The following is a 44,725-nucleotide window of genomic DNA, read 5'->3' as shown; positions in this document are numbered from 1 at the left end:
TCTTAGGAGCTACAGAAGCTGTGGCATTATTCTTGCCTGCTTGAGCTGATGTAGAACCTGATACTGCTGGGCCTGCTGCTGGAACGCTGGCTTCGTCGATTGTCTTTGTGCCACTGCTTGCCTGACTGCTTCCATTAGATGAAGAGCTGCTTCCACCATTTCCGCCAGATGGCTGGCTTGGCTGTGATGGGTTGCTTGGCTTAGATGGCTGTGGATTCTCAGGCTTAGGTTCCTCAGGCTCTGCTGTCTTAGATACCTGAACAAACTCAAACTTATCCAGATTTGGTGTGTAGTTAACACAAGTGTTTACACCATTTACACCATTCTTGTGATGACGATAATCATTGTTGTAAATCTTGATTACGTTCTTGCCAGCCTTTAGGTCAAGAGCTACACACTGACTTCTAAATGAATCCACACTATATGTATTTCTAAAGTATACTGTCTTTTCATCCTTACCATTTACATCTAATGTGATGAATCTATCAATCATCTGAGCATTGTAAGCGTGGCTTCCGAATAGCTCTTTGTTTGACTGATATACAACAAGCTCATACTTGCCAGCACTTGGAGCATTGTACTCAATCTCAAGTGCGTTCTTGCCATCCTTTGATGCAAGGATTTCATTTACGAATTTTCCTCCTGAAGCTGCTGGATTTTCTGCTACTGTTACATCACCAATAAGCTTGCAATCCTCAGCTTCAATAGCTGTAATATTTTTGTTATCAACCTTTTCGATTGTAAGGTTATCTACAGCAAGTGCTGCACTAGTTGAATCAAGGTCGATGATGTTAATACCTCTCTCAAGGAATACATCTGTAGTAACTGTATTCCATTCGCTACCAGTTGCTCCAGCCTTAAGAGTATCAACCTTTCTATCTAATGTCTTGTTAGAGTTGTTTACATATACGCCGATTTCTGCAGCGTCGCTTCCATTGTATTTAACTGAAAGCTTGTAGGTTCCGTTTTCCTTTGCAAATGTGATAAAGCGGATTCCACCACCATCCTTCACTGATGTATCAAGTCCTACTGCATAGCCTGCACCTGTATAGCCATTTACATCATTTGCTGTACGTACTGTTGTTGCTGTCTGGCTGCCAAGGATGTTGTAATCGCTAAGCTCTGCTTCGTAAGTCTTTACATTCTTGTCATTGTAAAGTGCGTTTTCATCACCAATAAATGTAAGATATACGCAGTCGATTGATGCTTTGCCTTCGCTATCTGTACCGCTTACAGAAATATCATGTGCGCCCTTTGTAAGATATACATATTCTGTGTGCAAGCCTGACATGTAGAAGGTAAGAGTATTCTGAAGATACATATCTGTCTTGTACTCACCATCTACAAATAGCTTCTGAATAGCATTCTTTGGGTCATTTGCTGCTGTGTTGTAGGTGTTGTTGCCTGTACCAGCACCATAAACCATGTCAAATCTATAATAGCCATCCTCTGGAACATCTACCTTAAATGTAGCCTTTGCGCTTTCGCTATCAAGTCCCTGTGCCTGACCAATGCCTGAGCATGCAAAGCTTTGATTCTTTCCAGCTTCTCTTGCGCCGCCTGTAAGCTCTGCTTCCTCGCCTTCGTAGGTCTTCTTCCAAGGTCCGTTTTCTACAACACCAACTTCGGCATCAGCATCAGCTGGTGTGATTGTAAGATTGTAAGCTGCTGCCGCAACTAATTCGTCCATCTTAATCTGGCAGCTTCCGTCCTCACCTACTTCAAACACTTCCTTCTTCATATATGTAGGAGCTACTGCTGCACCGTTAATACCTGTCCAATCAGTACATTCAAATTTAACTTCAATCTTGTCACCGAAAATGCTCTTATCGATATTGTTAAGATTCAATACAGCATTCTCTGCGCCACCGAAGATTACGTTTGAAGATTTCTTGTTGCTGTCTACTGATGCAACCCCATAGAACTGTGTCTGTGGAAGGCCAGATACATCGATGTTTACTGTCTCACCTGAAAGCTCACCATACCATTTGTACAACCACCATGCACCATTTGGCTCGTTGTTGTCTGCTGCTAAATCGCTAAGGTTGTTAGAGATGTGCCAGTATGCAAGACAAGCTGTAACCTTTTCATCCTCGAAAAGACCAATCCATCTTGCAAGAGCACCTGGTACTCCAAGATGTGTGAAATCTGCATACTCGTTGATAACAATTTCTCTTGGCTCTGTGATAAGCCCTGGTTCAAGCCAGTATTTCTTTTCAAGGTCTCTATAGTGAACTACATTATTATGGAAGTTATTGTACAAATCGTTGTTAAGTACATGCCATGAAATCTGATAAGGTATGCAATCATTCTCAGCGCAGAACTGCATGTAGGTTTCTAGCTGTCTAGCCTGATAACAGCAGAAGTTTGGACCTGCCACCTTGGCATCCTTGTCGATTTCCTTTACAGCCTTATAAGCCTTGAGCCAAGCTGCGTCAAATTTTGACATATCATTGCTCCAGATTTCATTGAACCAGTTTCCTTCTGGCTCGTTGAAAAGTACGTATACTGCCACATCGCTAAGGCCAACTTCCTTTGTCTGCTTAACCATAGTCTGAAGCTTTTCGCAATATTCATCCATTCCTTCATATTCGTATGGCCAGTTTGCATAGATATCTGGGCATGCGATCTGGATGGAATCACCACCTGCCTCTAAGAAGGTGTCTGCCATGATAAGCACATCACCGTTTGGATGCTGTAAGCCCTCTGCTGGCTTCTGCTCGCACATGTATGGCTTGATAGCAGTCTGGAGATTTACGCTAGGAACGTTATCCTCGCCTACTCCATAAAGATATCCTGTTGCACCGTGCTTTACAGGGCCTGTCTTTGCACTCATATCGATATCAAGTGTGCCACGTGATACAGGCTTTTTCATTTCTGGGAATGAGCTGTACAATTCCTTAACTTGGTCTTCTGTTAATGCCACATCATAAAACTCTACATCATCCATGTAGCCCTTAAAATCATTATCTGATGTGTAATATGATTTACCAAGAGATGCGTATTTTAAAGTCTTAAGATATTCTGAATCAAGTAGCTTTGGTAGCACATCCACCACCTTTTTAGTGTTATCAGCGCCATCTGTGAAACCTAAGCTCTTACCGTTTAAATAAACCTTGTATTCATCCTCTTTAAATGTAACTGTAAGATACTGCCAAGCATCTCTTGTAAGCTGCTTATCAAATTTAACCTTTGTCTTTACATCTGTGCTTTCGTTTGGCTTGCCTACATATAATGTCATATCGTAAGCGCCGCCACCTGCTGCAAATGCAAAATCAGGATCATTCCACCAGTTTGCACCTGAATTGGTTGCGCCGATTGGAGCGTTGCTTGCGTCAAATAGCTTAGAATAGTTCTGCGCATCAGATGTTGGATTTACCCAAAGGGACATGGTGAATTCCCCATTTTCACTTTCAGCAATCTTTGCAAATAAATCCTCTGGCAAATCCATCGAGCCTTTTCCAGGAAGATATAAAACACTGCTGTCCTTTTGCTCATCCTTTACAATCTTTGCATCATCACGAAGCTTGTCCTTTACTGAATCCTCATCTTCAAAATTGTATGAGTATACTGGACTTGGGGTTTCGTCTTTCTCCTCTTTTAGCTTCTTCTTTTTCTTTTTGTCTTTGTCCTCTTTATCTTCATCTTCCTCAGAATCTTCATCTTCAGATTCCTCATCTAAATCTTCATCAGATTCTTCGGTGTCTTCTTTAGCTTCCTTTGACTCGTCTACTTTAGACTCATCCTTCTTTTCTTCTTTTTTAGATGCCTCCTCAGTCTTTTCCTCAGATTTTTCCTCGGTTTTTTCTTCTGACTTTTCTTCTGGTGCCTCTTTAACTTCTTCTCCAGTAGCCCCCTTCGCTACTTCTTCACCCTCAATTGTCTGCTCTTTGGCTTCCTTCACATCATCCACAGCCGCTGCTTGTACTGGCACCCCTGTTGCCACTACCTGCGTCGCAAGCGCAAGAGCAAGAGTCCTTTTAACCCACTTGTTTTTCATCACAACCTCCTCAATTATTATTCTCCTAAATAATCTTTTATAATTTTCCTCCAGATGTGGCTATACCTTCTATGAATTGCTTCTGGAAAATCACATAGATTACTATCATTGGCAGGCAGGCGATGAGAGCTGCTGCCATTAGCTCAGGGTAGTTGGATGAGAACTGTCCCTGCATCTTTGATAGTGCGCTTGCCAGTGTGGTCTTGTTTGTATCAGGGCATACAATCATTGGCCACATCAAATCCTTATATGCAAATACCGCTGTGAAAATTCCCAGGGCAACCATTGATGATTTTGTAAGAGGCGCCATGATAAATAAGAATGTCTGGCCGATGTTGCAGCCGTCTAATCTGGCAGCCTCCTCCAGCTCCTTAGGTAATCCCAAGTAAGCCTGTCTAAGCAAGAATGTTCCAAAAGCTGATACCATACCAGGGAACAGAAGGCCCAGTAGCGAATTGGTCCAGCCCAGCTTACTTACCATTACATACTGTGGAATAATGAAAATCTGTGATGGTATCATCATCTGAAACAATACCAACGCAAACATCAAATCTCTGCCTTTGAACTGAAGTCTTGCAAATGCATAGCCTGCGATTGTAGATGTAAGAACAGCGCAAAGCACGCGCAAGGCTATCATTGCAATTGTGTTAAAGTACAATCTTCCAAAATTGACGTTGTGGACTACCTTAACAAAGTTGTCTACCCTCCAATGTGATGGGAAGATTACGAATGGGTCCATCTGAGTTGATTCACCCACAGTCTTAAATGCTGTAAGCACCATCCATGCAAATGGAACCAGCATAATAAACGACATTATTACAAGAACTATATATATGATTACTTTGTTTTTATTTCTCATTTCATTCACCCCTTTTAGTTATAATGAACCCACTTCTTTTGGCCTATCATCTGTAGTACTGTAAAGAACATTATTACTACAAGAAGTACCACAACTACTGTGGCGCCATAGCCCTTATTGCTCTGTGTGAATGAATATTTGTAGAACAAGCAAACCAGTGACTGAGTCTTCATCAGGGCTGGATTGTTGTTGTCAATAACCATGTAGATAACATCGAATACCTGCATTGCTGCAATTACTCTTGTAACCAGCACGAAAAAGATGGTTGGTGATATAAGAGGAATTGTAAGGCTGAAAAACTGCTGTACACCTGTTGCCCCGTCAATTGCTGCCGCCTCGTAGTAATCCCTTGGTACCTCCTGAAGTCCTGCTAAAAACAGAACCATGTTGTAACCGATGATTGACCAGATACCGATGATTGCAATTGAATAGATTGCGATTTTAGGATTTGAAATCCAGTTTGTCTTGCCTGGTAATATATGATTCAAAAGGCCAAACTCAGAATTATATAGCCATCTCCAAACCATTGCGATAGCTGCTGGTGCTGCTACCATAGGAAGGAAAAAGATAGTTCTGAATGTAATCTTACACTTTATTTTTCCATTTAAAAATACTGCTAATACAAGTGATATGATTATAGAAATTGGAACCTCTACTACTGCGTATTTAAGAGTGTTCCACAATGCCTGCCAAACCTCTGTGTCTGCAAAAACCTTTGCATAGTTGGCTCCGCCTACAAAGATATTTCCTTTTCCAAAATCTCCTGTTTTGAAAAAGCTCTGATATATTGTTTGAAAAATCGGAATGATGTTAAGAACGATTAGACCTACCATAGTTGGCAGTATAAAAAGCCATCCCCAGATGAATTCACTTTTCTGGCGATTTGTTATTTTCTTTTTGTTTCCCATAACATTATGTCTCCTGCTGTAGAAAAATAATCATCCTGTTACGGTCACAAGCATGATATTCTTAGGCTCAAGTGATTTTTCGCCCAAGAAATATCACAGCTTGTTACCTACAGGATGAACCTATATTTGATATGAAGAAGAAGAAAAAAGTTACTCCTCGCTGAGAGTCTGATTCATGCTGTCGCAGATTTCTTTGCAAACAGTTTCAACATCCTTGTCACCTGTCCAGGCTTCCTTAAGCTTCTCTGTCTGCATATCCTCCCAAACTGTTGTGTACTTAGAATATGGTCTGAATACTAAATCTGCATCAAGCATCTTCATGTGACCGTTAAGATCAAATACGTCTGTGCAGTTTACCCAAAGGTCTGAGCAGCCTTCATAAGCTGACATTGTAACGCCAAGCTCTGCCTGCTTTTCCTGCATCTCCTTGCTACCAAGCCATTCGATAAGTGACCATGCAGCATCTGGATTCTTTGTGCTTGCTGAAGCAGCCCAACCTAAACCATTGTAGATAGATACTCTCTTGCCTGTCTTTGCATCCTTAGGAAGAACTGCAACATCACAGTTTGCTGCTGTGTATTCGTTATCCTTGAATGCTGCTACCATCCATGAGCCCTGAGTTACCATAGCAACCTTGCCTGACTCGAAGAGTACATCTGCACCTGATTCAGAGATTGTGTTAAGATCTGGACAAGAGCCATCCTGAACCATATCTACAAACATCTTGATTGCCTTAACTGTGTTTGGATTGTCATAGCCTGATGACTTCTTATCATCGCTGATGATTTCTCCGCCCATAGAATATACTGCATTGTAGAATGAATCCTGGTTGTTAGATGGAGCAATTGCATATCCCCAATGATCATCATTTGTAAGCTTTGCTGCTGCATCTACAAAATCATCCCATGTCCATGTGTCGTCTGGATAAGCAACACCCATCTCATCAAAGATTGTCTTGTTGTACCAAAGTGCGATTGTATCAATATCCTTTGGAACTGCGTACTGCTTACCGTTTGACTGGTACAGATTTACGATACCTTCATAGTAGTTGCCCATGTCAATCTTATCGCTACCTGCAATCTTATCTGTTAAATCCATGAGCATATCGTTTTCCATGTATTTCTGTGCCTGATTTGAATGCATCCAGAATACATCAGGTAATTCTCCACCAGAAGCACCTGCCTCTAGAAGTGTCCAATAATCATCCCAGCCAACTACCTGGATAGTAGCTTTTACCCCAGACTGAGCTGACCACTCATCAATGATTTCCTGTAATCCCTTTCTCTGGTTTTCGTCCCAGATTGAAACAGTAAGCTCTCCTTCAACGCTTCCCTTCATTGCCTCTGTTTCTGTAGCAGTAGAATCCGCTGTCTCCTCTGTCGATGTGCTATCTGCAGCACCGCCGCAAGCTACCATCGAAAGTGCCATTACTGAACTCAGTAATAAGCTTGTTAATTTCTTTGCCTTCATGCTAAAACCTCCCTCTATTTTTATTAGCCTCTCTGAAGATAATTTCATCTTAACGTCCTTTAGGATGTGTTTGTATGGATTTCTTTTTCCTAAAGATGTCAATTTGTGACTTATGCTTCTAACACATATATTCTTGAAGAATGATCTCCATCGCTTTCAAACCAGAATTTGTTCTTCTCACTCATGGAAATTCCAGCTTCCATTAAATAGTCACCATACATCTGAGCTTTGCCATTGATTGTATACTGGTAATCAGGATTAAGGCCTGCAAGCTTCACCTTTTCGATACCCATATTAGGCACATTTTCCTTCTTATATGTGGTAAGGATTGCCTTTTTCTTATCATCAGATACAACCATCCATGATGCGATGTTATGGTCAAATGGAGACTGCAATCTGTATACTGTTCCATACTGGAAAAGCTCACGGTTCTCCTTCATAAACTCAATCTGCTTCTTTACTTCTTCAAAATCTTCATCACTGATTTCGTTCAAATCTAATTCGTAACCAAAGGTTCCAAAGTAAGCGATGTTGGCTCTGTCATTAATCTTCATACTTCTGCCTGTCTGTAGGTTAGGTGATGCAGATACGTGAGAACCCATAGATGCAATTGGATAGCCAAAGCTTGTGCCATACTGAATCTTTACACGCTCGTATCCATCTGTATCATCTGATGTCCATGCCTGAGGTGCATAGTAAAGCATACCTGCATCAAATCTAGCGCCACCACTTGCACATGATTCAAACAGAATATTAGGGAATGCTTCCTTTAATCTTTCGTAAAGGCTGTATACTCCTAAGATGTATTTGTGATAGATTGTTCCCTGCTCCTTAGCATCATGATTTTGGCTAAAGCATTCTGTAATAGAGCGGTTCATATCCCATTTGATATAATCGATACTTGCTGTAGATATGACCTTATATAGCTGATCGTAAAGATTGTCCACTACCTCTGGCTTTGAATAATCCAGCACCATCTGGTGACGGCCTAAGGTTCTCTTTCTATTTGGAGCAGCCAGTACCCAATCCGGATGTGCCCTGTACATATCAGAATCCTCATTTGTCATTTCTGGCTCAATCCAAAGACCAAACTTTAGACCCATATCATTAATCTTCTTAGACAATCCTGTGATTCCCTCTGGCAGCTTATCCGTATTTACTACCCAGTCTCCAAGTCCTGCGTGGTCATCATTTCTGGCACCGAACCAGCCATCATCAAGGACGAAAAGTTCTACTCCAGCCTCCTTGCCCTTTCTTGCAATGTTAAGAATTTTCTCCTCAGTAAAATCCATCTCAGTTGCTTCCCAATTGTTAAGAAGGATTGGTCTTGGCTTGTTCTTATAACAGCTTCTAACCAGATTATTGTTCATCAGCTTGTGAAGATTCTGGCTTAAATCATTTAATCCATCCTTTGTGTATGTGATAATTACTTCTGGTGTATCAAAGCACTCCTGTGGAGCCAATGGCCAGCTAAACCACTTAGGATTGATTCCCATACTAAATCTGATTTTTCCAAAGGTATCAGCCTGAGCCCTTGCCACAAAATTGCCGCTGTACACAAGGCTAAATCCCATTGCCTCTCCCTTAAACTCATCTGTGTTTTTCTTCTTAAGTGTTATGAAAGGATTATAGTTAGCACTAGAATGACCTCTCATGCTTTCTATCTCTGTTATTCCATGGGAAATGTCTCTTGTGATTGGACTTCGCTCCCTGCCCCATGCTCCCTCAAAATGCATCCACTCATAATCAATATCTGGAATATCCAAGTTGCAACTTAGAGCTCTTTCAAGCTTGAACTCTTTAGAGCCAATATTCTTGATTCTGGTGTGTCGGCAGATAACAGGATAATCCCGGAAAATGGTGTAGTACAATGTAGCTTCAATTCCTGCCACTTCATCCTTTGCTATAATTTCAAGAGTCTGCGCCTCATCATCTATATTTGTATATGTAGCTGGCAGGCCTGGTATTCCCTCTTTGCTATCGTATATACGATAATTGTCGTAAACAAGATTTGTAACTCTGGAACCATTTTCCTGTAACACCTCGTATGCAGGGTCTCTAAAATCCCCATTGCCAAAGGCTGGATATTCTAGCAGAGCCAACTCCTTAGTGTAGTTTTCTTCTTCCTTAACATTGCAGCAAAGTGGTCTAAGGCCAGCTGATTGATAATCAAGAACTACCTGATTTTCATTTATTCTTTTTCCAAAATAAAGTTGTCCAATCTCACCATCTAAGCATATTCCGATTACATAGCTTATCTTTGAATTAAATAGATGAAACTGTTTTTCCTTTTCATTAAATTTTATGCCCATTTTGTCTCCTCGCTTCTTTCATTTTTGCTATAATCATTATATTGACATCACCTTTTTATGTTGATGTCGTAATTTTATATATTCATGTCACTTTGTGACATTGTAGGAGAATGTTATGAATGTAAACGGGGTAGATAAAGTTCGATTCGTCGATATGACCAGTTCTAATGATTTCTATTTATTTGAGGTAGGTTGGTACAAATGTGAGCCTTCCTATAGCTATGGCCCAATCATCAGAACACGCACTATCTTTCATTATGTTATGTCTGGAAAAGGTTATTTGATTCTAGATGGGAAAAGATATGATATCCATGCTAACCAGGGATTTCTGATTCCTGCCAAATGTACCGCTTATTACGAAGCCGATAAAGATGACCCATGGTCATATGCTTGGATTCATGTGGATGGTCCTAGAAGCACCGAGCTTTTTGCCAGCGCAGGTATTACCGCAGAAAATCCTGTGTTTACCCCAGATGGGGATGCCAGTGAGATTGAAGTATTCATTTCTGATATTTATGATAACTCTGACAAGGAATGTTACTGCTATAGTAAGGTTTATGAATTCTTCAATTGCTTAAACACTAAATCCGTTAATAAACAACCTGAAGTAGAGATTGACCCAAGACTTAATTATGTTAAAAGTGCAATTAGATATATTCAGCTGAAATATTCAGAGCCTATTAATGTAGAAGATATTGCAAGAGCCTGCGGGCTGAACCGCAGTTACCTTACACGTGTTTTCAAGCACGCCACGGGATACACCCCGCAGCTATATCTTGCCACCTACAGAATAAAAAAAGCCTCGGAATTGTTATGTAATACATCTGAATCCATCAATAATATTGCTATTATGGTTGGATACTGCGATGCATTTACATTTTCCAAGGCCTTTAAAAGATATAAGGATATGTCACCAAGTGAATATAGAAAGCAGCATGGTTCTGTTTAGTAGTTAACAAAAAACCTCTAGTTACACTAACAAGCATTATGAATTCTACGCTTCGCATGGAAAGCTACGCTTAAGAATTATAATAGCTTGTTAGCTACTAGAGGTTTAATTATTATCTCACAATATTAATATTGTTTACTTACCAGACTTCTCTCTCTTAGCAATCATAGGTAAGATTACGCCAAGTGCTGCAAGTACGATTGGTGTAAGGATGTTGAGGAATGTGTTGAATAAATCGCCCTCTACATACATACCAAGTAAGCAGCTAGCTGCTGTTACGAAGAAGCACCAGCAACCTGCGAAGATTGCTACAGCCTGATTCTTAACGAACTTGTACTCAGGATTGAACTTCTCACCAGCCTTACGAAGCATGATGTATGCGAAGAATACCCAAAGGTAACGAAGTGGCATACATACTGAGTTAAGCTTTGTAAGCTGCTTAAGAACTACTGCTGCACCAGGAACGAATGACTGGATAAGGATGATTGCACCTGAAAGAACTGCTACCATCTTGATACCATTTACATAAGCGCCTGCATCGTTCTTCTTAAGAAGCTTAGAAGGGATGAACTCTCTAGCATCCTCGTTATCAAGAAGCATACGAAGTGGTGCATCGATTGAAATAACAAGTGTTGAAAGCTGACCGATTGCATTGCAAAGTGCATAGATAATCATGATAGCGTTACCAACATGATAGTACTCACCAAGCTTCTGGAATGCCCAGTATGAACCATTTGAATTGTAAGCATCAAAGTTTGCATTAACATCAGCTGGATCAAACATCATACCCATAGCGATTGTACCAAGGATAGCACAAACCATAACCATAACTGCAAGTGAAATCATTGCCTTAGGGAATCCCTTTGAAGGGTTCTCTACCTTGTTAACGTATGGAGAAATCTTCTCACATCCACCTACTGCGAATACAAGGATTGAAAGTGATGTAAAGTACTTAACATTGAATGATGGAATAAGTGTCTGTCTTGTAAATTCCATTGACACATAATCTGCATGTGGATTGATTGCAGGTGCTGCAAACATCATAAGGATGTAAAGAATAGACATTACAAACATAGATGTACCAGCGATAGTTGCAAGCTTCTTAAGTGGGTTAAGACCACGTGAAGCAACATAGCAGAATACAAGTAAAATGATAAATGTTACAAGCTGAACTGCAAGTGTTGGGAAGCTATCGTATGTTTCACCATTTCTGAATACTGCCCAGCTAAGAGCCTTTAAGCCACCTGATGACTTAGAAGCGATATAAGTGATGTGGCATGCCCAGTATGTCCATCCTGCATAATAAGCTGCCTTTGCTCCTGTTGTTCCAAAAATCCATGAGCTGACACCACCACCTGATGTCTTGAATGCTGAACCAAGCTCACCTACCATAAGTGCGTATGGAACAAAGTAAAGTGCAAACATGAGAATCCAGCTGAAAATACTCTGGATACCGTTAAAGTAAATAAAACCATTTAAGACATTACCAAAGCCCCAAACGGTAGAAAATGCCATAAAGGCAAGTGTGGACCATTTGATACGTTTAGAATCCATTTTATACTTCCTCCCTCTATTTTTCGTATCGGTCGTCTAATTTATAGGCTTTGCCTACTAGACTTTAGCACTGTAAACTTTTACACCGTACAGTGACGAAGGCTATTATACTACATTTTTCTCTAAAAGTTAAATCGAAAATAAAATATTCTGAACATTAAATATTTTTTCTGTCTGCTGTCTTTTTTTATCCACTTTTCTCTGAGCAAATGCAAACTTTTCATTATTGTGCTATTATTTAGGATATTTGGAGGATTTCATAATGTTAGCTAATTACCATTCACACACAGTTAGGTGCAATCACGCCAGCGGCACAGAACGAGAGTATATAGAAGCAGCAATCACCGCAGGCTTTAAAATCTACGGAGTTTCAGACCATGTGCCTCAGCCATATCCTGATGATTATGAATCTCACATTCGTATGAAAATGTCTGAAGTTGAAAACTACACTTCCACATTGGTAAAGCTTAGGGACGAATATAAGGATGATATTCAGATTTTGATTGGATACGAGGTAGAATATACTCACAAATATTTCGACAAGCTTCTTAAGCATCTGCGCCAGTTCCCACTTGATTACATCATTCAGGGACAGCATTTCGCCCCAGATGAAATAACAGGCTTTTACTCAGGTGCCATGACAGATGAGGAGCAGCATCTCATCGATTACGCTGCCCTTACCATAGAAGGCATGCAGACAGGCTACTTCTCATATCTGGCTCACCCGGATTTAATTAACTATGTAGGTGACGATAATGTATTCCAGATGCACATGCGCCCTGTAATCCAGACCGCCATCGATATGAACATTCCTCTGGAAGTAAATATGTTAGGCTTTGCCACAGGCAGAAACTATCCTTGCGACAGATTCTTTAGCCTGGCTTCAAAGATGGGTGCAAAATTTGTAATCGGCTGTGACGCCCACGCTCCAAAGGATGTAATGCAGCCTGAAAGCCTACCTGGATTTGTAGACTTCCTCAATAGAAACAATATTGAATATGGCGATAACGTAATAGAGCTAAGACCTGTATAGGCCTTAGCTCTTTGTTAATTCTTGTATTAATAATTTTCTTCTCTTACCTCAAAGTAAGACTGAGGATGTTTACAAACCGGGCATACTGCTGGAGCTTCTACTCCCACTACTATATGACCACAGTTGCGGCACTCCCACATTGTTACACCACTCTTTTTGAATACTTCCATGGCTTCCACATTCTGCAAAAGCTTACGGTATCTTTCTTCATGAGCCTTTTCGATGGCTGCAACACCTCTAAACTGTGCTGCTAATTCTGGAAAGCCTTCTTCCTCTGCTTCCTTAGCCATTCTATCATACATATCAGTCCACTCTGCATTCTCGCCTTCTGCTGCATGCAAAAGATTAGCAGGAGTATCGCCAACTTCTCCTAAAGCCTTGAACCATAGCTTAGCATGCTCTTTTTCATTGTCAGCTGTCTTAAGGAATAAGGCTGCAATCTGCTCATAGCCTGCTTTCTTAGCTACAGAGGCGAAATAAGTGTACTTATTTCTTGCCATTGACTCGCCGGCGAAAGCCTCCCAAAGATTCTTTTCTGTCTTGGTTCCTGCATACTTGTTTTCTGCCATAATAATCCTCCTTCTACAATACATTGCCAGTTAACATCATAATAACATATTATGAGTATTATTTCTGTGAATTTCTCATCATTCTTTGTAGATAAGAGGTAGCCTGGGTGGCCGAGTAGGTATTGGCCGGCTTGCTTTCTAGCATTTCTTCTAGAATAGCTTGTTTATTTGACAGCTCCTTTAAAAAGGCTGATGGTCTGTCCTTGTATTTAAATATTGTCAGATGTTCCTTGGCTCTGGTCATTCCTACGTAAAAGATTCTGCGCTCCTCCTCGTAATCCTTCTTCTCCTGAGGAGTTGCCTTGGTGTGCTGACGTAAAACCTTGTTAGGGAACACGCCGTTTAATACATCTATAAGCATTACTGAATCGTACTCCAATCCCTTGCTGGAATGGATGGTAGATAGGATGAATTTAGTGCCTGGGTCATTCTTCTTTTCCATAAGCAGCTGTCTTAATACGGACAGGCGATTAAGGAAGGATGGAATATCCTTTTCCTGCTTTGCAAGCTGCTTTAATATGAAGATTTTGTTGGTATCGATGTTGTTGGCCCCAAGGTAATCGCCGTACCCCATAAAGTTTTCAATTCGATTAATGGCTTTGTATGGATTCTCATTTGCCATGTTTTTGAAATGAGTTCTTAATGAGCGGCAGTTTCCCAGCACGTGCGGGTTCATATCCACAAGCTCTGCTGCATCCAATATTCCGCTGTGATTTGCTTCCGCCAGCTCACACATTTCGATTGCATCTGTCTTTTTGATATAAGCCTGAAATTTGAAATATATCTTCATAAAAAGTTCAGCATCCATTGGAACGAAGGCAAATCTCAACATATTTACTATATCTAATACCACGCGATTGCTGAAAAAGGTCAGGTCAGCGCTTTTAATGTTGTAAGGGACATTGTTTCGCTCTAACAAATCCACCAGTGGAAGTACGCTTTCGTTATCTCTATATAACACCGCTGTCCTTGTAGCCGGATTTTCAGCCACCTTCATAAGATAGCTGTACTGATTCTCCCTTGCTATTGATACGAAATTAATCTCGCTTTCAGCTGATTTGGTGGCACAGATATGCTTTGCATGACGCTCCTTATTGTGCTGGATAAAAATATCTGCAGCCTCTACTATCCTTGCATTGGAGCGATAGTTTTTGTCCATCACCAACACCTTTGCTCCTGTATGCTCCTTCTCAAAATTTAGAAGGGCATCTGGGTAGGCTGCTCTAAAGCCGTAAATACTTTGGTCCTCATCGCCTACCATGAAAAGATTACCCTTTGCCCCTGCAAGCAAGGAGATTATCATATGCTGAATCTTCGATGTATCCTGGGCTTCATCTACGCAAATATATCTGTAAATTTCCTGAAAATGCTTTAGTGTAACCTGGGAACCCTTAAGGATTTTGTAGGCATATATCATCTGGTCATCATAATCCATCATGCTTTGCTCTTTTAGCTTGGCATTATACAATTCGTATATACGATATAAATCTATATCATTATCCTTCCCAATCTTTTTAATCTCGTCAGGTGTAAGATACATGTTTTTGCAATAGGTAATCAGAGTGCGAAGCCCTTTGATATCGCTTTCTGTTGGATAATCCTTTTCTACATTCAGGTAGATGTTTGTAAGAAGCTGTCCTGTATATTTATCGTCGCTACACAATTCGAAGGAAGTCTTGCCAATCATCCTACCGTAGTAGGCGATTATCTTGGCGCAGATTCCATTGATGGTTCTAAATTCCAGTCTGCCTGAAAGCTCCTCCCCAAAGATGTGTGTAAACCTGGCTGCCATATCCTTGGTGGCTGCCACTGTGTATGTAAGGGTAAGGATGTTTTCAGGGGCAATGCCCTTGCAGTAAATCATGTAGCCTAGCCTGTTTACCAGCACTGTGGTTTTACCACTTCCCGGCACAGCAAGAAGCAGCACAGGCCCTGCTACTGTCTGTACTGCTTCTAATTGTTGCTCATTTAATTGTTTGGTATATCTATCTAAAAACTCTAATTCTGTCATATTACTCAAAATAAAAATCTATCTGTCCCATTCCGTTATCTACATTAGCTATCACAAGTGGCTGGGTCTCATCCTGGTTGCATTCACCATGCATATTGATTTTGCCCATTCCGTTGTCACAGTTAAAACGGACTCTAAACTCCTTTGGAAAATATACTGAAAGGCTTCCCATACCATTATCTATATCAAGCTGTGCACCAGATGCATCTACAGTACTGCCTGAAAGATATACAGTGAGAGAACCCAAGGCATTGTCGATGTCGCCCTTTTTCAGGTTCTGTATCTTAACATACTGAGTACGTTGTCCTAAGTTGTTGTCTACACTAAAATTGCCGTCTTCTTCCCAGTATTCTGCATTACCAACGCCTTCCACTGAAGCCTTGTGACCATTATTGATTACGGTAATCTTTGGCTTCTTGCCAATTATTAGATTTAAACCAATTCCAATCAATAAGAATGAGCCTATAATTAATAGAAAATTAACATCCTTAAGACCAAGTTCATTTTGGTAAACACAGGCGCCACAGCCTAATACGAAAAATATGCTAATAATATTTCTCTCGATGATTGTTTCTACTAAAACCACCAATAATAACAAGCTTACAGCTATTCTAGCAAGTGGCATATCGGCGAATCTATCGCTGTTTCCAATCAAACAACATACCCCAAATGCAATAATAGCCAAACCTCTTAATATTGATTTAATCTTATAATCCTTCATTTTTTCAACCTCTTTTCATCCATGATCTCTATCAACGCTTTAATATAGTTCCTTGATGCATAAGCCTGCTTAGTGCAATTCCTAAAGGAAATCTCACTAGCTCCCGTAATGTTCTTTTTGATGGAAGATATCAAATCCGTATTTACGATAGTGGATTTGGATACCCTAATAAAATCTCTTGGGAGTATTTCTTCAAGCTCATATAGTTTTTGTCTAATCCTGTAGATTGATTTAGCAGTATGAATGGCTATGTAATTACCATCGCTTTCTAAGAAAACAATTGATTTCACATCCACGTAATACTCTGTATCATCTATGTATGCTGAAATCCTTTGTGGCCCCGCTTGCCGCTTACTTAACAGACGCTGCAGCTCTAGTATCTCATCTGTTAACTCCCGGCAGTGGATAGTAATTTCATCCTGCTGTAAAGAATCATCTACGTCAATATTTATCTTCATAACTATTGGCGCCTCCTATGATTATATTCTACATAACTTTCTACAGTGCGCAAGATTTTGGGATAAGAGGTAATTATTTTGCTGTTACAGGTTAAAAATGGAGCAGATAACCTGCTCCATAAGATTTTACATTTCTATTATTCTATTTGCAATTGATTTAGATTGCATATTTTAAATCATCCTTAAGCTTAAGGAATTCTGCCTCAACCTGCTCGAAATCCTCTTCAATATAAGTATATCTAAAAGCATCCTCGAGGTATGCTAAATCTTCATTCTGTAATTCCTTAGCTTCTCTTCTTAACTGTATTAAGCTGATAAATTCGATTCCATATAATACGATTGCTGCTACAACTACAACTGCCATTTTTTCATACCTCCTATGAACTGTATTTGTTTAACTGTTGAGTACAGTATAAAGGATGGTATGTCACACTACAGGCACACTAGTAGCACACTTGTGTCACACTAAATCAGCTGGTTTAATATTTGCTACTTTTATTAAATCTGCAGGGGATAACTCTATCTGAAAGCCCACCTTGCCAGCGCTTACAAACACTTTATCATAGCCTGTTGCTGTCTCATGAATAAATGTTGGAAACTGCTTCTTCATTCCTATTGGCGAGCAACCACCATGAACATAGCCTGTAAGTCCAAGCAAATCCTTCTGCTTAATCATGGCAATGGATTTTTCACCAGCGGCCTTTGCAGCCTTCTTAAGATCAAGCTCCTCTACCACTGGCACTACAAATACATAGTAGGCTCCAGTCTTTCCCTGGGTAACAAGTGTCTTGAAAACCTTCTCTGCCGGTTCCCCAAGCACTCCTGCAATCTCTTCACCAGTCATAGTTGCATCAGGCTCGTATGAATGGCTCTCGTATGAAATCTTTTTTGCGTCAAGGACACGCATTACATTTGTTTTATCATTGTTCTTCATATCAATCTATCATCCTTTACAATTTCTCTTCATCACGTTACCTATAGGGTAATAAAGAACCAGCATCAACGCAAAATTGCCTCCACAGTGAACCATATCCCACATGATTCCGGAAATCCACCATGGGAAGGCTGTGTTAAATCCGCCTATGATGCCACCATCTCTCATACCTATGAAAAAATATGTAATGGAACACAGTAGCCCAAAGCATAGCCCGAATATTCCTGCAAAGATTGCCCAAAACAGCGCTGAATCTACCTTTCTGAAAAGATATGCTAAAAGCACTAGCAGCGGCCAGATGTAAAGATACATCACCCACCAGGTGTTTACGCCGTACATCATGCCCTCTACAAGAATCAGCACCGGCACAATCACTGCTACCTTCCTGCCAAACTGCCTTGTAAACATAATCAGCCAAAAGGTTGTCAGCTCAATATTAGGCGCAAAGCTAAGTGCCACCTTGCAGGCCTCGATTATAGCTACCATCAACCCAATGACTGCTATATCCTTTGTAGTAATTCTTTTTTGCATCTAACTAGTTTGCCTTCTCATAAGTCCATGTGTATGTGTCACCATCTGTTACAGGCTGCTGGTTAGCACTGTACTGACCATATTCGCCATTTACATAAAGTGCCCAGTAAGCATTATCCTCTGCATAGATTGCCTGCTCACCGTTAACAACCTCTACCATGATACCATAATCACCGTCTGTTCCGCTGTAAGAGAAGCTATCATCACTTTCGGCAAGCTCATCCATGGCATCCTTTAAATACTCAGCATCTGTATCAACATCGTAAGATGTAGTAGTGCCTGTGCTATCTACCACTTCAATAACTACACTCTTGCTTCCTGCTGTTGGCTTTGCCACAAACACATTATAGCAAATTGCAAATGCTGCAATTAATACAGCTAAAATCACTCCACCTATTATTATCTTCTTTGAATTATTCTTTTCCATTGTATTCCTCCATGTTGTCTTTTATTAATGTTGCGGTCATATTATATACAATCTATCAGCTAGTTACAAATCATATCCTTAGTAACTGTTAGGGCATCCCTTGGGTCGCATGGCACATCTGGTTCAATAGGCTGACCTGATTTTGTCTCATCTATTCTATACCATCTCTTAAAAGAAACTCTAAGATTAAGGCTTGAATTTGGAGTTACAAATGTAAGCACATCGCCATAACTGTCAGGCATATTTCCCGAAGCTTCTCCCACTATAGTTCCCAGGTCATTGTCTGCCACATACATTGCAAAATCCATAGCAGCGCTGTAGGTATTAACATCTGTCAGCACATACAGATTGCCACTGAATGCATCTGGCCTTTTGTCCACTGGGTTATAGCTTGCATCATACTTCTTTAAATAGATTCCATATCTAATAGCACATGCCCAGGTGTTATATCCGTCAATATCAAGATGGCTTAAAAATTCATCTGCCACATAAGAATGTCCACCACCGTTATTTCGTAAGTCCACAATAATGTTTTCTATCTTGTTTTCTTTCACCTCTTTAAAAAACTGGTTTACCGTACTTATATAATAGTCATCATAATTACACTCTTTTAGAGTGAATATGGCTAAGCTGTTGTCTTTATCAATTTCGTAATCTACCCATTGTTCATCTCTTTCCTGTGAGATTCCCTTGACTTGCTCATAGGGCACCATACTGTAGTGATAATCCTTGTTGCCTTCCTCGGTAGCAAAGGTAAATGTAACCCCATCTGTTGTATCTACTCCCAGCAGCTTAAGATACGCTTCATTTTGGATAATATCTATAAAAATCCCTCTAGCATACTCATCACCCTCGTAGGAAAACAATCCCATAAAATCCTTTAACAGCTGGTCTGACGGGTTGCCATTTATCTCTACTGGAACTCCGTACTTCTCTACCTGGGTCACATCATCTATGTAACAATTGCTATCTGATTTATACAGCACCCCTGTATGGCCATCATGTAGCTTATTAATAATCCCTGACAAAATGTACCATTCATCCAGTGTTGTGTAGCTATCAGTGCCATCCTCCTGCAGCTTCTGGCGTTCATTCTTATAGGCCTCTTCCACAGCCTGTACTTTTGCATTATCTTTCTCAAGCCAGGCTGGATGATGGCTACGGATAGTCTTAATAGTATAATCCATGTCTTTGAGCACCTGCTTTTCTGTAAGTGTAGCATCTAATGGCAGCGGCTCCACATGTTTATCCGTTGTTCCTCTATAAGGATTGAATACCAGTTGGTATATTAGGAACCATAGGATTAGTATTGCTGCGACTATTATTGGGATTATTAGTAGTTTCTTGTACTTATGCATGTTTGGTAATCTCGTTGGTTTGTTTAGCATTGTATTCTCCCTTTTTTATGAATGGTTAGTCAGGGTTTATTATACATTATTATAAATATGTAGACAATTAGTGGGTGATAAGAAGACTCCTGGGAGTATATGGAGCTTGAATGGGCTTTGAAAAGTATGACTTTTGTAAATAGAACAACAAAAAACCTCTTTAAACAATTTAAAGAGGTCTTTTTTCACAATCAGTTATAATATCAATAAGGCCATGTAAAGGCAATGTTTTTGAGGGAACACAAGCCTTTTGCCATATCAGTTGTATAGTAAAAAACTTCTCTGTCGGCTATAACCTTCACATCATACACTTTAGCCACCGATGTTTTACTTACACTAGAATATTGGATTTCACCTTCTGTATAGCCAAGGCTATCCAACACCATTCTAAGTGCTTTTTCCTCAGTGATTCTATTTGCTATATTTGTAAATATTGTTTTAAATGGTGTCAAAGTATTAGTGAAACGGTTTTCCTTCACGATTATTCCTCCTCATCTAAATCCAATCAATTGTTCATTTTCGATGAAAAAAGAATATCACACGCTTTGTCACACAATTGTCACAGAGGTCTCGCTTTACAACTTAAGTTCTATTTTTATTTTAGGATAATTAACACTGCTCATTTACTTTGCTTATAAGCACAATATATTACCATTCTTCTCTTATCTTATTGAAATCAATTGTCTTACCCACTTTTTTCCAAATAATAAAAAGAAAAACTATATATATTACAGCTAGAATGCAATACATGATAATTGATCTTATAGCTGTTTCGCCTTCATTAATGTAACCGTGGGATGCTTCCTCATACACAAATAATCCAGATTGAAAATCAATAAGGAAATCATTTAAGCCGTGAGCAATACCACAGGCCCAAATATTTCTGGTCTTCCAATACAGTATAAGAAGTGCAAATCCAAACAGACCTGCTTCAGTTGTTTTGCCGATGGCCTGGCCCCAAGCTGTTGGTGACGACATATCAAAACCAATAATATGCACAGCGCCAAAGACCACGGAAGACACAACTGCGCTGAGCACAAAAACATATTTCCAATTTCGAAATTTATAAATAATAGCATCATTTATAACTGCTCTGAAAGCCAGTTCTTCAAATAAACCAACCGACATGTACATGAGAAATACTATGATTATCTCCTTTAAAGGATTGGCTACAAATGCTGTCTTTTCCTCTATATGCGCAATAATTAAAATGCTTCCAAATAATGCAGATAAAATAAGGAATCCCAGGCTATACTTAAGCACATAGCCTGTGGAGTTATCACAATTAGTAAGAGCCTTATCTCCGGATATATGGTATAAGAAGAAGCACACTGCACCACAAAGCATAGTTCTTACAATAAAAAACTGGAAATTTGTGTCTGTTTTAATGGATTTAAAACAAATAACCACATAAATAATACAGATAGCCGCAGTAATAATTGGTGACCTCTTCAGAAAATCAATATATCGCTTTAACATATACTTTCTCCTAAGAATTAATAAAGACTCTGCCCATAAATAGTCTCCTACTATTAGCAATCCTATTGTTCCACTTTGTTAATCATCATATTGTCAAATTTATCACCATTCTTTTTAAATCTGATTATCATACGGAATGAAAAAACAATAAATCCGACTATTACAACCAATGCATACACACTACCAATTGTAAGCATCACATTATTTCCGTTTGCTGCTCCTTCAAATACCATGTAATTAGCAGTTGAGCCAGCATCATATAATGTATGCAAAATAACCGGAACAGCAAATGCCAATATATTAAATATCGCTACAGGTCCAGCATTATTTTTCTTGTTGTACATAGCTATACCTAAGAATTCGCCCATTAACATATCCATTGCCATGTGACCTGGAAGCATTGGTAATCTAATGAAAATACTTGCTAATTCAGATGCATAACTATAATCTTCTGCTATAGAAAAACCTATACCTACCGCTGCGCCTATCAATATGTATTCATAAACATTCTTTACTTTTTTTCTAAATACGCACAAAGTTATGATTATCATTATTAACTTAAAGAGCTCTTCTGGAAACGCTGCAAATAAAAATGGTGACAGAAACTGTCTTGCAACTACTGGCAATTCATTAAATTTTGTAGCACCACTATGCAACACTCCAATCATCATATAAACAACTAATCTTGACCCAACTACTTCAGATACAATGCCAAGAATGATTGGTAACAACGCTTGAGGCATACCAATTTGCCCACTTTTTTCCCTTTTTATCATTCTCATATAGAGAACTCCCAAAATTCCCGTAGTAATTAACCCTGCAATTACTTGTTGAATAATAGTGATCATTCTTATACCTCCTCAAATTTACTCACATTCCCGCCAACTTATTTCCTGATTCCTTTATTTTTTCAGCAACCATCTTTTTCTGTGATAGCGCCCCATTAAAAAATCTTCCAAGATATGTATCTGATTTATCCTGGCTATGCACATATTGTGAAATATACTTATCCATATCAAAATCCGGAATCTCTTCCCCTGATAGGCTTTCCCCAAAAGTCTTCCAATCTTCAGATGCATCAACCTGTCTTTTTGAAATTATCCGCCGGATTTTTTCAAGATGTGGTTGGATTTTATCAAATTCATAGGTATCTTTTTCAAACACATCTATATCTCCCTTGAGATAACTGAGAGCATAAACCATCTGCGCAAAGGCATATTCATAATCATGGGGATTATCTTTAATAATCTCCTTATAATCTCCCCATGCAGGCAGATAAACATATCTGATGTAACTGTAATCTGGAAGATGGCCTGCACGGCCATGTCCAAGGTTCATGATAGAATGCTCATTTGACTGATAAACACTGCCAACATATACCGGCTTATCCACATCCTCCGATGCAGATGGATTATGAGAAAAGACAATCTGTTTTCGCTCAGGTTCTGCGCCATCAACAGGAAACAATTCATAAAAATACCAATTTGTATTGTTAATTACAAGGGAAGGTGTCCCCGCAAAATATGTGTGTGCCCAAGTATCTGCAAGCACATGCATAGCGATACCTGCTGCTTCTGTTCCCTGGCCCTTTGCAAGCTTCACTGTATCTACTAGCAGTTCTCCATTGGGACCACATATTAGGCGATATTTATCTCTGTAGCTCTTCCACCCCTTATCCACATTTGCATACAAATCCCTAGGCAAAAAATGAAAAGCCGCCCAGATTCTAGTTATATCGCAAATACCAATTGGGTCAGTCCTAGCTTGCAAAAGCTCTGCCTGCAACTGAGTGGTAGCCGCACTGGAAGGACCACCAGATTTTTTCAACCAAGTCACAGAACAGTGGTCCACTAGCTGGGCGGCATAACAAATCTCAAGACAATCACTATGTTCATATCCTGCCAATAATGCAGCACAGTAGGTTGCATAATAATGAAAATCTTCCTGCATCTTTTTCTCCTGTTTAATCGATGGTAATAACCTGCTGACGGCGGAATGTATTAGCTATACTCATGACCGCCGATAAAATAAAGCCTATTGCACAAATGTCTACTACTCTCACTTCACTACGCATGAAAATCAAGCAGATAATAGCGAATAAAATCTTAACAATTCCCTGAAAGGTCTTAAACTTCCATGAGCTTTCAATTCGTTTTGCTTCACTTGCACCAATAATATTTACTACACCTGAAAATGCAAGTGTTCCTGCCAAATAAACCAGAATATATCCCTTTGGTACCCACACAAGAGAACCAGTAAATATTCCAAAATCAAAGAACAGGATTCCACGAAACAGGATATTCCGTCCCCCTACCATGTGACGAGCCATACTAAAATAGAAAATAAGCTTCCTAAGTCCCATAATCTCTAATGCAATTGAAAACAGAGCGATTATAACAAAGTACGCTTTTTCCCCGTAGAATATCATGGCTACGCCTATTGCAATCATGGAAACAGCCAACAGCACGTTTTTTACTTTCTGCCATATCGTCATGCCATTCCCCCCTCTGCTTTTTCAAGTATTCTGATTTTATATACTGAATACAAAATGAAAATGTAGTTAATAAAAGCGGTAACCTCCATTATTAAAAAGGCAAAATCAACATTGCCACTAGCATCCGTTGCATTAATGAGGATTAAAATATTCGACATTATTAATAATCCTGCAAATATTGTGCTCAGAAAGGTAAGCAAAATATAAAGCCGTTTGCGTTTTTTTGCCGTCTGCCTGCCCACTCTATAAGCATTTAAACCAATGTAAAGATGGTACAAAAAAATAACAGCACTGAATAATAAAAGTATTAGCAATATTGTTACCCACAGCACAATTCTCACTACACTCTCATATTCATCGCCGATAACTGGGCTACCGCTATCATTTATGACTGCTTCAACAAGCTCCTCTATTGTGTCTTCCCCTAGGAAAAATCCAATAAAAAGTTTGATGATATCCCATATAGACATAACAATTACCATACCGCCGCTTATGGCCAGGCTATCTCGATAATACCTGAGCTGAATCTGTATTCCTTGGTTCTTAGGATTATATAATGTAGAATCCATAAATATTCCTTATCGCTTACTCTTCCATTTGCTTAGTGTTCCATTTTTTATCCCATATCTTATTGGCAATGGATAAATCATTATTAATAGCCATGTAAAATGATACTGTACCAACCATTACAGACGATACAATAGCCAGCACCATTGCTATTGGAGTGTATTGCTGTACAATTATTCCTTCTGAAGAAAGCGAAGGATCTGTGGTAAAACAAATATAATCATAAAAAGCATGTGCAAATATTGGTAATATCACACTACCTGTTTTTAAGTATAATGCGCTAAACATTAATGCTAAAAATACTGAAGAAAATGCCTGCACAACAGTCATGACCATATCTGCGCCTTGTTGAATATTTCCCATATGCATAAAGCCAAAGAATACAGCTAGTAAAATCACTGAAAGGATTCTTTTTTCCTTTTTAACATATCTCATAACGATTGCTATAGAGAATAATCTAAACATTGACTCTTCTCCAAATCCAGCTGATAGGCCCATGGTTAACGCAGAAAAAGTAGGATTGAAATAAAAAGGCCTCTTCAAATACAATGGTTCAGCTAACGTATATAGAATCAAAAGAATAAAAGGAATCATTAATATACATATATTCTTTGCAGAGTTTTCCGGCTTTACAAAGCCTTTAAAATTTGGAGAAAACCATGCTTTAAAAATAAACATCATTATTACTGCAGCGATGCAAGTACCTATATTTCCAGCTTCACTTGAAATCAATCCACCTATAAGTGCACCTGCTCCTACAATAACTGCTGGGATAATCATTGCCATCACAATTGCTAATAATGGCTTTTTTTCACAAACTGAATGACTTCTAATACTTTTTTCCATTTGGTATCTCCTTTTTGTGATATAAGACAATAATAACTATTCCCGTAATAATCATAACTGTTATCCCCGTGATTGATCCCTCTAGGCCAAATTCAACGCTATATGCAAAGCTGCTTTTAGCAGTTGCAGCATCCAATTTAAAAACTGAGACCGGAGAAACCATCCCACTGTTTGGTAGTCCTAGTATCAGATTTTGAGTGAAATTCCATGCTGTATGTGCAGCCATCGCACACCAAATACTATCCATGTAATAAACCATTAGTGAGAATAATAGACCTGCCACCAATACCGCTGTCATCGAAATAACACTAGCTCCCTGATTAAATAGATGCATAGACGTAAAAAGTAGCGAATTTAAGATAATCGCAACTGCCGGATGTCGATATCCTCTTCTTAATCGCTGAAATATGAATCCTCTGCAAACCATTTCTTCAGCTGAAGACTGTATAAAAACAGCGATGAACAGCAACAACAGCTTTATAACATTCATGCCCCCCATTCTGCAGTTACATACTATAGTGTATAAAATTTGTATGTTGAAAATGTGTAAATAAAAAAATACGAGACAGCTTACGCTTATCTAAATTCTTGCTATAATGCTTGTGGAGGGATTTGTAATGATTCAACACAAAACTATGCCAATATCAGAAATAATTGATAGAGTCACAACTATCACTCGAAAGTATGATGTAAGGCGATTGGATTTATTTGGCTCATTTGCATATGGAAATGCTTCTGAACGAAGCGATATTGACTTCATTATACGTGGATGTGAAGACTTCAATTCATTCATTGAAGAAATTGATGAAATCCCCACCCTACGCAGAATAGACATTTTTAACTACGATGAAGTTTGTAGTGATTTACTCAGAGAGGATATGAACAAATATGGAAAACAAATATTTTTATATTTACCAAAGTCTATGCAAAAGCTTAGCTAATCTACAACTCTCTAGAGGGGCCGACATAGATGCTCCTTTTGCACTGCCCTATTCGCTAATTATCTATATCTACAAGCTTGATGCCCTGTAAATCTTCATCATCCCATTCATAAAGCTTTACCGCTTTATTATTCTCAGCATCATATTTATATAGTATACATGGTGTCCACCAGTTTACATTAAGCTTTACAAATGCCAAATACCTATCGCCATCTTCAATTATCTGCACATTCCATAATGAATTATGTGATAAATTAGCAAGAGATTGCATAAATTGTTTTAAATCATCACCCGCATGAGATTCATTTCCATCCTCATCAATTAAATAAGTTGACTTAAGGGTAACAACTATCCTATTTCCAACTATTTTATTCTCAAAATCATTTGTAGCATCATAAATCTTTACCTTATCTGCTGTAAATGATTCTGTTTGTTCCAATTTTCCATTAGCATAGATTGCAGAATAATTTGTAGTCCCAGAATTATCTATTGTTGCCACTTCAACTATTTCTTTGTCTTGAGATACATCTATTCCAAATCCCTCAAGGAACCAAAAGCCGCCTACGATTAAAAATGTACACACTGCAAAAAAAATTATAAATGTTCTTGTCTTATCGGCGACAGCTTTATAAAATGCTCTGATTATAACAATTGCAATTAGCAGCCATACTATATACACATAATTGAAAAGGCAACTTTCATAAAATGGGCGAAGCCTGATTCTACCAGCTTCATAGGATTCAAATACTGCAAAAATATGTCTCCTAACATAAATTGTTGATATCCAAGCTAGCCCCAATAAGCCTAATAAAAAGATTTTAAAAGCTTTTTTCCACCACAATAGGTTTTTACTTGAATTATCTTCCATACCTAGTTTTCCTCAAACATTGCCTTGGCGCGGGCATAAGAAATGTTGAACTTTCTTATTCCTTCATAGTGTTCCTTTGGATAGGTGTATCGCACTTCATTTTCTAAATCCTTAAGAAGCTTTTTGTCGCCTGTTAAGGCTGGAGCTGCGTCTGGAGACAGGTGGTCTGTTATATATTCTGCAACAGATTCATATTCACTGACGCTAGAATCCGTATGGGCTAAATCATATTTAGCAATCTGGTAATCCGGGTTGGCAAATGCAAAAACAAGGTAGGCAACTGTAATTGTAACCATGGCTGCCTTGAATACTGGGAAATTTGATTTGTACAAAGATACAATCAAAAATGCAAGCCAGAGGCTAAGTACACACAGAAACCAAAGCACAAACAATCTTAGGAATGTGAGCTGGTACACGCCGATGTAGAGAACCATTCTCAAAGCAGATGATGCAATCATTATGTATGTGCAAGCACCAATCACTGTTAGGATGATTGTAAGCACTGTGTTTTTTGTAAACAATCTAGAGCAAACCAGCACAAGTGCCACATTTATCAAACATACTGCAAGTAGCTGATAGAAACCTTCGTGTGCGTACTCGGCGTATGTGTAGCCAGTTGGAAGCTTCATGCTGTCTGTAAACAGGAAAAGTACCTGAATCAGACAGAAGAACAGATAAACTATTCCAAGTAAGGTTGTAAATGTAATTGCAATAAGTGGATTGTTGTTTCCTTGCTTTGCTGGACTGACGCTAAGCTTCTTCTTGCTCAAGGAATTAGGAATTATATATGCACATACAAATCCATAGAACAGAGTGAAAGCAACACCAACAATATCCCAAATATTATCAGGAAGATGAATCTCACTGAATGCTCTTTCAAGGACGCGGCTAAACACTGCATCTGCTGAAATAAGCAAGCTTATTACTACTGCAAGCAGTGGAATAGCAATAACTATACCAAGTCCCACAGCCATAAATGCGCTTTTCTTTTCTTTGCTTGTTTCGCTGCCTTTATCCTTAACCCATGCGGCAAAATCCTTAAAAGGCCATGGAAGATATTCTATTGGGCGAACTATTGTAAAAAAGATTCCTCCAATCCACCCTGCTATATCCCAGCCAGTTGTATCCACATAAAGCTGCATGATAAACGACATGAAAAGCAAGAAAATGGCAAGGCCACTAAGGTTCTGAAGACTATGGCTTGTGAACATACACTTGGAAATAGCAAGTAGCATAAGTGATACCACGTAAAACAGATTCATACCAAGCTTGCCATTTCTATCCCTGATAAATGGCAGATTATCACTCTTTCTAACTAGTGCAATCAACCCCATAGCGATAGCCATGAATATTGGATAAGTAATGCTCATCCTATTTCTGTATAAACATATCGTATATACGATAGTAAAAATCAAAGATAATAAACCATATTTTGCGAAGGCTTTCCCATCTCCCTTTGCCATCTGCACTTCTTCTACAGATTTACCTTTTACTATTGCATCAATCTGTGCCTCTGTTAACCTGTTTGCAGTCATTGTACTTTCAACAGCTACATTCTCATTAACTATGTTCTCTTTAACTGCATTGTCCATAACTATTCTTCCTCCGTATTATCTACATATTCTAATATATCTCCTGGCTGACACTGAAGTGCCTTGCAGATTGCATCTAAGGTTTCAAGCCTTACAGCCTTTGCCTTATTGTTTTTTAGAATTGAAAGATTAGCATTTGTGATTCCTACCTTGCCTGCCAGCTCCGCCAAGCCCACCTTTCTTTTTGCCATCATTACATCCAAATTTATTACAATCATATTTTCACCTGAGCTTTCTATATGGTTAAATCGTTTTCCAATTTATACTGAACGGCTCTATCAAATACTAATGACAGCACCTTACTAAATAGCCCTGCGAAAAAGAATACTCCTGCAACTATCAATGCTGCTGGGGTAAAATATACAAAGCATCTTAAAAGCTTAAGCCCTGTAATAACAAAAGCATATATGGACATGCGTACAAGACTTGTAACATTTGCTTGAACAAAGCAGTCATCATTTATAACTGTCTTCATCATTTTTCTAAGCTCATACAAAATAAGAAGTGCTGAACCACCCACAAGCATTATTGAAACAACTGCGTATGCATAATGATCCAATATTCTGGCATATTCCGTGGTCTCACCTAAGAACTTAATCACAATATTAACTGCATATTTAAGACCAAATGGTGTAGCCAATTCCAGTGCAACTCCTATTAAAAAACAAATATCTAATATCCCATTTACAAATAGATTTAATTTATTGTTCATTTCAGCCTCCAAAATCATTCTTTATATATCTGATATTGTTATAACACTTTTATTTATGTTTTACAACAATAATTTATCGTAAAACGATAATTTATTTTCGTTTCTCAAAATCTCAACTCTATGAGGTAAGCAAACTAATAAATCAAAGACTAATAAATCAAAGTGAACAAACTCAAAGTGAACAATAAGTACTAAAAAAGACCTAATGCAATAACGCACTAGGCCTTTAGTCTCTTGGAATTATAATTAGAATAAATCTAATGAACTATCTAAGTAGATTTCTTCTCTAACTCTAAGCTGATACTCTGACTTTACCATATAATATAGGATAAATTCCAGTACTATTGCACTTCCCAAGCTTCTGCCCTCTATTTTGAAATTAGAAAATCCTGCAGGCATATAGATGTTTTGTATGTCATCCACACTGATAAACCCTGGATTATTCATGGCATCTGAAAATCGATAGCCTCTAGATGCCTGTGGGGATGTGCAGATGTGATCCTTACAATCTTCTCCAAGGCTCTTTCTGCTAACATTCTCATAGCATTCTTTTCTGTCAGTGCAACCAAATGAGCAGCACTCGTTACATAAGAATTCCACCTTATCCTTTTTTGACTGGGGCAGTTCATTCAATTGCTCTAGCTTTTTGTTCAGTCGAAAATCCGGTACAACATATTCAAAATCATCCCTATCAAGCTCTGCCTTTAAATCATCAAAATCTGTAAGCACCTTTGTAGTAGAAGATACAAAATAGAACTCGGGATAATTTTTCTTAATATAATCTAAGAGAAGATCAGAATGGATTATCACTCCATTTTTGCCCCCTCCTGTCTTTTCAAACAACTCACACAATCGATTACATTTTTTATCTGTCAAATGTTCTTCTCTGATTAATGAATTGCTAAAGGTAAGTCTGGCCGAAATATCATATTCCTTCATCAGCCTTATTACATCAGTAGCCTGCTCATCGCCAAAGCCTACACGGCCTCCGCCCCACAGACAATCTGCCGGTGCACCGTAGATGGAGCCAATCTCGCACCAGTCGTAAAAATACTCACGATGATTCCTAAATAGCGGTAACAGCATCTTATAAAATTCGTAAAACTCAAACAAGCCTGGTAAATGATAGTATGCTTTCATTCCTCCTCCTGCCTAACTAATCTATTCCATTTCAGTGTGAATATCACTTAGACTGACAATGCAGTTGGGATAGGTTTTTGTTTTTCATCAGAAAAACAAGAACCGGACATAGACCAATATTTTCTGAAAGAAAATATTGCTTGGCGAAGCCAAGTTCTTGTGGGCTTTTTCCTTAAGTAGCCCACAAGAAGTCATACTTTACTATCTACAATTATAATTTCATCATAGGTAGTAGTGAAAAATCAATTAACTACTATCTTACAACAAAAATAAGCCTTAGGTAGTATACTTTTTTAGGCTAATTACTATCTACAGCATCAAATAAACTACAGATAGTAATCTCATACTGGCTCATTACTATCTATAGCTGATAATAATCCCTAGGTAGTAGTTTACTCTGGAATCACTACTATCTACAACATGGAATCTCCCATAGATAGTAAATTCTTTCAAAAACACTACTACCTAGTTCTAATAAATTATCCTAGGAAGTAATTTTCCATCTGATACTATTGCAAGCTTACTAGTTGCAGATGTTTTAACGCCACAATTCTCTGGTGCATACAGAGCAAAACAATTCTCTAGCATCTAGTAATCACAATTTTCCTTTTCCCATATAACAAAGGATATAACGCTAAATAAAGTGCTACCACATTTACAATCAACGCTCCAACCCAAGCGCTTATTTCAGCGTAGGCTGTGGCAGGGAAGCCAATCCTTCCTATGAAGAACGATACAGTAAAGGTTCGTAAAACCATTTCCAAAATACCAGAAATCATTGGAAGCATAGGCTTTCCCATACCTTGTACAGTAGCTCTTACTACAAAAAGTACATCTACAGCTATAATCATCACGCCGCATCTAGGTAGGTACTGGCACACCAAATCTATCTGGTCCTTTCCTGACAGCAGGAATCCGCCCAGCTGTGCAGGAAAGAACACCATAAGTGAGCCTAGAAGGATATAGGATACAACAGATATTCCCATGCACACCTTAAGGCCTTCCTTGATTCTTCCGTATTCACCTGCGCCGTAGTTTTGGCTGGTGTAGGATGTCATTGCGCTTCCTGCTGTGGCAGCTGGATTCATAAACAGATTATTGTATTTGCCACATGCTGCATAAGCTGCTGTGTAAACCACACCATAGCTATTAACAAAGCCTTGAACAACCATGCATCCTACTGCGGTGATAGAATTCATAAATGCCATTGGAAGGCCATTCTTCAGTAGTTCTAAATATACACCCATTGTATTTTTAAAATGCTCTCTTTGCATTTTGATTTCTGGTATTGCCCTAAGACGATTAATGCAAATTAACACCGAAATCACCTGGGCAATGAGTGTTGCAATGGCTGCTCCCTCAACACCTGTTTTAAGTACAAGGATAAATAGGCTATCCAAAGCCAAATTAACAATTGAAGATACGATGATTGCCCTGAGTGGTGTCTGGCTATCTCCGAATGCTCTCAGGATTGAGCCCGCGATATTGTAACAGATACCTACTGATAAACCACCAAATAATATATAACCGTATGTCAAACTATCGCCCATGATAAGTGTGTCTGTCTGCATAAATTCAAGCAATGTTGGCAGAAATACTACACTGATAACAGACAGACTAAGTGCCAGGATAAAGCCTAAAACTATTGTAGCTGCAAGGCGATGACGAAGCTGCTCGATATTCTTTGCCCCGTAGCTTTGGGCTACAAGCACGGCGAATCCATTAGCTAATCCAAATGAAAATCCTACTATCAAAAAGAATAATGAGCCCATATTACCAACTGCTGCAAGGGCATTATCACCAAGGCCCTTACCTACTATTAAGGTGTCTACGAAATTATAGACCTGCTGCAGCATACTTGTAAGCAGTAGTGGCCAGTAGAAAGCCAATATCAGCTTCACTGGACTGCCCTTTGTAAAATCTCTTTGTCCACTTTTTGCATTTGTCTTTGCGCTCATATCCACACCTCTAACTTTTATTTCTAAGCAATTGTCATTTTACGCCCTGTTTTTTATAAATAGAATTTCATATTTGTTGTGTTTTGCCCATTTTTTGTTATCATAAATCTATGGAAAGCTTTGGAAAAGAATTTATCAAATTTGATACAGTATCCTCTGTTAATGTTACAGATGTCACTGCCCCAGGCACTTATCATGCCCATTGGCACAATGCTGCTGAGTTTACTGTGGCTCTTAAGGATGGGTGCGTCTACAAAATTAACGATGAAGTTTTTGAATTAGAAAAAGGAGATGTGCTATTGGCATGGCCTCAACAAATCCATGAGACTGTTTCTATGCTCAAAAATGGGGCAATGTTTATACAGTTTTCAGCTGTTATTATAGAAAACAATCTGGATTTGGTATCCCTTTCCAGGTTTTTGCACAACTGCAAGCATATCTCTGCTAAGGATTATCCTGAGCTTACCAGCTATATTTCAGATTCTATATTTGAAATTAAAAAAATACATAGCTCCTCTGATTCCCTTGCCGAAACCAGATGTAAGCTATGTATCTACAATATTCTTATTAAGATAAGCGAGCATGTTCTTGCCAATATTAATTACAACTTAAATGATGAAAGTGCCCCTGACGCAGGCTGGAACTATATTCAGGCTGCCTGCACCTATATCATCGAAAATTCCGCCGATGATATCAGCCAAAAGGATGTTGCTGACCATGTGGGCTTAAGCACCTTTTATCTGTCTAAGCTTTTTAAAAGATACATGAATATGTCCTTTCCTGCATATCTATCAAACATCAGAGTGCAGGCTGCTGCAAAGCTTCTTATGGACAAATCTATATCTATAACTGACTGCGCATTTCTTGCAGGCTTTCAATCAACCACAGCTTTCAACAAGGCCTTCCATGAAATAACAGGTTATTCACCAAGGGATTATCGAAAGCTGTACAGATAGTTTATATTCTTGCTACTCCTGTGCGTCTTGCAGCTTCGGCTGTAGCGTTTGCTACCGCATCCTTTACCCTAGGGTCGAACGCCTTTGGAATAACGTACTCAGGGCTAAGCTCATCGTCAGAAACAAGACCTGCAATAGCATAAGCCGCAGCCTCCTTCATGGCATCATTAATATCTGTTGCTCTAACATCTAATGCTCCGCGGAAGATTCCAGGGAATACCAGCACATTATTAATCTGATTTGGAAAATCGGAACGACCTGAGCCTACTACTGCTGCACCTGCAGCCTTGCTGTCCTCTGGCATAATCTCAGGCACTGGGTTTGCCATAGCAAAAACGATTCCGTTATTCATGCTGGCAACCATTTCCTTAGAAACAAGGCCAGCTCTGGATACACCAATAAATACATCTGCGCCCTTCATAGCATCTGCTAAATTTCCGTGCTCACGATTGTTATTTGTGATGTGAGACATTTCTTCCTGTCCTGGGTTCAATCCTTCATCACCCTCACAGATGATTCCATTGATGTCGCAAAGCACAACATTTCCAAAGCCCATTGTGACAAGAAGCTTTCCGATGGCACAGCCTGCTGCACCTGCGCCGTTGATGACTATCTTAACCTGTCCCATCTTCTTGCCGGTTACCTTAAGTGCGTTAATTAAGGCTGCCGCAACTACAACAGCTGTACCATGCTGATCATCATGAAATACAAGGATATCGCACTTTTCCTTTAGCCTCTTTTCTATTTCAAAGCAACGTGGCGCTGCAATATCCTCTAAGTTAATTCCACCAAAAGAACCTGCCAAAAGTGATATCGTATTTACGATAGTATCCACATCTTTAGAACGAATGCAAAGTGGGATTGCATCAACATCTCCAAACTCTTTGAAGAGGACGCATTTGCCTTCCATTACAGGCATTCCTGCCTCTGGGCCAATATCGCCAAGTCCCAGTATAGCTGTTCCATCAGTAACAACAGCTACTGTGTTCCAGCGACGTGTCAGCTCCCAGCCCTTTTCAGGGTCCTTTTGAATCTCCTTGCAGGCCTCTGCAACACCTGGTGTATATGCAAGGGCTAAGGCTTCTGAGCTATCTACCTTGGCTCTTGATTTAATCTCTAGCTTTCCCTTTAAATCATAATGAAGTTTCATTGATTCCTTTGATACATCTGCCATGATTATTCTCCTAATATATGTTAATTATTCTTTACTATTCTTTAGTTGACTGCGAGATTTACTTTCGTAAATCTGCTCGCCAACATTCTAAATCATCTTCTCTGGTCTTACTGTCTCATCATACTCCTTCTCAGACAAAAATCCCAGCTCAAGAACTGCCTCTTTTAATGTCTTGCCCTCCACGTATGCCTTGTGGGCACATGCTGCTGCATTTTCATAACCGATAACTGGGCTCAGGCAAGTGACAAGCATGAGTGAATTATTCAAGTTGCTCTCCATCTTTTCCCTTTTTGCCTTAATGCCCGATACACAGTTTTTGTTGAAGGAATTGATGCCATCTGCAAGCAGTCTGATTGACTGAATCATGTTGTAGGCAAGTACTGGCATGAATACATTCAGCTCAAAATTTCCCTGGGATGCGCCGATACCTATTGTGGTGTCATTTCCCATAATCTGAATTGCTATCATGGTAATAGCCTCGCACTGCGTAGGATTAACCTTGCCTGGCATGATAGAACTTCCCGGCTCATTTTCTGGAATAGTGATTTCCCCTAAGCCACAACGTGGACCATTTGCAAGCCATCTAATATCGTTTGCAATCTTCATAAGATTTGCAGCCAGCCCTTTCAGAGCACCACTGGTGTACACATATCCATCCTTTGATGTGAGGGCGTGGAATTTGTTAGTGCTTGGCTCAAAGGTTTGGTTTGTAAGCCTTGTTATTTCTTCGCAGCACATCTTATCAAATCCTTTTGGACAGTTAAGTCCAGTTCCTACAGCTGTTCCGCCTATGGCGATTTTGCGTAGATGGTTTGATGCTTCGATAATCTGTGTCCTTGATTCCTCTAGCATTCCACGCCAGCCTGATATTTCCTGGCTGAATCTAAGTGGCACTGCATCCTGCAGATGGGTGCGGCCGATTTTAATAACATCATAGTTCTCATCCTCAAGGCGCTTCATGGTCTTGATTAACTCATCTATCGCTGGTATCAGCTTCTCTTGAATCATTATTACCGCTGCCATATTCATAGCCGTAGGAAATGTATCATTAGAAGACTGCGACATGTTCACATGGTCGTTAGGATGAATTGTAATTTCAGGCTGATTGGCTTTTACGATATGAGCAATCACCTCATTCACATTCATGTTGGACTGTGTGCCAGAGCCGGTTTGCCACACCTTTAGCGGAAATTCATCATTGTATTTGCCTTGTAGAATAGCTTCACAAGCTTTTGCTATTGCGCTGGCTCTCTCATCATCAAGCTTTCCCAGTTTCTCGTTAGCTTTCGCTGCTGCCGATTTTAGCGCTGCAAAAGCATTAATCACTTCCGTCGGAATAGTTTCCGTTCCTATGGCAAAATTTTCTAGGGAACGCTGTGTCTGCGCTCCCCACAAATGCTCATCTGCGACTTTGATTTCTCCCATTGAATCATGCTCAATTCTAAATCCCATAGTTCCCCCTTTGTTTAAGCCAATTAACTACCTACAAAACTATTCTTCATATTCACTCAATTCCTTAGCACCCGGAAATTGATATGAATAAATTGAAAACTTTTTCCAAGTCTCAATACCTGATTCTTCGTATTCCGATGTATCCGCTTTAAGATAATTCCCCATTGCATTTATTTCTTCTATATCTGTTTCAGAAATGTATTTAACAAGTACATAAATAATCTTGCACTCACTTTCATCCAAAAGTGCATATTCGTAGGTCCCACAATTACCATCTACTGCAATATAAGCAGGATATGCGTACATACTTTCATCATACATGATATCCTGAGTTATCTTTTCATCGCTATCTACACGACCATTTTCTATAGTAAGAGATATATTTGAAAGACGCGCAAGCTCCTCATCATAATCATCTTTAGAATATGTCGCCTCCAAAATTGTATACCCAGTAGTCCCAACTAAATTGGAAGGAAGCTTTGAAACATAAGTTGCTTCTACCATGTTAGCTGTATCATCTGGAAATACCTTGAAATATGAATCCAAATCACTATGATTTTCACTGACAAGCTCTGTTTTATCATAATTTTCTATTCCACTAACTGGCTTGTATGCTTCATCAAATATGCTGATGACAATATATATAAGCATCAGAAAGATCATAACTGCATATCGGATAAATATAAAAACAATAATCAGCGCCCCTATCTTAATTGTGTTTGTGACAGTTTTATTTTTAACTATTTGCTCTAACAGGCCGTTTACATAAAGAGTCAAATGAAACATCGACAAGAAAGCAGCCAATGATACTACAAGTGAAACAGTATTAAAAACTGTTACTTCATAGGTTTTGCACTGCATGATAAACTCTATCAGCATTAAAATCGTACCTATTATTCCTACCAAGCGGACAATGCTAAGCGTTTTGCTTTTTTCATTATTAGCGTAATCTGCCATTGCTTCTGTCACTGTCTTTTCATTATCTGAAAGCTCTTTTTTACGCTCACCATCTATTATCTCTCTGACATCAACATCATAAAAATCCGCAAGCATTACAAGCAGCGATATATCTGGAAGATTAAATCCAGTCTCCCATCTAGAAACAGTTCTTCCTGCTACTCCTAAAATCTCACCAAGCTTTTCCTGAGTTATTCCCTTTTCATTTCTTAGCTCCCTAAGGAACTTTCCAATCTTTATTTGGTCCATTTTTTCTCTCCCTTTTTTCTTTGGAGTCTATCATTATTGTGCTTTTAGGGACAGGACACAAAATGAGAAACGCTTATTTCTTTATATCATATCTAATCTTCACTATAAAAAAAAGCCCTTCGAGGGAATCCTCGAAGAGCTTGTAAATAGTTTAAATATAAATTTATGCATCCTTAGAGTGACGTTCACCAATCTGGAAGTCATCGCTGTGTTCAAACATGTACTGAACTGTCATTGGGTCAGAACCTGTAAGCTTCTTGAAATCATCTGTGAATGTATCCATCTTACCCTCTCGGATAGCCTGAGCAAATGTAACCATACCATCTGATGAGAATGGTGCCTCAGAACCCTTCTTGAATACACCATCAGTTGTTCTTGGAACACCCATAGCATCAAATACCTGGTAGTTCTCCTCGTCTGTGAGCTCCTTGTATGTAACATGGTTTCCAGTAGCCTTGTTTCCAATCTCGATAAACTCTGTAATTGTCATAAGCTCTGGTCCGTTAATATCAAGTGTTGCGTGGTCGTATTCAGCACCTCTGTAAAGAGCGTAAGCAACTGCCTTAGCGCAATCCTTTCTAGAGATGTAAGCCATCTTACCATCGCCCTGGCTGTTCTTTAAAACTCCATCACCCTTTACGTATGTGAAGTAGTTTGTAATCATAGCTTCTGCATACTGTGAATTGCGAAGGAAGATATGATCAAGTCCAACTTCCTTGATATAGTTCTCTGTATAGATGTGGTCCTTCTTCTCTACTGAAGGGTTTGTCTCATCACCAGCGTTTACAAGTGATGTGTAAATAATCTGCTTAACGCCTGCAGCCTTTGCTGCATCAACAACATTCTTCTGAGCGTTCTGTCTCTTTGCACCTACGAATGGCATAGAGATAAGTGCTAATCTTTCTGCTCCTGCGAAAGCTTCCTCCAAACCTTCGTATTCGTTGAAGTTAGCCTGGCGTGTCTCAACACCCTGTGCAGCAAACTTATCAAGAGCCTCTTTACTATAACCCACAAAAATAAGATCTTCCTTGTTTGCAAGAGTTAAGAGAACTCTTGCTGCCTCTGAACCTAAATTTCCGTCAACACCTGTTAATAATAATTTTCCCATGTTTTCCTCCTTTTTGATTAAACCAATTGTTAATCTTTTAACTATATCCATGATAGTTAAATTTTTATCAAACGTCCAATTCAAAAAAACAATAGGTTATAACAAAAACTTATCCTAACTAGTGTGTCCGCCATTGGTTGCTATTAAGAAATAAACTTCAAGAATTCCTTCAGTGTCCTGTTAGTATTCGTTTTTGAATAGCCAGCAGCCACGATATATCTATGAGGGCTATCTTCCAGCTCTATTAGCCTGATGTCATCTCCATATTCTGCTAGGCTTTGGCTTTCTGGGCAAAACCCAATGAAGCCTTCTGTAATTATAGAAAACATCTCTGTTTCCACGTTATCTACAGTCTTTTCTATAATCGGCTCGCACCCCTCACTTCTAGCTCTCTCTATCATTTTATCGTACATGCTACCAATTACTTCTTTGCTAAGCATTATAAGCGGATATTGGTAAAGCTCCTTGATCGCAATTGCATCTTTATCAAATAAATCATGGCCTTTTCCAACAATCGCTAAATACTCGCCTTCTTTTAATATTTTGTATTTGATGTTTTCCTCTTCGATAAATTCTGTAGAAAAAGAAACTACAACATCACATAAGCTCTTATTAATGTAATCTGCCGCCTCACCTAGATTAATCTTGTTAAGCTGCAGCTCCACATCAGGATATTTCTCCTTAAAGGTTGGGATGATTGTAATTAAGGTCTGTATATCTACAGGAGAAGAATATGCAATTCTTAGAGGTGGCATGGAATCCTCTTTTTCACGAGCCATCCTCTCTACTGCTATAAGATACTGCTGATAAAGGATTTTGCTTTCCTCATAGAATGTGGTCCCCGCCGATGTTGGCTGAATGGGCGTAACATTTCTATCAAAAAACTGTAGCCCAAACTGCTTCTCCAGGGAGCTTATAAACTGACTCAAGGCAGCCTGAGAAATAAAATTCTTCTTTGCAGTTTCCGTGAAATTTCGACATTCATATAAATCTATGTAGCATTTCAGTTTTTCTATATGCATATTCTTTTCCTCATTTATCAACACGCTTACCTAAATCGATTTTAACATAAATTCAGTAAGTTAAGAAATATCCTGTTAGTGCCTTAATATTGCATATCCTACGTAAGCTATGTAAAGCATCACCATTGTTAACCCTTCCCATCTAACGATTTTTTCAGATGTTCTTGAGAATATGTATGTTAGGATGCTGCACAATATAAATATTACAAAATCAGTTATGGTTGCAAGGTTCACAGCCATTGGGCTAATTGTTCCTGATATGCCTAGGATAAATAGCAGGTTAAAGATGTTTGAGCCAACCACATTTCCTATGGCAAGACCTGTTTCTCCTTTTCTGGCTGCAACAATAGATGTAACTAATTCCGGCAGTGAAGTACCAGCGGCTACTATGGTCACACCTATTAGTGTCTCAGTCATTCCTGCCATTCTTGCCAATTCTTTAGCACTTTCTACTACAAATTTTCCTCCGGCAATAATCAGTGCTAATCCTATTATTATAAGTCCGATACATTTTATCATAGGCAGGCTATCTGTGTTTTCATCGTCAGCATTGCCATTTTTTCCAGCTCTTACAAGCAAATATATGTAAGCCGAAAATCCAAGTAAAAGCACTATGCCTATCCATCTATGTACCATGCCCACATTTTCATTTACATCAAAGCCTTGAAAATCTATTTTACCAAGGACAGCGTAATTGATGCATGCAAATAAGGTAAATACTGTGATTACTAAAGATATTGGCATATCTCGCTTTAGTATCTTTTTATCTACAGTCAGTGGTTTAATTGTGGAACATACTCCCAAAACAATTAATATATTAAATATATTGGAACCTACCACATTACTAACTGATATTTCATTTGCGCCTTCTATAGCTGCTGTCAAGCTTACTGCAAGCTCAGGTGCACTGGTTCCAAAGGCCACTATTGTAAGTCCGATGATAAGAGAAGGCACTTTTAGATTTTTTGCAACATCCGAGCTTCCCAGTACAAACCAATCTGCACCCTTAACAAGTGCGATAAATCCAAGTATCAAAATTAATATGTTGAATAACAATCTGTACATACCTCCTTTTTTTCAAATATTACTTTATGTAGGTAAAATTCATCTAATATTTACTTATCCCCCTCATTCTTATCCTTTTTCTCTGGACCATTTTCAATCCACCAGGCTGCAACTGCGCCTCCTAAGATAATTACAGCAAAAACTCCAATTAATATATTTTCAATCATTTTATAAAATCCTTTCCACGCAAAATAAACCTATGCAGATTTTGCATAAGCTGAAATATAGTAATTGAATTTAGCGGCGCTTTGGCCCATCCTTATCGTGGATAAATTTGATAATGAAAGTTCTAGAATACATCAATTCAGATATTGATATATTAGAATTTCTAAGAGAATACAAACATCCTGCTATTAATAAAAAGAATGCCAGCAAGATGAATCTTACATTAGAGATTGTTTTTATCTGGCTTGTTTTTGTCGCGGCATAGGTGACATCAGTGCTGGCGCTTTTTTCATTCTTAATCTCCATCTGCGCCCCATTAGGCACATTGATAGTGATTGAAGGTCTATCATCATAGCTAAATGCGTTTGATGCACTCTGCTCACCATTACTTAAACAGAAAAAATTGCACAACAAAAAAAGACATGTGATAACGTATATTAACTTTCTAATCATAGTCTTTTTCATTGCTTCACCTTTAATAATCTATTGAATCCATAAAAGTATTCTAGCTCATAGGTGTCCCAACTTCAATTAAATTACCATCTAAATCGTAAAAACGTACAACCTTTTGCCCCCAGGAATGAGTCATCAATCTATTTACATACTTAATATCCGGATAAAGTCTCTCAAGCTTTTCTACAAATTCTTCTATATTTCGCTCTTCAAAATACAGTTCAGTAGCATTGTTCTCGTGAATGATATCTCTATCAAGAAACTTTCTCCAAATAGCCTCATCCTGTAAAACAAGCCCCTCTGTTAATATCATGTTACCGTCGTTGTCTAGCAGCATATCCAAACCGAAAAGATCGTGATAAAACTGCTTTGATTTTTCTATATCTTTTACAACTATAAGAATGTTTCTAAGCTTCATGATATATTCTCCTCATCTACAAGTATACTTGATCTTTTTATCTACTCACTTACGCTCTGCTTCCAGCTATTTTCCAATTCAACATAGGACTTTCCGAAAAATTCTTCATAAGACTTATCAGAATATATAAAATCAAATAGTCCTTCAAGGTCTTTCAAATCTAGTAGATAAGCTGTAAAGCTCATGGCTTCTGTGTATGATAAATCTATGCCATAATAATTTGATTGTTCATTAGCTCCAAAGTTGATTGACAGCTTTTCTTTTAGCTTTGGATAATCGGAAACATCTTTCCTTTGATACAATCGATTTACAACGTAATCATAATATAATTTTACGATACCATTATCATCATATTTTTTTGACTGTAAATAATGTTTAAAATCTCCCTGGTCGTATGAATCATCAACTGCAAATTGCTTTATGTACTCTACCATCTGCTCTTCTGGGTATAGTATATAACCAACATACTCGCAAAATCCCTCTTCAATCCAATACTTATTAGGATCTGAATACTCAGCAAAAAAGCCATGCATCAATTCATGTTCAAGAGTACGAACAGTCAAATCATTTAATGTGATTTCTATTTTTCCAGCATCATTTGTGCTTGCGTAGCTTCTTCCTCCTTTATTTTCGATGTGATAGGTAATGTCGTCAACATCTCCTCCATACATTGATTTTTCTATACTTACTTCTTCTAATAGTTTCTTCAAATTCTTCTTTGTAGTAGCTTCAGCTTGGATTAAATCCATCATCTTTCCACAAGTATCATCATCTAACTTGCTTCTATTTATAATAAATTTTGTCCCATCACCTTTGAATATATAATTATTATTACCATCAACAAATAGCTCAGTTTCATCTAGAATTTTCAGCTGTTCCTTGCTTAACCCCTCAGTTGAAAATTGTCTTGGGTAATCTATGTCTTTCAGATTGAAAATAGTCTTATATTCATCGAATGTAGCTCTACAATGCCCTTTTGAAAGCATCAATTGAACAAGCCAGTATCTGTAGTCGTATTCATCTAAATACTTTTGAGGAAGAAATAATGCATCATTTTCTATGACTGGTCCCACTAATCTGTTATCATGCACTACATATACATTTATTTTTTCTTGCGTTACTTTATTAGATGATTTAATAATCTGCTTACGAGATTCATCAAAAGCTTTTACTAGGGATGTGGCTTCTTTTTTATCTAATATAGTACTTTCAAATATATAGTTTCCTCCATTATATTCGGTAGCAAAGGTTTTAAATACACCTGAATATGTATATTCTCTTTTGTATGAATCATCATAAAACTTTATTTTAGTTTTTGAATAAATAAGTATTCCAATCAAACAGGCTAATATAGCAAATGCTATTATGATAATGATAGTATTTTTTCTACCCAAGAATCTACTCTCCTTCCTCTCAAACAAATATGCGAGAAAGTCCTTATATGAATATTTTAGTCTTAAAGATGCCTATATAATAGACTTCGCCTTCTCGTAATCTTTCTTATTAACATAAACTTTGTATATATACACCATATTTTCTAATGCTTCATGTGAAGAAAATCCACCATTGGCAGCACTGGATACCATTGAAGTATGCAATGCCATACCCATGCTAGACTGGTTGCGTTTTGTGATTACTTCGTATTTTATTTTATTCTTTTTCAATTCCTCAGTTACTCTTGCCAGCTCTAATGGAGATGTGTCTTCTAACAGCTTTTTTCTATTAAATATTGTTATCATATTTCCCCCTACGCAATTATTTAAATGTTATCCAATCCAGATAATATTTGTAAATTAGCCTTCTCATATTCATTGAATACAGAGTCATCAAAATCTTCTGGTTTGACCTCTGGAATATACCACACGTACTATTTATTGTCAATTTAAGAAAGACCTCCGAAGAAATCCTCGAAGGCCTTGTATGTGATATATGTACTTATATCATTTATATAGAATTATCTAAAATCCCAAATTATCATTAACCAAAATTACATGAATTCTATCAGTATGGCGAGAATAGCGTGTTATTAAAAACTGACAGCAAATAGTGTCAGGGGACTTACAATTCATGCATGAACCTGTTTTTGCGCAAGGTGTATTTAAATCAAAGCGCTGAGCATTAATTGGTGCTGCCACATTTCTTGCTCGCTTCATAGCTCCATCCACATCATCGCAGATTTTATTCATTCCGACAATAACTAGAACATGCTTTGGGCCCTGAGCTATTGCCGATACACGGTTTGAATTACCATCGATGTTTACCATTACACCATCTTCAGTCATAGCATTTGCACTTGTCAGGAAATAGTCCGCATCATAAGCGGCAAGCATTGCTGCCCTTTTATCTTCTGTTGCATCTCTATCAATAAAATTATAGTTACCACTTTTTAAAGCATCTACCAACCCGATTTCATGGGCAGACATAGCCCCACCCATACTGATTGATGATTTTTCAGGGATGAGCTCGAGGGCAATCTGTAATGCCTCTTCCTTATCGGCAGCATAATAGCCCTTCATGTTTCTTGACTCAAGTCCCTTAATAACCTTCTGTGCCAGCAGTTGGTTTCGTTTTATAATATTTTCATTCATAATAAGCCCTCTCCTTTCTCTAATATAATAGCTAATCCTTGATTATAAGAAAAGCCCTCCGAAGAAAATCCTCGAAGGGCTTGAATTTTTGGTACCAAAACAGTACCAAAGTTAATCCTAGTTAAGTAAATTTTGATTAGGTTTGCTCTCGTGCCATTCCTTCACCATTTTTCGATATTCCTCTTGTTTTTCATAATGCTTCTTTAAATCCGCTTTCCTTTTTGCAGCCTTCTGAGCTCTTGCTTTTGCCTCTCTTTGAGCATTATTATTATTTCTCCTGCTTCGGCTCTGATTAGATTTTATGTTATCCAGGACCTGTTCCATTTGTTCTTCTACTGTCAACAATTCATTTTCTTTGCCTTTTATAGCTAAATCAACATGCTGGATGGTACCTGCC

45 protein-coding genes are annotated in these 44,725 nt (G+C 38.5%); 4 read left to right on the top strand and 41 right to left on the bottom strand.

Features of this window, described 5'->3' with window-relative positions; all coding sequences use genetic code 11:
- The 5 genes from IJ535_RS02945 to IJ535_RS02925 form a co-directional block, all read right to left on the bottom strand.
- A partial coding sequence (locus IJ535_RS02945; RefSeq protein WP_294298649.1) for a LamG-like jellyroll fold domain-containing protein occupies window positions 1-4,000 on the bottom strand: 4,000 nt, incomplete at its 3' end.
- Window positions 4,001-4,037: 37 nt separating this feature from the next.
- On the bottom strand, window positions 4,038-4,859 hold the full coding sequence (locus IJ535_RS02940; protein WP_294298647.1) for a carbohydrate ABC transporter permease: 822 nt from the start codon (window positions 4,857-4,859) through the stop codon (window positions 4,038-4,040).
- A gap of 14 nt (window positions 4,860-4,873) precedes the next feature.
- Window positions 4,874-5,767, bottom strand: coding sequence for a carbohydrate ABC transporter permease (locus tag IJ535_RS02935; RefSeq protein WP_294298644.1), 894 nt, complete (start codon window positions 5,765-5,767; stop codon window positions 4,874-4,876).
- Between the two features lie 150 nt (window positions 5,768-5,917).
- Window positions 5,918-7,237 (bottom strand): ABC transporter substrate-binding protein, encoded by a 1,320-nt coding sequence (locus IJ535_RS02930; protein ID WP_294298642.1) that lies wholly within the window; start codon window positions 7,235-7,237, stop codon window positions 5,918-5,920.
- A gap of 110 nt (window positions 7,238-7,347) precedes the next feature.
- Complete coding sequence (locus IJ535_RS02925; RefSeq protein ID WP_294298638.1) at window positions 7,348-9,549, bottom strand: alpha-galactosidase; 2,202 nt, start codon at window positions 9,547-9,549, stop codon at window positions 7,348-7,350.
- A 115-nt stretch (window positions 9,550-9,664) separates the two neighbouring features.
- Between IJ535_RS02925 and IJ535_RS02920 the strand changes: the two genes are divergently transcribed.
- Complete coding sequence (locus IJ535_RS02920) at window positions 9,665-10,498, top strand: AraC family transcriptional regulator (RefSeq protein ID WP_294298635.1); 834 nt, start codon at window positions 9,665-9,667, stop codon at window positions 10,496-10,498.
- Window positions 10,499-10,633: 135 nt separating this feature from the next.
- Here IJ535_RS02920 and IJ535_RS02915 read toward each other — a convergent pair whose 3' ends face one another.
- The gene (locus IJ535_RS02915) at window positions 10,634-12,052 is read right to left on the bottom strand and encodes an amino acid permease (RefSeq protein WP_294298633.1); all 1,419 of its coding nucleotides are present in this window, start codon (window positions 12,050-12,052) and stop codon (window positions 10,634-10,636) included.
- Window positions 12,053-12,314: 262 nt separating this feature from the next.
- Between IJ535_RS02915 and IJ535_RS02910 the strand changes: the two genes are divergently transcribed.
- Complete coding sequence (locus tag IJ535_RS02910; protein WP_294298630.1) at window positions 12,315-13,085, top strand: histidinol-phosphatase; 771 nt, start codon at window positions 12,315-12,317, stop codon at window positions 13,083-13,085.
- 26 nt (window positions 13,086-13,111) lie between these two features.
- Here IJ535_RS02910 and rbr read toward each other — a convergent pair whose 3' ends face one another.
- The 17 genes from rbr to IJ535_RS02825 form a co-directional block, all read right to left on the bottom strand.
- Window positions 13,112-13,654, bottom strand: a complete 543-nt coding sequence (gene rbr, locus IJ535_RS02905) for a rubrerythrin (RefSeq protein ID WP_294298628.1) — start codon at window positions 13,652-13,654, stop codon at window positions 13,112-13,114.
- Between the two features lie 58 nt (window positions 13,655-13,712).
- On the bottom strand, window positions 13,713-15,665 hold the full coding sequence (locus IJ535_RS02900) for an ATP-dependent helicase (RefSeq protein WP_294298651.1): 1,953 nt from the start codon (window positions 15,663-15,665) through the stop codon (window positions 13,713-13,715).
- 1 nt (window position 15,666) lies between these two features.
- Complete coding sequence (locus tag IJ535_RS02895; protein ID WP_294298625.1) at window positions 15,667-16,386, bottom strand: LiaF transmembrane domain-containing protein; 720 nt, start codon at window positions 16,384-16,386, stop codon at window positions 15,667-15,669.
- Complete coding sequence (locus IJ535_RS02890; protein ID WP_294298622.1) at window positions 16,383-16,844, bottom strand: LytTR family DNA-binding domain-containing protein; 462 nt, start codon at window positions 16,842-16,844, stop codon at window positions 16,383-16,385. The genes IJ535_RS02895 and IJ535_RS02890 overlap by 4 nt, the downstream gene beginning before the upstream one ends.
- Before the next feature lie 157 nt (window positions 16,845-17,001).
- Window positions 17,002-17,208: a hypothetical protein gene (locus IJ535_RS02885; RefSeq protein WP_294298619.1), complete on the bottom strand. Its 207-nt coding sequence runs from the start codon at window positions 17,206-17,208 to the stop codon at window positions 17,002-17,004.
- Window positions 17,209-17,304: 96 nt separating this feature from the next.
- Window positions 17,305-17,778 carry a Cys-tRNA(Pro) deacylase gene (gene ybaK / locus IJ535_RS02880; protein ID WP_294298616.1) on the bottom strand — a complete coding sequence of 158 codons (474 nt, stop codon included), beginning with the start codon at window positions 17,776-17,778 and terminating at the stop codon, window positions 17,305-17,307.
- Between the two features lie 9 nt (window positions 17,779-17,787).
- Window positions 17,788-18,309, bottom strand: a complete 522-nt coding sequence (locus IJ535_RS02875; protein WP_294298614.1) for a hypothetical protein — start codon at window positions 18,307-18,309, stop codon at window positions 17,788-17,790.
- Window positions 18,310-18,313: 4 nt separating this feature from the next.
- The gene (locus tag IJ535_RS02870; RefSeq protein WP_294298612.1) at window positions 18,314-18,736 is read right to left on the bottom strand and encodes a DUF4430 domain-containing protein; all 423 of its coding nucleotides are present in this window, start codon (window positions 18,734-18,736) and stop codon (window positions 18,314-18,316) included.
- Between the two features lie 59 nt (window positions 18,737-18,795).
- A complete protein-coding gene (locus IJ535_RS02865) occupies window positions 18,796-20,124 on the bottom strand; it encodes a S41 family peptidase (protein WP_294298610.1) in 1,329 nt (442 codons plus the stop codon).
- 203 nt (window positions 20,125-20,327) lie between these two features.
- Window positions 20,328-20,603, bottom strand: coding sequence for a hypothetical protein (locus tag IJ535_RS02860; RefSeq protein WP_294298609.1), 276 nt, complete (start codon window positions 20,601-20,603; stop codon window positions 20,328-20,330).
- Between the two features lie 169 nt (window positions 20,604-20,772).
- A complete protein-coding gene (locus tag IJ535_RS02855) occupies window positions 20,773-21,603 on the bottom strand; it encodes a CPBP family intramembrane glutamic endopeptidase (RefSeq protein ID WP_294298606.1) in 831 nt (276 codons plus the stop codon).
- 62 nt (window positions 21,604-21,665) lie between these two features.
- Window positions 21,666-22,451 carry a PrsW family glutamic-type intramembrane protease gene (locus IJ535_RS02850; protein WP_294298603.1) on the bottom strand — a complete coding sequence of 262 codons (786 nt, stop codon included), beginning with the start codon at window positions 22,449-22,451 and terminating at the stop codon, window positions 21,666-21,668.
- A gap of 22 nt (window positions 22,452-22,473) precedes the next feature.
- Window positions 22,474-23,553, bottom strand: a complete 1,080-nt coding sequence (locus IJ535_RS02845) for a DUF6765 family protein (protein WP_294298600.1) — start codon at window positions 23,551-23,553, stop codon at window positions 22,474-22,476.
- Window positions 23,554-23,566: 13 nt separating this feature from the next.
- Window positions 23,567-24,097, bottom strand: a complete 531-nt coding sequence (locus IJ535_RS02840) for a DUF308 domain-containing protein (RefSeq protein ID WP_294298597.1) — start codon at window positions 24,095-24,097, stop codon at window positions 23,567-23,569.
- Window positions 24,094-24,666: a hypothetical protein gene (locus IJ535_RS02835; protein ID WP_294298595.1), complete on the bottom strand. Its 573-nt coding sequence runs from the start codon at window positions 24,664-24,666 to the stop codon at window positions 24,094-24,096. The genes IJ535_RS02840 and IJ535_RS02835 overlap by 4 nt, the downstream gene beginning before the upstream one ends.
- Window positions 24,667-24,682: 16 nt before the next feature.
- Complete coding sequence (locus tag IJ535_RS02830; RefSeq protein ID WP_294298592.1) at window positions 24,683-25,510, bottom strand: CPBP family intramembrane glutamic endopeptidase; 828 nt, start codon at window positions 25,508-25,510, stop codon at window positions 24,683-24,685.
- Window positions 25,494-26,000, bottom strand: coding sequence for a CPBP family intramembrane glutamic endopeptidase (locus IJ535_RS02825; RefSeq protein WP_294298589.1), 507 nt, complete (start codon window positions 25,998-26,000; stop codon window positions 25,494-25,496). The genes IJ535_RS02830 and IJ535_RS02825 overlap by 17 nt, the downstream gene beginning before the upstream one ends.
- 127 nt (window positions 26,001-26,127) lie before the next feature.
- Here IJ535_RS02825 and IJ535_RS02820 point away from each other — a divergent pair, with 127 nt between their 5' ends.
- Window positions 26,128-26,451, top strand: a complete 324-nt coding sequence (locus IJ535_RS02820) for a nucleotidyltransferase family protein (RefSeq protein ID WP_294298586.1) — start codon at window positions 26,128-26,130, stop codon at window positions 26,449-26,451.
- A gap of 55 nt (window positions 26,452-26,506) precedes the next feature.
- Here the strand turns inward: IJ535_RS02820 and IJ535_RS02815 are convergent, their stop codons facing one another.
- The 6 genes from IJ535_RS02815 to IJ535_RS02790 all read right to left on the bottom strand — a co-directional run bounded on the left by IJ535_RS02815 (window position 26,507) and on the right by IJ535_RS02790 (window position 32,721).
- Complete coding sequence (locus IJ535_RS02815) at window positions 26,507-27,319, bottom strand: hypothetical protein (protein ID WP_294298584.1); 813 nt, start codon at window positions 27,317-27,319, stop codon at window positions 26,507-26,509.
- A 2-nt stretch (window positions 27,320-27,321) separates the two neighbouring features.
- The gene (locus tag IJ535_RS02810) at window positions 27,322-28,911 is read right to left on the bottom strand and encodes a DUF4153 domain-containing protein (protein WP_294298582.1); all 1,590 of its coding nucleotides are present in this window, start codon (window positions 28,909-28,911) and stop codon (window positions 27,322-27,324) included.
- Between the two features lie 2 nt (window positions 28,912-28,913).
- Entirely contained in the window at window positions 28,914-29,129 is a 216-nt protein-coding gene (locus IJ535_RS02805; RefSeq protein WP_294298579.1) for a helix-turn-helix domain-containing protein, read from the bottom strand.
- 17 nt (window positions 29,130-29,146) lie between these two features.
- A complete protein-coding gene (locus tag IJ535_RS02800) occupies window positions 29,147-29,623 on the bottom strand; it encodes a DUF2975 domain-containing protein (RefSeq protein WP_294298577.1) in 477 nt (158 codons plus the stop codon).
- A 246-nt stretch (window positions 29,624-29,869) separates the two neighbouring features.
- Complete coding sequence (locus tag IJ535_RS02795) at window positions 29,870-30,763, bottom strand: hypothetical protein (RefSeq protein WP_294298574.1); 894 nt, start codon at window positions 30,761-30,763, stop codon at window positions 29,870-29,872.
- Window positions 30,764-31,344: 581 nt separating this feature from the next.
- Window positions 31,345-32,721 carry an MATE family efflux transporter gene (locus IJ535_RS02790; RefSeq protein ID WP_294298571.1) on the bottom strand — a complete coding sequence of 459 codons (1,377 nt, stop codon included), beginning with the start codon at window positions 32,719-32,721 and terminating at the stop codon, window positions 31,345-31,347.
- A gap of 110 nt (window positions 32,722-32,831) precedes the next feature.
- Here IJ535_RS02790 and IJ535_RS02785 point away from each other — a divergent pair, with 110 nt between their 5' ends.
- Entirely contained in the window at window positions 32,832-33,677 is an 846-nt protein-coding gene (locus IJ535_RS02785) for an AraC family transcriptional regulator (RefSeq protein ID WP_294298568.1), read from the top strand.
- Window position 33,678: 1 nt separating this feature from the next.
- Here the strand turns inward: IJ535_RS02785 and IJ535_RS02780 are convergent, their stop codons facing one another.
- From IJ535_RS02780 to IJ535_RS02725, 12 genes are all read right to left on the bottom strand, one after another.
- Window positions 33,679-34,851: an NAD(P)-dependent malic enzyme gene (locus tag IJ535_RS02780; protein WP_294298565.1), complete on the bottom strand. Its 1,173-nt coding sequence runs from the start codon at window positions 34,849-34,851 to the stop codon at window positions 33,679-33,681.
- An 87-nt stretch (window positions 34,852-34,938) separates the two neighbouring features.
- On the bottom strand, window positions 34,939-36,303 hold the full coding sequence (fumC, locus tag IJ535_RS02775) for a class II fumarate hydratase (protein WP_294298563.1): 1,365 nt from the start codon (window positions 36,301-36,303) through the stop codon (window positions 34,939-34,941).
- A 39-nt stretch (window positions 36,304-36,342) separates the two neighbouring features.
- Window positions 36,343-37,509 (bottom strand): helix-turn-helix domain-containing protein, encoded by a 1,167-nt coding sequence (locus tag IJ535_RS02770; RefSeq protein WP_294298560.1) that lies wholly within the window; start codon window positions 37,507-37,509, stop codon window positions 36,343-36,345.
- A gap of 163 nt (window positions 37,510-37,672) precedes the next feature.
- Window positions 37,673-38,617 carry an NmrA family NAD(P)-binding protein gene (locus tag IJ535_RS02765; protein WP_294295772.1) on the bottom strand — a complete coding sequence of 315 codons (945 nt, stop codon included), beginning with the start codon at window positions 38,615-38,617 and terminating at the stop codon, window positions 37,673-37,675.
- A gap of 143 nt (window positions 38,618-38,760) precedes the next feature.
- A complete protein-coding gene (locus IJ535_RS02760; protein ID WP_294298558.1) occupies window positions 38,761-39,639 on the bottom strand; it encodes a LysR family transcriptional regulator in 879 nt (292 codons plus the stop codon).
- 75 nt (window positions 39,640-39,714) lie between these two features.
- Window positions 39,715-40,704, bottom strand: a complete 990-nt coding sequence (locus tag IJ535_RS02755; protein WP_294298556.1) for a calcium/sodium antiporter — start codon at window positions 40,702-40,704, stop codon at window positions 39,715-39,717.
- 237 nt (window positions 40,705-40,941) lie between these two features.
- Window positions 40,942-41,322, bottom strand: a complete 381-nt coding sequence (locus IJ535_RS02750; protein ID WP_294298553.1) for a hypothetical protein — start codon at window positions 41,320-41,322, stop codon at window positions 40,942-40,944.
- A 52-nt stretch (window positions 41,323-41,374) separates the two neighbouring features.
- Entirely contained in the window at window positions 41,375-41,740 is a 366-nt protein-coding gene (locus tag IJ535_RS02745) for a VOC family protein (protein WP_294298550.1), read from the bottom strand.
- A 41-nt stretch (window positions 41,741-41,781) separates the two neighbouring features.
- Window positions 41,782-43,134: a hypothetical protein gene (locus IJ535_RS02740; RefSeq protein WP_294298546.1), complete on the bottom strand. Its 1,353-nt coding sequence runs from the start codon at window positions 43,132-43,134 to the stop codon at window positions 41,782-41,784.
- Window positions 43,135-43,206: 72 nt separating this feature from the next.
- Complete coding sequence (locus IJ535_RS02735; RefSeq protein ID WP_294298543.1) at window positions 43,207-43,479, bottom strand: hypothetical protein; 273 nt, start codon at window positions 43,477-43,479, stop codon at window positions 43,207-43,209.
- A 219-nt stretch (window positions 43,480-43,698) separates the two neighbouring features.
- On the bottom strand, window positions 43,699-44,328 hold the full coding sequence (locus tag IJ535_RS02730; protein ID WP_294298541.1) for a lactate utilization protein: 630 nt from the start codon (window positions 44,326-44,328) through the stop codon (window positions 43,699-43,701).
- A 117-nt stretch (window positions 44,329-44,445) separates the two neighbouring features.
- A partial coding sequence (locus IJ535_RS02725; protein ID WP_294298539.1) for a hypothetical protein occupies window positions 44,446-44,725 on the bottom strand: 280 nt, incomplete at its 5' end.

Source organism: Pseudobutyrivibrio sp. (assembly GCF_017471675.1).
Lineage (GTDB): Bacteria > Bacillota > Clostridia > Lachnospirales > Lachnospiraceae > Pseudobutyrivibrio.
This window is presented reverse-complemented; position numbering and strand designations above follow the sequence as displayed.

Coding starts and splice junctions, on each gene's coding strand:
- IJ535_RS02935 (WP_294298644.1), bottom strand. CDS start 5,767: ATGGGAAACAAAAAGAAAATAACAAATCGCCAGAAAAGTGAATTCATC.
- IJ535_RS02780 (WP_294298565.1), bottom strand. CDS start 34,851: ATGGCAGATGTATCAAAGGAATCAATGAAACTTCATTATGATTTAAAG.
- IJ535_RS02940 (WP_294298647.1), bottom strand. CDS start 4,859: ATGAGAAATAAAAACAAAGTAATCATATATATAGTTCTTGTAATAATG.
- IJ535_RS02840 (WP_294298597.1), bottom strand. CDS start 24,097: ATGACGATATGGCAGAAAGTAAAAAACGTGCTGTTGGCTGTTTCCATG.
- IJ535_RS02870 (WP_294298612.1), bottom strand. CDS start 18,736: ATGGAAAAGAATAATTCAAAGAAGATAATAATAGGTGGAGTGATTTTA.
- IJ535_RS02915 (WP_294298633.1), bottom strand. CDS start 12,052: ATGGATTCTAAACGTATCAAATGGTCCACACTTGCCTTTATGGCATTT.
- IJ535_RS02765 (WP_294295772.1), bottom strand. CDS start 38,617: ATGGGAAAATTATTATTAACAGGTGTTGACGGAAATTTAGGTTCAGAG.
- IJ535_RS02805 (WP_294298579.1), bottom strand. CDS start 29,129: ATGATTGTAATAAATTTGGATGTAATGATGGCAAAAAGAAAGGTGGGC.
- IJ535_RS02885 (WP_294298619.1), bottom strand. CDS start 17,208: ATGGCAGTTGTAGTTGTAGCAGCAATCGTATTATATGGAATCGAATTT.
- IJ535_RS02845 (WP_294298600.1), bottom strand. CDS start 23,553: ATGCAGGAAGATTTTCATTATTATGCAACCTACTGTGCTGCATTATTG.
- IJ535_RS02930 (WP_294298642.1), bottom strand. CDS start 7,237: ATGAAGGCAAAGAAATTAACAAGCTTATTACTGAGTTCAGTAATGGCA.
- IJ535_RS02790 (WP_294298571.1), bottom strand. CDS start 32,721: ATGAGCGCAAAGACAAATGCAAAAAGTGGACAAAGAGATTTTACAAAG.
- IJ535_RS02895 (WP_294298625.1), bottom strand. CDS start 16,386: ATGAAGGATTATAAGATTAAATCAATATTAAGAGGTTTGGCTATTATT.
- rbr (WP_294298628.1), bottom strand. CDS start 13,654: ATGGCAGAAAACAAGTATGCAGGAACCAAGACAGAAAAGAATCTTTGG.
- IJ535_RS02825 (WP_294298589.1), bottom strand. CDS start 26,000: ATGAATGTTATAAAGCTGTTGTTGCTGTTCATCGCTGTTTTTATACAG.
- IJ535_RS02810 (WP_294298582.1), bottom strand. CDS start 28,911: ATGGACAATGCAGTTAAAGAGAACATAGTTAATGAGAATGTAGCTGTT.
- IJ535_RS02815 (WP_294298584.1), bottom strand. CDS start 27,319: ATGGAAGATAATTCAAGTAAAAACCTATTGTGGTGGAAAAAAGCTTTT.
- IJ535_RS02735 (WP_294298543.1), bottom strand. CDS start 43,479: ATGATAACAATATTTAATAGAAAAAAGCTGTTAGAAGACACATCTCCA.
- fumC (WP_294298563.1), bottom strand. CDS start 36,303: ATGGGATTTAGAATTGAGCATGATTCAATGGGAGAAATCAAAGTCGCA.
- IJ535_RS02730 (WP_294298541.1), bottom strand. CDS start 44,328: ATGAATGAAAATATTATAAAACGAAACCAACTGCTGGCACAGAAGGTT.
- IJ535_RS02745 (WP_294298550.1), bottom strand. CDS start 41,740: ATGAAGCTTAGAAACATTCTTATAGTTGTAAAAGATATAGAAAAATCA.
- IJ535_RS02865 (WP_294298610.1), bottom strand. CDS start 20,124: ATGCTAAACAAACCAACGAGATTACCAAACATGCATAAGTACAAGAAA.
- IJ535_RS02755 (WP_294298556.1), bottom strand. CDS start 40,704: ATGTACAGATTGTTATTCAACATATTAATTTTGATACTTGGATTTATC.
- IJ535_RS02920 (WP_294298635.1), top strand. CDS start 9,665: ATGAATGTAAACGGGGTAGATAAAGTTCGATTCGTCGATATGACCAGT.
- IJ535_RS02890 (WP_294298622.1), bottom strand. CDS start 16,844: ATGAAGATAAATATTGACGTAGATGATTCTTTACAGCAGGATGAAATT.
- IJ535_RS02830 (WP_294298592.1), bottom strand. CDS start 25,510: ATGGAAAAAAGTATTAGAAGTCATTCAGTTTGTGAAAAAAAGCCATTA.
- IJ535_RS02795 (WP_294298574.1), bottom strand. CDS start 30,763: ATGAAAGCATACTATCATTTACCAGGCTTGTTTGAGTTTTACGAATTT.
- IJ535_RS02770 (WP_294298560.1), bottom strand. CDS start 37,509: ATGGACCAAATAAAGATTGGAAAGTTCCTTAGGGAGCTAAGAAATGAA.
- IJ535_RS02910 (WP_294298630.1), top strand. CDS start 12,315: ATGTTAGCTAATTACCATTCACACACAGTTAGGTGCAATCACGCCAGC.
- IJ535_RS02785 (WP_294298568.1), top strand. CDS start 32,832: ATGGAAAGCTTTGGAAAAGAATTTATCAAATTTGATACAGTATCCTCT.
- IJ535_RS02875 (WP_294298614.1), bottom strand. CDS start 18,309: ATGCAAAAAAGAATTACTACAAAGGATATAGCAGTCATTGGGTTGATG.
- IJ535_RS02850 (WP_294298603.1), bottom strand. CDS start 22,451: ATGATCACTATTATTCAACAAGTAATTGCAGGGTTAATTACTACGGGA.
- IJ535_RS02900 (WP_294298651.1), bottom strand. CDS start 15,665: ATGACAGAATTAGAGTTTTTAGATAGATATACCAAACAATTAAATGAG.
- IJ535_RS02925 (WP_294298638.1), bottom strand. CDS start 9,549: ATGGGCATAAAATTTAATGAAAAGGAAAAACAGTTTCATCTATTTAAT.
- IJ535_RS02835 (WP_294298595.1), bottom strand. CDS start 24,666: ATGGATTCTACATTATATAATCCTAAGAACCAAGGAATACAGATTCAG.
- IJ535_RS02820 (WP_294298586.1), top strand. CDS start 26,128: ATGATTCAACACAAAACTATGCCAATATCAGAAATAATTGATAGAGTC.
- ybaK (WP_294298616.1), bottom strand. CDS start 17,778: ATGAAGAACAATGATAAAACAAATGTAATGCGTGTCCTTGACGCAAAA.
- IJ535_RS02760 (WP_294298558.1), bottom strand. CDS start 39,639: ATGCATATAGAAAAACTGAAATGCTACATAGATTTATATGAATGTCGA.
- IJ535_RS02800 (WP_294298577.1), bottom strand. CDS start 29,623: ATGAACAATAAATTAAATCTATTTGTAAATGGGATATTAGATATTTGT.
- IJ535_RS02750 (WP_294298553.1), bottom strand. CDS start 41,322: ATGATTAGAAAGTTAATATACGTTATCACATGTCTTTTTTTGTTGTGC.
- IJ535_RS02855 (WP_294298606.1), bottom strand. CDS start 21,603: ATGTTAAAGCGATATATTGATTTTCTGAAGAGGTCACCAATTATTACT.